This is a genomic window from Microbacterium resistens (assembly GCF_031456305.1).
GTDB lineage: Bacteria > Actinomycetota > Actinomycetes > Actinomycetales > Microbacteriaceae > Microbacterium > Microbacterium resistens_A.
This window is the reverse complement of record NZ_JAVDUM010000005.1, coordinates 1-56,426: the sequence shown is the minus strand read 5'-3', so window position 1 is coordinate 56,426 and position 56,426 is coordinate 1. Positions and strand designations below refer to the sequence as shown.

The window sequence follows — 56,426 nt, the reverse complement described above, 5'->3', positions numbered from 1 at the left end:
TCTCGGTCGAGACCGACGAGGAATGGCTCCAGCGGTTCGCGCCCCGCGGCGTCGCCGACGCGATGGAGGCGCCGGCGGCGGAGGGGTTGTCCGGGGAAGGGCTGTCTGGGGAAGGGCTGTCTGGGGAGCGTCTGTCTGGGGCGGCTCTGTCTGGGGCGGCTCCTTCGGGGGCGCGTCCGTCCGGAGTGGATCTGTCCGGGGAGGGCTTTTCCGGGGTGGCGGATGTCGCGAATGCCCTGTCCGTCCGTCCGAGTCGGGTGCGGCTGATCGGCCCGGCCGAGCCCGTCGCGGCGCTGCACCGCGCCTTCGCCGGTGCCGTGGGAGGGGATCCCGACCTCGCGGTCTACGCGGGGGCGGTGACCACCGCCGGCCGGATCGAGCTGCTGCCCTTCCTGCACGAGCAGTCCGTGACCATCACCGCGCACCGCTTCGGCAACCCCGACACAACCTTTTCCGGGGTTATATAGTCCGAGAGAGACCTCTCGGAGACGGGAGTGGTGATGGGATCTCAGGGCCAGTGCGACGTTTACACGACCCTCGCCGACATCTTCGATAGCAAGGCGGAGGCGCTGGAGCCGTTGGACCTCGATGTCGAATTCGCGCTCATAGTGAAGGCGCAGGCTGGCGACGAGCGTGCGACCCTGGCGCTCATGCGTCAATATGCGGTTGGCCTTCGGGGCCTGGCGAAGCGGGAGTACGCGCGCGCCGGGGAGCACGTCGATGCCGAGGAGACCCGCCAGAACGTCGCCTTGGCGTTCATGGAGGCCCTGGCCGCCTGCGACGGTACGGTGAGGCTGGCGGCGAAGCTCCAGGTGGCGGCATTCAAAGTGGCTGACGAGTTCCACCTCGTCGGTGTGCTCAGCATGTCATCGCGGGCGAGGTCGCGCTTCTTTCAGGTGCGTCGCGAGGTCGGTGTCGGTGCCGATGTTGAGGCCGTCGCCGTAGAGCTCGGGATGTCGAGGGAGACATACCGCGCGGTGGAGGCGGCGTTGAGTGCCGCGCCAGTGGATGACCACCGCAATGTCGCAGTCGACGGCGGGTTCGAGGCGGTGGACAAGGGGGCCATGTGCGCCCGGGCGTTCGCGGCGGTTGAGGAACTCACTGAGAGCATAATCCGGGATGCCTACGGTTTCACAGAGTATGAGCCGATTCCTGATGGCGAGATCGCGTACAGGCGGGGACTTTCGCGGTCCAAGGTCCAGCGTGTGCGAACTGGAGGACTGGAAAGGATGCGGCGGGTTCTGACGCTCCCCGCTGAGTCGCAGACTGCCGCCGTTTGCCTTGCCGCATGATGCTTCGTAGCGCGTTGCGCGCCAGTGAGACGCTGAGGGGTGGCGATTTGATGACTGCTGAAGTGGGAGTGTTCCGCGTTGGAGATGTGGTCAAGGGTCGGCCGGTGCCGATGGCGAAGTGGCACATCACGACCGGAGACCCGGAGGTGGCCGCGAAGGTGCATGAGCTTCTCGGCGGCGACGGGCCCCAGGAGTGGGCATCGAAGGGCGAGGACAACATCGAGGTCTTCACGGCCTCCTCCACCGTCGACATCATCATCGAGAAGGCCAAGGATCTCCGGCAGCGCATGGTGCTGTGGGGCCGCTCTGGGAAGCCGATCTACGTGAGCGACGGCGAGCACCTCCTCGACGACCAGGGCCACCCCACCGAAGAGCGCGACCCCGATGCCGATCTCTCCTTCGCTGAGCGTAAGGCCAAGAAGGACATCGGGGCCATCCCCGACATCGACCTCTTCTTCCGCCTCGCGGATGAGCCCGACCTCGGCGTCTTCAAGTTCAAGACCGGGTCATGGGGATTCGCTTCGGACCTGGCCTACAACGGGGTCGAGTCCGAGCTTGGCTCTGCGGAGGGACCCGTCAAGGCGACGCTCACTCTCTCGCCGGTCTCGTTCGTCGCAAAGAACGGGCCTCGCAAGGGGCAGACGGTGAGCTATACCAAGAGCGAGCTCGTCATCAAGGGCGCCGCGTGATGGATGTTGTGTGTGTGGGGGGGGGGGGGGCTCCGGGATGCTACTTCGATCCCGGAACCCCTCTGGCTAGCCGTCGCCTACATCGGCGTCCCGCACTCGGGGCAGACGCCGCCGAGTGGGCCGGTGTGCGTCTCATCGGCGGGGCAGAACGCAAAGGACTCAGGCCGGTAGTTCTCGTTGACCGGCACGGTCGAGCGGACAGGCACAAACTCGTGCATCGTGGTTCTCCAAACCAACGCCGCACGCCATAAAGGCGGCGTTGATCCGGGAGAAGCAGGTCGATGCTGTTGTGTCCCTTCATCGGCGTCAAGACTACTCGCAGTGGCTAACGCCGAGCGTGACGAGCTCGGCCGGAGCCGGTCGGCTGTGCAGAGGCTTCGTATCGGGGCGTTGGTGGAGATGCGGAAGGCGTTGGCAGCGTAGCACCGCACGATTGTGCCAGGAACGCCAAAAAGGCCCCGGCCTCCTCATCATGGGGGACCGGGGCCGGGAGGGTGCTACCTCCGTCGGAGCTTGTCGGCGACGACTTCGCCGACAAGGTTGGGATCGTTCGTGTGGATGTTGATCGGCGGACCGTCGTAGTCCCGGCCGTCCAGGGCGGCGAGTGCCTCGGCCTGGCGGTCGATCGAGCCGGAGAGGCCACCGTGGGGGACGGCCTTGGAGATATCCGCGCTGAGTGGGAGGCTCATGCCGCTTACGGCATCGGAGGCTGCGGTCGCGAGACCCAGCGCTGACTTGGCGACGTCGCCCTCCATGTCACCGAGGCCGAGTGCGAGGCCCTCACCGACGTTCTCGCCGAAGCCTCGGAAGAGGCGAGACGGGGAATGGATGCCAAGGAAGCCGAGGAAGCCGTCGACCGCACCCCCGATGATGCCGAGGAGCGCTTCACCGACAGCACCGGCCGCGTTCCAGAGCCCCTGCACGAGGCCACCGATGAGATCGATACCCGCGGACCAGAGCCAGCGTCCGGCGCCAGCGAGGAAGCCGCCGATGGTGCTGGGTAAGGAAGCGAACCAGGCGGCAACGTTCTCCCAGAAGGTGGCGATGCCGTTGAAGAGGCCGCTGACGAGGCGACTGCCGGATTCGATGAGCCACTCGCCGATGCCAGCGAGTGTCGACATGATGGCGGGCAGGAGGTCCGCGAACCAGTTGACAAGCACGTCGATGGCTGCACTGACGGCGGCGAGGATGCCGTCCCAGGCGCCTTTGAGGGTGTCGCCGATGATCTGCCAGAACGATCCCCAATCGCCGGAGAGAGCGGCAGAGAACGCGCGGATGATGCCGCCGATGAAGTCGACGGCGACCTTGATGATGTCGGTGATGAACCCGAATACGGTCTGAACGATCGGCATGAGCGACTGGATGACGGGGACGAGCGCGTCGAGAAGGGCACCGATCAGCGGGGCGATTGCGGCGACGAGCTGGCCGATGAGCGCGGCGGCTTCTCCGAGGGCGGGAGCAAGCTGGGTGAAGAGGTCCGCGATGATGGGGAGCGCGATGGCAAGCGCGCCCGAAAGGTGGGCCGTGAGGGCTTGGATCACGGGTGTGAGCGCTTGTGTGACGGTGGTGAGGTTCCCGGCGATCACGGTGGCGATCTGTGCGAGGAGAGCGCCGATCTGCGGGAGCATCGGGGCGAGCGCTTGGAAGGCGATGCCGATGGGTGAGAGGTTGGGCAAGAGCCCCGCAAAGGCACCGCCGAGTTGGCCGAGAGCGGGGCCGACGGTGGCGAATGTCTGAGTGAGGACCGGGCCGACCTCGTCGAGGAAGGGCTCGATGCCGTTTACGAGGTCGGCGAAGACGCCCATAAGGTCTGCGGCGGCGGGGAGGAAGGCGCCGCCGATCTTCGCCTTGAGGTTCTCGAATCCCGCTGATAGCTGTTGCTGCCGGGCAGCGAAGGTTTCAGCCTCGCGACCGGCTGCGCCGTGGGCGTCGGCGGTCTGCTCCATGATGAGCGCGAGTGTCGCGGCCTGTTGGGCCTCGTTGCTGAACGATCCGCCAACCTTCTCGAAGCCGAGGGACGCGGCCTTGGCGTCGATGGAGGCTTGCTTGAGTGAGACGCCGTAGCGCTCGATCGGATCGCGCTCGCCTTTGAGGGCTGAGGAGAGCGCCTCGACAGCGTCCTTGGTCGTTCCGCCGAACATTGCGGAGAGGTCGGCGCCGACGCCGATGAGGTCTCGTGTCTTTGGTGCGAGCTCGGCAAGTGCGGTGCCGCCGTTCTTGAGCTGCGAGCCGAGCACGGCCGCGAGCTCGCTGTATGCGGTCTTGGAAAGGCCAATGGATCCGGCGGCCTCGTCAGCGAAGCCCTTCACGGCCGACGCCTGATCCTTGAAGATCGCCTCAATTGCACCTGTTGACTGCTGGAGGTCACTTGCGGCTGAGACGGTTCCGGCGACGAACTGGCCGATTGCCATTGCACCTGTCGCGAGCATCGCGGGACCGACGAGGCCACGGAAGGCTCCGACGATCGAGGAGCCGGTCTTGGTGCCCGCATCGGAGCCTGCTGAGGGAAGTTGGGTGTTGAGCTCGCTGGTCAGGGCTCGGCCGAACCCTTGTGCGGACGGGAGGACGTTGAGGGTGGCGTAGCCGATGTTCTCGGCCATGGATCTGCGCCTTTCAGTAGGTACGACAAAGGCCCCGGTCCTCCTCACGCGGCGCGGATACGTGAAGAGGGCTCGGGGCCTTTGATGGAGTGAGTTGAGGCGTTAGCGGCGCCTGGCGGTGCGTCGGACGCGCTTGGAACCGCGTGACACGGGTGAGGATCTGGGGATCCGCGGGGCGAACATGAACGCGGCGGTGTCGAGGAGCGTGATCGTCGCCTCGGCGAGGTCGGCGGCGTCGGCGCGGGTCGTGACGCCGACCTCGCCGAGCTCGTCCGCGGTGAGCATGCGCTGGGCCCATGCGAGTGGGTCGTTTGCTGACTCCGCGAGCGCGATGTGCATTCGTGAGCTTGAGAGGCGGAGGATGCGCCCGCGGAACGGGACAGAGAAGGTGTCGCGATCGATCATGCGTCGGGATCCGTTCGGTGTGAGGTGGGCTTGAGATGGCGATCGAGCGCGAGGCCGAGGCTTGTAGCTATGGCATCGAGCTCGGTGGTTGCTGCCTCGAACCGGCGGAGGGCGTCGATCGTCGCGGCACGGAGGACGAGACGAGACCCGGAGGTCGCGGTCTCGCCAGTAGGGTCCTCGACCATAAGCGGCGTGGTGAGGCGGGCGCCGGGGGCGCGCTCCCACTGGGCCGCCCTAGCCACCTTGAGGACGTCGACGAGGCGGAGTACGGCGTCGGCGTGAGCGGTTGCCGCGTCGCGGAGGGCGTGGTCAGCGGCGAGCATGGCGGCCCTGCACTGATGCGGCGGAGTCAGTAGTCGCAGTCGCTCCGGTTTCGGCGTCGGTCACATTCACCGGCACCCCGCGGGCGTCTGACGGAAGGCCTCCGTAACGGATCACAGTGCCGGTCCCGCGTAGTGCTGGGTACCGACGTCGGGCTCGATGACGTAGCCGACTTCGCGGCCACGCTGGTCGTGGGCAACGTGGAGCGTGGTGGCGGGAATGGTGATGGACTGGCCAGGAGGCACCTCGACAGGCGTGGGGCGGCGGTACTTGTGATTGGGGATGAAGGTCATGCGGGTCCTGACTGTCGGGGGCGGCGGATAGCATCGCCCTGTGAATGGATGGGATTGGCCGGGCGTTGTTGCTCTGGCGGTATCGGTGCTCGCGCTGGGGATCAGTTGGATGGCGTATCGCCAGCGGGTCCGGTATCACGCCCAGCCGAAGCTCGTGCCGTCATGGGAGCGTGCCGAGTTGACCCACTATGAGGTCCCGATTCGACAACTTGCGCTGACCAACTACGGCGATGCAGTCGCGCGCGACGTCGTTTCCCTCGTGCCGTCGAGCGCCAGGGGACGTGATCCCTGGGAGAAGAAGGCCGAGATAGCGCCGGGCGAGACATGGTGGGTCATGGTGCCGCTCGTCGCCGGAGTCCAATGGGGTGAAGGCGGGATGGATCGTTTCTTCAACGTCACGTCGGGCGACGGAAAGCGGGTTCGCCCCGAGGTTGTCGTGGAATGGAGGCAAGCCCCATTTCGGGGGCCCAAGCGACGCGAGGTATTCCGCGGGCCCCGAGACTAGAGCCGCGCCGGAGGGCGTCCCGTCGGCTTAGGGGAGACTTTTCACGTCGACACGCCGCGTTAGATTCACTTATTGCGACCCGGAATCGGGGCCTACAAGCGCGTCGAAAGCCCGAGAATCTGCGGAAACGCAGGGATTCGCGGGTCGAAAACGGTAGAAGGAATTCGCTGAAAACGGAGACGTATGCGCATCGACCGCGAGAATCTATGCCGCCCCGGGCTTCCAGATGAGGGGGCCGAGTTGAAGCCGAGTCACGCTCGTCGGAGCGCCGGATGCGGTTCGGGTTCGCGGGCCTGGCGGGGGCGGCGTAGCTGTGCTGCGGCTGACCATGCTGACCATGCGTGCGGGGACTGGCCGGGATGACGTCGAAGAAGAGCAACTCCGCGAGGCATCGATAGGCTCGACACATGGCATCGCACCGTGATGACGAGCTCGAAAGGCCTGACGCCTTCTCGTTGAAGGACTGCCCGCACTGTGGAAGACATGCACATCAGGTTCTGACAACACCGCGCATCATCATTGAGGACTCGGACACTGAAGAGTCCGAGGTCTACTTGATTGACGATCAAGCCGGAGCGTTCGAGCCGAGCGGCGCGAAAGTCGTCCCTGCCGATTGGCGATACAACGCCGAAGTTCAAAAGATGTGGAAGCCCTACGTTCCGGGCGCTCGCTGGCAGGCTACTCTTTGTGCGGCCTGCAAAAGCCTGTCATTGTGGCGCGAAGGCGTGCTGATTTTCCCGGCAACGATTGCAGGAGGCCCATCTCCGCACCCTGACATGCCAGAGGCCACGGTTGCGCTCTATCGTGAGGCCGCTGCTGTCCTTGCAGGATCGAAGCGTGCCGCCGCGGCCTTGGCGAGGGCGGCAGTGGAGTCGCTCTTGCTTGAGACTGATACCTCCGGCCAGCACCGCGACCTCAATACCCGGGTAGGTGAGCTCCGGGGGACAATCAACGACGACCTGTGGAAGGTGCTCACGGCGCTGAGAGTGGTCGGCAATGATGCCCTACATGGCGGCGACGGCGAACTCATCGCTGTCTACCTTCAGGATAGCGAGGGCGAGCTCGCGGAGACGTTCCTGGGCGCAATTAATGCGCTTGTCGAGGAGCTCATCACTCGCCCCCGCCGAGCTAGCACGCTGTACGATATGCTTCCGGCTGCCAAACGGGAGGCTGCCGAGCGCGCGGCAACTCAGGCTGAGAGTCGGCGCACCTCGGCGGGCGAGGCATCCGCTTGAGCGGACTGCCCTCATTCGTCTAAGCGGTCGCGGCGCGAGCTTAGGTGAGTTTCTGGGCGGATAGATGGCCGGAAAGTACGTGCAGTGTTGCGCGTGGTTAGCAATGTCAGAGGGCGCGGCTGGTCGGTAGGCTTGATGTATGGTCGAGGTCGACGTTGTCGTGGATCAACGCGAGATGGCTGGGCTGCCGGGCGGCGTTCGCGCGTGCCGCCTGGTCGGGGAACGCAGTGAGCGGTTCCTTGTAGCTCTCAGCCGTGCGCTTGATGAGGAAGTCGATGGATGTTCGGTGGAGATCCGTTCAGAAGGCACATCTGATCGGGTGCTTATTCCTGTCGATCCTCAGAGCTCTGTGCAAGACGTTGAGGCATTCACAGACGGAAACCCGCTGTTGCTCTCGATGGTTGGTCGCGGCGGCCCGTCCCTTCCCACGCTGCTCGACTACGTCAACGTGGGGCTTACTGTTGCGGGTGTCGCGGATCTGTTGAGACGTGGGCATGGCGCGGTGGAAGCGGTGCTCTGGCGGCGTCAGCGTTCGGCGGCTAGGCGCTGGATCGTCGCGGGGACGGACTCAGCGCCCAGTATGGATCTTGTGCAGTGCGTGCGTGCAGAACCCTGGTGGAATCTTGACGAGCTAGCGCGGAATTTCGGGATTGATCGTGAGCAGGCCGCGACGCTTCTACGAAAGCTTGACTATGTACCGAGGACTCCAGAAGGCCAGTATTGGACCGAGCAAGCGCCGGAGTAGTTCAGGGCGAGGCCCGCCGCCTTGACTCGACACGCGCAAGGATACGGCGGAGAAGGCGGCGGGCTGGGCGTTCACGGAGCCGACGGGTGTCTAGAAACCGACGAGATTCCGGATGATGCCTGCGGCACAGGCGACTGTGGTCCATGGCAGGAAGGCCGCGAGAGCGGTCACGAGAAGTGTGCCGCTAAGGAAGCGCCCTACAGCTACCGCGTGATGCTCGCGGGGACCCGCGATGACGCGGCGGAGTTCACGGTCAAGACGGGCCGCGGACACTGGCGCGGCGCTCATCGTCGGAGCTTGGCGACGACAGCCGATGCGAGCTTGTGATCGTCAAAGGATGCCGCTACCTCACGGCGCCGGATCCGTTCGCGCATGATGGCGAGCGCTACGCTCGGGTTCATGCGCTGTGCGAGGCGGTCATACTCCGAGCGCTGGTCCTGGGGGACGGCGTCGCGGGGGTCGCCGACGACATAGCCTGGGTGAGCCTCGGTGATGATGTCAGCGATGGGGCGAGTCATCGGAGCGGCACCCGGTGAGCGGCCAGCGCATTACGGTAGAGGTTTGCCTTGAGAGCGACGGGGACTTCCGAGTTTTCCCGGATGGCCTGGCAAGCGCGGAGGGCACCGATCTTGTGTGTGCCTGGGGCAACCCATTCGTGTAGCGCCGTATTCACGATGCTCCAGGCATCAGCCTCTTCGTCATTGAGCCCGGCCTCTACATAGCCGTCGATGTTGAGGAGGTCATGCTGGATGCCAAGCCATCCGGTATCGGTGACGATGACGCGTCCGACGGCGAGGGCGAACTTGTCCCTTTCGATGAGGGCGTCCCTGAGCGCGTCGAGGTGCGACTTGGCCCGGCGCGATGCCTCCGCGTAGAGCGGTTCGACCTTTGCGACGAAGTCTCCCCCGTCCATCGCTCCGGGCTCATCATGGGTGCCGTAGAGGAACTCGAATCGGGCCTTTCGTGCGTGGGAGGCCGCATCCATGGCGGGTCGAACGGCCGCGCGGGCTGGGCGGGCAGCGTCGGAGGCCTTATTCCAGTCGTCGTTCTTGACGTCTGCGCGGGGGCCCTTCTCCGGGTCGCCCCTCTCGGAGATAGCGCGGAGCTTGTGCTCGAGAGTGGCGGCAGTGGACTGCACGTCACTGGCCGCCGCGTCGGCGGCCTTGACGGCGTCGTCGAGTTCGCGAGCGCCGGGGATGGCGTCAAGAATCCACTCGGCGATGGGTTCGTTGTAGTCGGAGTCGGTGGGGTGGACGGGGCGGAAGGCCATGGGTGTTCTCCTTGGGAGGGTGAGGGTGAGGTTGACGCGGCCGGGGCACCGCTCAGAGAGCCGTGAGCGCCGCTTGGACCGCGCCTTAACCATGCGCGGAGACGAGCTCGCGGAGGCGATGGGTCTGCCCCAGCGTCAGCGCTTGAGGAGCTCGGTTGCTCGCCGGGCGACGTCTTCAAGTGCGGCAACATCGCCGGAAGCGAGTGCGGCGTCGGCAGCGTCGGTGAGGCGGGCCCGTTGTGCGGCTAGCCGATATCGGAAGTTGCGGGCGCGGCAAGCGTCGGAGCAAAAACGCCCGGGCTTGGCGAGGGTGGCGGGACGGGCGCATTCCGCGCACTGGATCAGGAAGGCCATGTCGTCCTCTCATGTGTTATCGATGCCGGTTGGAACGGCAAGAGGGCAAGGAAAAGCCCCCGTGCCGGGCCGCTGTATGTATGAGCGCGCCCGGTCGCCGGGGGATATAGCCATTTCTTGGGGTCACTGGAAGATACCGCCTGGGTGCCCGCGTTTACACGGTGGGCGGGGTGACCTCCGGGACCGTCGCCAGGAACTGTCGGATCTCGGCGTCGCCGAACGGTGCGGGGCCAAGGGCGGCAGAGACTTCGGCGGCCCGGGCGCTGAGGGCGGACGCTGTCTCGCGAATGTCGAGGCCGGAGACCCGGGCACCATAGAAGCCGCCAGCGATCCAGATTCGGGAGAAGTGGTCCGTGGCCGGGAGCATGGGCTCGTCGTAGAGAACACTGATACGAGGCGTATCGGTCGCTCATGTCTCACAGGCGACAGCGGGCGATGCTCAGTCGTGGGCTCGACCTCCTCGACGAGCGTGTCAAGGAGGGCGAGGAGGGTCAGACGCGGCGACGGGGTCTCTGATTCGTGGTGGGGACGGGGAGAGAGTGTCGAAGTGACGGTTTACTTCGACATTTCTTATTCCCGCTTAAAGAGGTAGTCGTCTTAAGAGAGGAATAGAGAATGTCGGTTTGAACCGTCACTTCGACACTCAGGGCCCCCGGCCTCCCAGGCGTCCACTCCGGCGCGGTTAGTCGCGGTCGAAGTGCTCGATGCTGGGCACCCACTCGATGTGGATACGCCCGGTGTCGACCGTGCGCCCTCGGGTTCTCGCCCTGTCGATTGAGACGTGGTCAATCCACGCGGCGAGGAGGGAGCGTCGCGCTTCGAGGTCAGCGGAGGCCTCCCACGCCTCGCCGACAGTGCGCCCAGTTGGCCGGAGCTCGATCATGACTTCGCCAGGGAGTCCCTCCAAGCGCTCCTCCTGAGCTTGTAGCTCGTCGAGCGAGGATAGGACGCTGGTGCGGTCGGCGCCGCGGTCGGTAAGCCGCGCCGTCGTCTCCTTGATAAGCGCCCGCACCTCGGCGAGCCTGGCGGCGGTGTCGCTTGACGCGGACTCTATGCGTCTGACCTCAGGGGTGGCGTTTGCGTAGGAGAGGAACCTGTCAGTGACGAACCGCTCCAGGAGTTCGGCCTTGATCCGCGGATGCCCAAGGGGGCAGGTCTCACCGCGAGCCGAGGCGGAACAGCCGAAGTAGAGGCTGCCGCTCTCTCGCGGGTACATCCGGCCACGGCATCCAGCGCAATACACGAGGCCGCTGAGCAGGTGTGACGCGCGGCGCTTGCGCTGATGTCCTCGTCGGACATCTGTGAATCGTGCGGCGATGCGCTGATGAGTGGCGAGGTCGATGATCGGCTCGAAGGCGGTGGATATCACCTCGGGAACTCCCCGTCGTCGAACTGTGCGCTTGGTGCCGTCGGCGTCTACGACGACCTCGGGGGCGGTTCCCAGTCGCACAATGCGGCCGATGAGGTGCTGAGAGAGCCAGAGGTCTCGCACACGTGCTTGGTCCCATGTGCCGCGGGGGAGAATCTCGCCCGTTGCGGCGTCGACCGGCTCACCCTCTGAGTTGAGGACCGCGGTGACGACGGCCGGAGTGCGGGCCCCGTCGCGGCTGACTTTGACTTGGGCCGCGTCGCTATCGTCCGCGAGGCGAATGGCCGCGAGCCGGTACGGGCTTCGAGAGCGGGGGAACTTTCTCATGGTGAGGTCGGACGCGATCTTGACGAGGGACTCGTCGGCGATGATGCGGTCGGCGATTTCGCGGATGATCGCCGCCTCGTCGGGGTGCACAACGAGGGTACGGCCGCTCGGCCCGTCGGCGGCGCGGTAACCGTATGGGGGCACACCACCCCCAAACCGACCAGCGGAGGCGAGGCGCGCGCGTGACTTCTGAACACGAGAGCGGGTGCGGTCGCGTTCCTTCTTCGCGAGGTCAGCGGCGAAGGACAGACGCAAGTCAAAGTTCTCGTCGCTCCCGTCGTCGTCGATGCCTTCGCGTATGGCCACGAATCGGGCGGGCCTGCCATGCTCGCGGCGCTCGCGAAGAGTGCGGACTATTGGAGCGGTGTCCTCCAAACCCATTCGACTCCAGCGGTCGTAGGCGTAGACGGCAAGGACATCGGCGTCACCGTTGGCGAGCATGCTGAGCGCTCGGCGGGCGTTCTCGCGCTGGCGGCCTCCGCTGACACCTTCGTCTGCGAACGACTCGACGATGTCCCAGCCCTCGGCGAATGCGAGGGCGCTGAGGTCGTCGGCTTGCCCGGCCATCGACGTCGAGGAATCGCGGGCAACGGAGATGCGCGTGTAGAGGACGGCTTTAAGCGGCATGACGTGAGTGTACGGCAACTTAGGTGTGGTTTGCCGTGTTACGTTGTGTTCGGCAACCCCGACCCCTGGAGCACCGACGTGATCTGAGGGCCGCCCGTCGGTTCGGGGGCGTTCCTCCGCGAGACTGCACCTGCGTTCCGAGACTGCGCGAAAATCACGCTGTTTCGGAACGCAGTTGCAGTCTCGCGGGAACAGTCTGGGTGCCCCGTGACGTTTTTCTCGACTCGGGCGAAGGCGACGATGCTCTAGCTTTGACGGATGCGTGTGTCTCTGGCTGGGCTCCTGATCGCGCTCGCCGTACTGATGACGGGGTGCTCTACGACACCCTTCGGGCAGGATCCCGCCGCCCGTATCGCGGGCACCGTCGCCGCGCTCAAGGATGCTGTGGGCGATTCCGTCGATGATGGGACGGCTCAGCTCCTCGACGAGAACGGAGTCTTCGAGCAGCTTGCGCTCGACCTGGTGTCACTGTGCGACGGAGAAGAGGCCGCAGGGATGGGGTTGATCTTCTTCGCGAACTACGGGATGGATGATGCCATCCTTGCGGGATGGGAAGCCGCCTGCCCGGGAAAGGACTTCCCCGGGTGAACGGCTCAGCACCGACTCCGTGCGAAACCCGTCAAGGAGACGGCGACGGGGCTCCGCTATCTGCGGCACATGATGTAAAGAATTCTTGACACTGCGATGGGCGGCGGCGTAGCCTCTGTGTAAAGAATTTTTTACATCGGAGGCTCGCATGGTCTATCACGAACGCACCGCCTGGGCGGGACTCCTCTCCTCGGTGCTCGCCGTCGGAGCGTACGTCGTGCTGCTGTTCGCAGCGGCGGGAGGCGGTCCGCTCACGGAGGTCGACTGGCTGCCGCTCATGCTCTGGACGATCGGCGGGGGGATCGTCCTCAGCATCGTCATCGCGATCGTCTGGGGCGCCGTCGTCGGCGTGCGCGATCGCGATGCGGCCACCGCATCCGACATCCGCGACCGGGACATCAGTCGCATGGGGGCGCGCGTCGAGCACGCGTTCCTCGTGATCGCGGGGCTTGTCGTGATCCTTCTCTGCGCGGTGCGCGCCGACCTCTTCTGGATCGCGAACACGATGTTCGCCGGCTTCGCGGTCTCCGCCTTCATCGGCGGCATCGCCCGGGTGATCGCCTACCGGCGGGGGCTCGTCTGATGGTCAAGCCGACGCTCGTGACCAACACGATCCGCGCGCACCGGGACGGGGCGGGCCTCACGCAGGCCGAGCTCGCGAAGCGGATCGGCGTCACGCGGCAGACGCTCAACGCGATCGAGCAGGGCAAGTACTCGCCCACGCTCGAGCTCGCCTTCCAGACCGCGCGGGTGTTCGGGGTCCCCCTCGACGATCTCTTCCAGTACCCCGACGACGCAGAGAGCAGGGGATGACATGGGCACCGACGAGAACTCGACCACCGACGGGAACGGGGACATCGGGGTGCCGGCGGAGGGCGCGTCGATGTCGGCCTGGGTGCGGCGAGAGTATGGACCTGCCGCCGGCACGCGACGGGAGCGGATCCCGGTGCCGAGCCCTGGCCGGGGCGAGGTGCTGCTGCGTCTGAGGTTCACGGCGCTGAACGCCGGGGACGTGCGGATCATGCTCGGCGATCCCCTGCTCGTGCGGCCGGTCTTCGGGATCTTCCGGCCGCGGAACCCCGTGCGGGGCATGGATGTTGCGGGGGAGGTCGTCGCGCTCGGGGAGGGCGTGGCGGAGGGGGCTCGGGTGCGGATCGGGGACGAGGTCGTGGCCGAGCTGCCGGGCGGCGGCGGCCTCGCGCCCTACGCGACCGTGGCCGCCGATCGGGTGACATTGCGGCCCGCCGGCCTCGCTCCGGAGATCGCCGCCTGCCTGCCGATCGCGGCGGGCACGGCGTGGCAGGCGTGGGCGCTGGCCGGGCTCGGAGGCGGGGCTGGAGCGGAAGGTGGGGCCGGGGGCGTGACGGGGGTTGGGTCTGCCGACGGGGAGGGGAGCGGGGTTGGGGCTGGAGCTGGAGCTGGGACTGGGGGCGGGGTTTCTGACGGGGGCGAGGGTGTGCCTGCAAGCGGGACGGGAGTGGGGTCTGGATCTGGGGTCGCCGGCGGGGTTGGAGCCGGGCCTGTTGGCGGGGCGAGGGTTGGATCCGGGGCGCGGTCGTCCGCTCGGTCGGGGAGTGATTCCGGCTCGGCGGCGTCCGGTCAAGAGAGGGCGCCTCGCGTCCTCGTGCTCGGGGCGTCGGGCGGGGTCGGCGTCTTCGCCGTGCAGCTCGCGGCGCTTCGGGGAGCGGAGGTGTGGGCGACCTGCGGAGAGCGCAATCGCGCCCTCGTCGAGCGGATCGGCGCGGTGCGCACCGTCGATCATCGGGTGACCCCGCTGTCGGAGCTTCCCGAGGCGTGGTTCGATGCTGTGGTCGACGTCGCCGGGGGCGTCCCGGTGCGGAGCCTGCAGCGGCTCGCGCGGGACGGCGGAACGGTAGTGCTGGTGACGGGCGACGGTGGTCCGGTCCTCGGCCCGATACCCCGGATGATCCGGGCCGCGGCCCTCTCGATCGGCTCGCGCCGCAAGGTCCGTCCGCTGGCGGCGGCGGTGCGCCCGCCGATCGTCGAGGAGCTGGTCGCGCTGGCGGATGCCGGACGGATCGATCCGGTCATCGAGCGCGTCTGGGACTTCGCCGATGCCCCCGAGGCGCTGGCGCATCTGGAAGAGGGGCATGCCGTGGGAAAGACGGTGGTCCGCATCGGCGGGTGAGGCCTCGGCCGGCAGCTCGGGGAGGTTCGGGGTGTTCGGGGTGTTCGGGCCGTATGGGGGTGCGGGCTGCTCGGGACGCGGGATCTTGTGCTGTCTGGGGGAGTTCGGCTGCTCGGGAACCGTTCCGTCGGCCCGATCAAACAATGTCGGCCTCCTCGCTGCAATCGGTCCGACATTTTTCGATCGGCCCGACGCAGCTCCCTGAGTTATGCCCCGCCGTGGCAGAACTTGCTGGTTGGACCGGTGCGACCGCATTTTCTACCCCGCCGTGGCAGAAGTTGCGGGTTGGGGACACCTCCAACCCGCAACAAGTGCCACGGCGGGGTAGAAAATGCGGGTTGGTCCTGCGCCCCCAGCCCCAAGCCCGGCCCTCAAGAGCCCCTAACCCAAAGAACCCCCCAACCCCAACCCCAAGAACCCCCAACCCCAGGTCCCAGCCCAACCTCAAGACCCCCAAACCCCGGCGGAACGCCCGGGGAACGTCGGATCTGGCGGCATTCAGCATCCTGGTGCGAGAATGGACGCTGGCGTGCCCGTGTCGCATCTTCCTCGTACTCCCCGATGAGCTTCCTCGCCGAGTGCCGGGTCGAAGGACCGCCGGGCCCCTGGACAGCGTCCGCCGCATCCCTTTCAGAGGAGCACTCATGTCGACGCCCGAGACTGCGACCGCTGGGGCAACCCAGACCGTGCCCGCCGCCCAGACCGCACCCGCGACCCGCACCCAGCACCACCGCCGGTACCTCATGTGCCGCCCGGAGCACTTCACGGTCAGCTACACGATCAACCCCTGGATGGAGCCGGCGAAGCCCACCGACACCGCCAAGGCCGTCGCGCAGTGGCAGAAGCTGCACGACCTGTACCTGGAGCTGGGCCACGAGGTCGAGCTCATCGACCCCCTCGCCGGATATCCCGACATGGTCTACACGGCCAACGGCGGCTTCGTGATCGGCGGACGCGCCTATGTGCCGAAGTTCCGCTTCGAGGAGCGCGCCGGCGAGGCGCCCGCGTTCTCGGACTGGTTCCGCGCGAACGGATTCGACACCGTCGAGCCCGAAGAGGTCAACGAGGGCGAGGGCGACTTCCTGCTCGTCGGCGACGTGATCCTCGCCGGGACCGGATTCCGCTCCACCGGCGACAGCCACCGCGAGGTGGGCGAGGTCTTCGGCCGCGAGGTCGTCTCCCTCAACCTCATCGACCCCCGCTTCTACCACCTGGACACCGCGCTCACGGTGCTGGACCCGGTGCAGGGCGTGGAGAACGGCGGGCCGGAGCGCGCCAACGTCGCCTACCTCCCGCACGCCTTCGACGACGCCAGCCGCGCGATCCTGGAGGAGCGCTTCCCCGACGCCATCCTCGTGGCTGATGAGGACGGCGCCGTGTTCGGGCTCAACTCGGCCAGCGACGGGCGCAACGTGATCATCTCGCCGCGCGCGACCGGCTTCGAGAAGCAGCTGCGCGAGCGCGGTTACAACCCGGTCATGGTCGACCTCTCCGAGCTCCTCCTCGGCGGCGGCGGCATCAAGTGCTGCACGCTGGAACTGCGCAGCGCATGATGACCCTCTCGCACGTGTCCGCGGCCGACGCGGAGGTGAGTGCCGAGCCGCACGTGGCGGAGAACTACCGCCCGCTGCCGGTGACGATCGCCCGCGGCGAGGGGGCGTGGGTGACGGACGTCGAGGGCAAGCGCTACCTCGACCTGCTCGCCGCTTACTCCGCGGTGAACTTCGGCCACCGTCATCCCGCCCTGATCGCGGCGGTGCAGGAGCAGCTGGAACGCGTGACGCTCATCAGCCGCGCCTTCCGCAGCGATCGGCTGGAGCCGTTCGCCGCGGCGCTCGCGAAGCTGTGCGGCAAGGAGCTCGTGCTGCCGATGAACACCGGCGCCGAGGCGGTCGAGACCGGCATCAAGGTCGCGCGCGCCTGGGGGTACCGCGTCAAGGGGATTCCCGTGGGCGCGGCGCGGATCGTCGTGGCCGCAGGCAACTTCCACGGCCGCACGACGACGATCGTCGGGTTCAGCGACGACCCGGTGGCCCGCGACGGCTTCGGACCGTTCACCCCCGGATTCGATGTCGTCCCGTACGGGGACGCCGAGGCGATCGCCGCCGCGATCACCGACGAGACCGCTGCCGTGCTCGTCGAGCCGATCCAGGGCGAGGGCGGGGTCATCATCCCGCCCGAGGGATACCTGCGCCGCATCCGCGAGGTGTGCACCGAGCGGAACGTCCTCTTCATCGCCGACGAGATCCAGTCGGGTCTCGGCCGGGTGGGCGAGACGTTCGCGTGCGACCGTGAGGGCGTCGTCCCGGATCTGTACCTGCTGGGTAAGGCGCTCGGCGGCGGGATCCTCGCGGTCTCGGCCGTGGTCGGGGATCGCGACGTCCTCGGGGTGATCCGTCCGGGCGAGCACGGATCCACCTTCGGCGGCAACCCGCTGGCCGCGGCCGTGGGGCTGCGCGTGGTGGAGATGCTGGAGACCGGCGAGTTCCAGGAGCGGTCCAGAGCGCTCGGCGAGCACCTGCGAGCCGGTCTCGAAGAGCTCATCGGGCACGGGGTGACCGGGATCCGCGTGGCCGGCCTCTGGGCGGGCGTCGACATCGACCCGGCGCACGGCACCGGGCGCGACATCGCGGAGCGGCTCATGGAGCGCGGCGTGCTCGTGAAGGACACGCACGGCCAGACCATCCGCATCGCTCCGCCGATCGTGATCCGCCCGACCGAGATCGACTGGGCGCTGGAGCAGCTGCGCGTCGTCCTCGCCGGCTGACGGCGGCGCCCCGGCCTGTCGCCCGGGCCTGTCGCCCGGGCCGGACAGTTGGCGGGAGTTTCCCCGGTTGGCGGATGGTTCGGGCCTTTTGGTCCCGCCATTCGGGGGATGTCCGGCCATTTGGGGCGCCGCGATCCGGGAACGTGGCGTGTGCCGAGGTCGGTCTGGGCCGTTCCGGCTGGGTTGCGCGGGACGGTTGGCGGGAGTTTCCCCGGGTGGCGGATGGTTCGGGCCTTTTGGTCCCGCCATCCGGGGGATGTCCGGCCATCCGGGGGTCGGGGCGTGCGCTGGCGATAGTCCGGGTTGGACGGTTGGCGGGAGATTCCCCGGATGGCGGACGGATATGAGCCCCTGATCCCGTCATCCGAGGGTTCTCCGGTCATCTGGGGCCGCCGCCATCCGGGAACGCGGCGTGTGCCGAGGTCGGTCCGGGCCGTTCCGGCTGGGTTGCGCGGGACGGTTGGCGGGAGTTCCCCCGGATGGCGGATGGATATGAGCCCGTGATCCCGCCATGCGGGGGAACTCCCGCCAGCCGGGCCGGTCGCGCCGACTGATCAGTCCAGCCAACCGACCAGTCCACCCAACCGACCAACTGGGCCAGTCCACTCAACCGACCATCCCCGCCAACCGGCCAGCCCGGCCAGTCCCGCCGACCGGCCATCCGGGCCCAACAGGCCAGTCCCGCCAGCAGGCAGGGCACAGCTCAGGCCGACGGGGCGGCGCGCTGCGCCTCCCACTCGTCGATGAGCTGGGGCATCCGTGCCGCCATGAACCGGAAGAACGCCGCCATCTCGTCGGCACGGTCGCGGGCGGCGTGGTCGTCGGCGTGCGCGAGGCCGATCGCCTCGATGTGCGCGGCGAGACGCTCGTAGATGGGGCCGTTGTTCGTCATCAAGCCGTACCAGGTGTCGGCGACGATGACGTAGCGGTCCCGCCGCTCCTCAGGGCGGGACATCCGCCGCACCACCTGGATCGTCTGCAGGTATCGCACGGCACCCGACACGGCGGCGGCGCTCACGCCCAGCCGCTCGGCCAGGTCCGCGGCCGTGTATCCCTCGGCGGGGGCCGCGATCAGGGCCATCATCACCCGACCGGGCATTCGCGGGAAGCCGACGCCGGCGATCATCGCGGCGGCCTCCTCGGCCGCGTCGATCCCGAGGTGCGCGTCTTCGGCGGGCCCGGTCCCGGGGCGCGCATCCTCGACCGGCTCGACGGATCTGTTCACGGCCTTCCTCTTCCCCTGCGGTCGTGCGGTCATGATCCCTCCATCCTGCCGTGGTCGTCACCCGGCGGGATGCAGTTCCCTCCGACGCATGAGCGCGAGCGCACCGGCGGTGCCGACGGCCCCGACCACGAGCAGCCACCACATGCCCTTGAGGTCGATCCCGCCGTCGGCGACCGTCGGCGTCTGCGCGAAGGGCGAGACGTTCGTCAGCCACTCCGGGAGGTCGAACAGCGGGCCGAACAGCCCGAGCAGGAGCGCGAGGAGCACGAGGGTCCAGCCGAGCGGGATCGTCCACCGCGGGACGAGGACGAAGGCGAGCGCCGCGAGCGCGAGGAAGACGCAGGCGGCGACCCCCTGGCCGATGTCGGCGATGAGGGCGTCCTGCGCGAGCGACCACGCGTCGCCGCCGCGTCCGGCCACGCCGATCACCGATCCGAGGATCGCGCTCGCGACGACGAGGACGACTCCCGCGAACGCCACGAGCAGGTAGCCGCCGAGCCAGCGCACGCGGCCCACCGGTGTGCTCAGCAGCGGCTCGGCGAGATCGTGCGCCTCCTCCTGGCGGGCGCGGCTCACGGTCTGCACCGCCGCGCAGGCGGCGAGAACGCCCACGATCACGGAGAAGACCACCACGAGCCCCTGCTCCAGGTCGCCGTTGCGCGAGAGCGCCTCGAAGATCTTCTGCACCGAGGGGATCCTGGTCCCGATCGAGTCCACGACCGAGGCGAGACTCGTCGCGAGGAGACCGGTGAGGAGACCGCCCACTGCCCAGCCGACGATCGCGCCGCCGGTGAGGCGCCGGACCAGCCCGATCGGGGAGCGGAGCCCCGCTCCCGCATGCGTGCTCCCTGCCCGCTCCGGCACGAGTCCCGCGCCCAGGTCGCGGGTGGTCTGCAGCATCGCCGCCACGAGGATCAGCACGACCCCCGCCCCGAGGCACAGCAGCACGGGGCGCAGGTCGTCGTCGGCGAAGGGGCGGCTGTTCTCGGCCCATCCGAACGGGGAGAGCCAGGCGAGCCAGCCGCTCTCCATGCGGGTCAGGTCGGCGCTGGGCGTGCCCAGGGCGTTCCCGAGACCGGCGACGACGAAGGAGGCGACGAGGATCCACACGGTCAGCGAGTTCGCACCCCGTGAGGTGCGCATGAGCTGTCCGGCGGCGAGCCCTGTGCCGAGGAAGCAGATCCCGACCGCGGCGGTGGCGCCGCCGGCGACGAGCGATCCGCCGATCGGGAAGCCCGATCCGGCGAAGGCGGCCGTGAGCAGCGCCCCGAGGACGACGTTCACGAGCACCCCGTGGAGGATCGTCGCCCCGAGCGGGACGAGCCGTCCGGCTGGGGTGGCCGAGAGCAGCTCGGCACGGCCCTGCTCCTCGTCGCCGCGGGTGTGGCGGACGGCGAGGAAGGCGCTCATGAACGCGGCCATCATCGCCAGGAAGGGCAGGATGAGGAACAGCGTGAACGCCGCCGCGCCGGCGCCCGATGGCAGTCCGCGGAAGAGGAGGATGACCGGATTCGCCATCACGGTCGCCAGGAGCGCCGTGCGATCGGCTTCCGTGCCGTAGGACGACACGACCCCGCCGACGGACGCCGCGCCGAGGGCGACGGTGCCGAGGATCCAGAGCAGCAGCTGGGTGCGATCGCGGCGGATCCGCTGCCGCAGCAGGATGAACATCAGCGTCCCGCCTTCGCCCGGCCGCGCCGACCCGCCCTGGTCCCGGGGCCCGCTGGGGGTGTGCCGGTCGGGGGCGTGCTCGACGGTGTGCTCGACGGGGCGGTCGGGCCGGCGGTCCCTGCGCCCTCGAAAGCGGCGAGGTCGTCGCCGTAGTGCCGCAGGAACAGCTCCTCCAGCGAGGGCGGCTCGATCCGGAGCCCCGCCACATGCCGTTCGGCGAGGGCGGGGAGCACGGCGGAGACCCGGTCGCTGTCGATCGTGAAGCGGGCCCTGCCCTCCTCGATCCGTCCCTCGTGCGCGTCGGGGATGCCGTCGAGCGCTGCGGCGTCGGTCGCGGCGAACGACACCTCCGTCCGGGTGAGGTGGCGGAGCTCGGCGAGGGTGCCGGTCTCGACGATCCGCCCCTCGCGGATGATCGAGACGCGGTCGCAGAGCTGTTCGACCTCGGACATGATGTGGCTCGAGAGCAGGACCGTGGCACCCGTGGCCTTCACCCGCGCGACCTCGCGGCGGAACATCACCTCCATGAGGGGGTCGAGGCCGCTGGTCGGCTCGTCGAGGACGTAGAGGTCGGCGGGCACGGCGAAGGCGGCGATCAGTGCGACCTTCTGGCGATTGCCCTTGGAGTAGGCGCGCCCCTTCTTCCGGGGGTCGAACTGGAACGCCTCCTCCAGCCGGGCGCGCTCGTCGCGGTAGCGGTCGTGCCGGGTGCCGGCGCCGCGGAGACGTGCGAGGAGGTCGATCGACTCGCCGCCGGACAGGTTCGGCCAGATGCTCACGTCCCCCGGCACGGACGCGAGCCGGCGATGGATGCGCACCGCCGTTGTCCAGGGATCCTCCCCGAACACCTCCGCCTCGCCCCCGGTCCTGCGTGCCAGGCCGAGCAGGATCCGGATGGTCGTGGACTTGCCCGCGCCGTTCGGACCCAGGAAGCCGTGCACCTGGCCTTCGTCGACGCGGAGGTCGAGACCGTCGAGGGCGTGCACGCGCCCGTAGCGCTTCGTCAGGCCGCTGGTGCGGATGATCGCGTTCATGGCGGCGAGCCTACGCTTATTTCACGAATTCGTGAAGAGAGTGAATGAGATGATCGGGACGGATGGCTGGAGCTTTCCCGGATGGCGGGCGGATCGCGGCGGAATCGTCCGCCATCCGGGGGAACTCCCGCCATCTGTCCCTGCGCCAGGCGTACCTGCAGATCCGGCGGGGGGCGGGGGAAGCGGGGAACGCGGGGCCGTCAGAGGCGGTTCATGGCGGTCACCGTCACGACGGCCTCGCCCGCCTCGTCGGAGGCGTCGAGGTCGATCGTCGCGGAGATGCCCCAGTCGTGGTCGCCCGCCGGGTCGTCGAGGATCTGCCGCGCCGTCCAGGTCCGAGCGGGAGCGTCCTCGCCGCTCCCGGCTCCCTGTCCGGCCTCCTGACCGGTGCCCGTCTCGTCGATGAGCAGCAGGTCCGGTCCGCGCGCGGCCTGTCCGGTCAGGATCTCGTCGTGCTCCGCGTAGTAAGCGTCCAGGGCGGCGTTCCAGCCGTCCGCGCCCAGGCCCGGATCGAGCGTCGCGAGCGCGTCCACGTCCTCCCGGGCGGCGAGCTGCACGCGCCGGAAGAGCTCGTTGCGCACGAGGACGCGGAAGGCCCGCGCATTGGTCGTGAGCCGCCGGGGCGCCGGGGGCACCACCGGCTCGTCGCCGTGCGCGACCGGGTGGCCGGCGATGAGCTCCTCCCACTCGTCCAGCAGGGAGGAGTCCACCTGCCGCACGAGCTCGCCGAGCCACTCGATGAGGTCCCGCAGCTCGTCGGTCTTGAGATGCTCCGGGATGGTCTGCGAGGCGGCGCGGTACGCATCGGAGAGGTAGCGCAGCACCACCCCCTCGGAGCGGGCGACCTTGTACTGCGCCACGTACTCGCCGAAAGACATCGCCCGCTCGTACATGTCCCGCACGACCGACTTCGGATGCAGCTCGAAGTCCCTGATCCACGGCTGGGCGGCGCTGAAGGTCTCGAACGCGGCGCCCAGGAGCTCCTCGAGCGGCTTCGGATAGGTGATGTCCTCGAGCGCCGCCATTCGCTCGTCGTACTCCATGCCCTCGGCCTTCATCGCCGCCACGGCCTCGCCCCGTGCGGCGAACTCCTGTTGGCTCAGCACCGCGCGGGGGTCGTCGAGGGTCGCCTCCACGATCGAGACGGCGTCCAGCGCGAACGTCGGCGACTCCGGATCGAGCAGCTCGAAGGCGGCGAGGGCGAAGGGCGACAGCGGCTGGTTCAGCGCGAAGTTCGGCTGGAGGTCGACGGTGAGACGGATCCGTCCGTCCGCGGTCTGCTCGACGACGCCGGACTCGCGGAGCGTCCGATACACGCCGAGGGCGCGCAGGGCGAGGATCCGCTGCTGCGCGCGGGTCTCGTGGTTGTCGTAGACGAGGGAGCGCATGATCGCGAACGCGTCGCCGCCGCGGCCGATCACGTTCAGCATCATCGCGCTCGTGATCTGCATGTGCGAGGTCAGCGTCTCCGGCTCGGCGTCGATAAGCCGGCGGAACGACGGCTCGCCCCAGGACACGAACCCGTCCGGTGCCTTCTTCCGGACGACCTTGCGCCTCTTCTTCGGATCGTCACCGGCCTTCCGGAGGGCGGCGGCGTTCTCGGTCTCGTGCTCCGGCGCCTGGGCGACGACCGTGCCCGCGGTGTCGAACCCTGCGCGGCCGGCGCGGCCGGCGATCTGATGGAACTCGCGGGCGTTGAGCTGCCGCATCCGGGTCCCGTCGAACTTGGTCAGCGCGGTGAGCAGCACCGTGCGGATCGGGACGTTGATGCCGACGCCGAGCGTGTCCGTGCCGCAGATGACGCGGAGGAGCCCCCGTTGCGCGAGCTGCTCGACCAGCCGGCGGTACTTCGGCAGCATCCCGGCGTGGTGCACGCCGATGCCGAGGCGGAGGAGGCGCGAGAGCGTGCGGCCGAACGAGGTGGTGAAGCGGAAGCCGCCGATGAGCGCGGCGATCTCGTCCCGCTGCTCGCGGGTCGCCACCTTGGCGCTCGCGAGGGCCTGGGCGCGCTCCATCGCCGCGGCCTGCGCGAAGTGGACGATGTAGACCGGGGCGCGGTCGGTGCTCAGCAGCTCGTCGATCGTCTCGTGGATGGGCGTGGTCTCGTAGAAGAAGTGCAGGGGGACAGGGCGCTCGACGCCCGTCACCACGGAGGTCTCGCGACTCGTTCGCCGGGAGAGGTCGGCGGCGAGGTCGGTCACGTCGCCGAGGGTCGCCGACATCAGGATGAACTGCGCCTGGGGGAGGGTGAGCAGCGGCACCTGCCACGCCCAACCGCGATCGGGGTCGCCGTAGAAGTGGAACTCGTCCATCACGACCTGGCCGACGTCGGCCTCCGCCCCCTCACGCAGTGCCAGGTTCGCCAGGATCTCGGCCGTGCAGCACACGATCGGGGCGTCCGCGTTCACCGCCGAGTCCCCGGTGACCATGCCGACGCGCTCGGCGCCGAACACGTCGACGAGCGCGAAGAACTTCTCGCTCACCAGTGCCTTGATCGGAGCCGTGTAGTAGGTCCGGCGGCCGTCGGCGAGGGCGGCGAAGTGCGCGGCGACCGCGACGAGCGACTTCCCGGTCCCCGTGGGGGTGGACAGGATCAGGTTCTGGCCGGAGACGATCTCGATGACCGCCTCATCCTGGGCGGGGTAGAGGGAGATCCCGGTGCTCTCGGCCCACTCCACGAAGGCCGCATAGACGGCGTCGGGATCGGGGGCCGATCCGTCGCCGGAGGACAGGGCGGACGGATCGAGGCGCACAGACATGGTCCCTCGATCATCCCCCATCCGTCGGGGCGCGGCTCACCCCTCCGGCTCACCCCTCCCTGCGGCGGACGATCTCGGCGATCCAGAGCGGGGCGAAGGGGGAGGTGCAGTTGGGCGGCGTGGGGTAGTCGGCGAGGACCTGCAGGCGCTCGCCGATGGCCACCGCGCGGGCGCGATGCTCAGGATGGTGGATCCCGATCTGCGCGAGGGTCTCGTTCATGGCCCACTGCAGCCGGCTCGGCGCGTCCTTCAGCTCGCGCTCGACGATGTCGAGCAGGCCGTCAAGGTCGAGGCCCTCGGGGCTCTTGATCACCCGATCCGTCGTGAGCGACCAGGCCGCCGCCCGTGCGTCCGGATCCGCGTCGTCGAACCAGCGCAGACGCATCTCCTCCGCCCTCGGCGACTTCTTCGCGACGTAGTTCACGAACCAGTCGTGCGCCTTGGCGCTGTCGGTGGCCCGGACCATGTCGTCCAGCTCGTCCGCGGTGAAGGCCCTGGGCTTGCAGATCAGGAGCCCGAGGAGCTGCCCCGCCACGTCGCCGGAGGACCAGAGCTCCCTCGCGAGGTCCTGATCGGAGCCGATCCGCTTCGCCAGCGCCCGCATCTTCGTCAGGTTCACGCCGTGCGCGTCGCCGTGCCGCTCGTTCACCAGGCGCGCCTTCAGGTCCTCCAGCGCGGCGAGGTCGGCGAGCGCCGTGTCGAGGGTCGTTCCGGTCATGGGCGCCTCCGCTCCTTCCGTCTTCCGTGTCCCTGTCGTCCAGGTCCAGGTGCTCTTGCTCCCGGCCGTTCGTTCTTCAGTCTAAAGAGGGGGTCGGACAGGCCGGCCGCGCCGAGCAGGAACGGCCTCCATGTCCCGATTCTGGGGCCGCATGTCCCGATTCTGGTTCCCGATTCGCCGTTCGCCGACAGTTTTCGGGACACGGAAGCGGGGTGCGGAGGGGCGGTCAGGGGCCGGTCGAGGGTCCGAGGAGGGTGACGCCCTGCGCCGCGAGCTCCCGGGCGGTCGGATCGTCGGCGCCGACGTCGGTGACGACCGCGGCGACCGCGTCGAGGGGCAGCACCTCGTAGCGGGAGGCGGTGCCGAGCTTCTCCTCGCTGGCGAGCACATAGGTCTCGGCGGCGCGGGCGGCGAGCGCGCGCTTCATGGCCGCCTCATCGGCGTCCCCCGTAGTCAGCCCCGCGGTCGGGTGCACGCCGGTGACGCCGAGGAGGAACAGGTCGGCGCTGATCCTGCTCGCCGCCTCGACGGCGGCCGCCCCGCTCGCGACGGCCGAGTGCTTGAAGAGGCGTCCGCCGATCAGGAAGACCTCGGCGGAGTGGTCGAGCAGGGAGGTCGCGATGGTCGGGCTGTGGGTGATGATCGTGCAGGCGAGGGTCTTCGGCAGAGCGTCGACCACCGCCAGGGTGGTGGTGCCGCCGTCGAGGATGACCGTGGCTCCCGGCCGGATCAGCCCTGCGGCGAGGGCGGCGACGCGCCGTTTGCTGTCGGGGGCGACGGCGGTGCGGGCCGCGTAGTCGGCCGTGGCGGGGGATGCGGGGAGGGCGCCGCCGTACACGCGGACGGCGAGGCCCGCGTCGTCGAGCTCCCGCAGGTCGCGGCGGATGCTGTCCTCGGAGAGGCCGAGCTCCCGGGCGATGTCCTTCGCGACGATGCGCCCGTCGCGGCGGAGCCGTTCCAGGAGCAGTTCCTTGCGTGATGCCGCGAGCATTCCGACTCCTTCACGTTCTTTCACGATTCTGCGGTATTGTTCCGATATGAGCAAGCCTATGTTGATTCTGATCGCCGGCCCCTACGCCTCCGGGACGGGCGGGGACCCCGCTCTCATGGCCCGGAACCTGAAGCGTCTCGAAGAGGCCGCGTGGCCGATCTTCCGTGCCGGACACATCCCGATGATCGGGGAGTGGGTGGCGCTGCCCGTCCTGGAGAGCGCCGGCGCCGGCCCGTCGGACCCCCTGGCGGCCGAGGTCATGTACCCGACCGCCGAGCGGCTGCTCCAGCACTGCGACGCCGTGCTGCGCCTCCCCGGCGAGTCCCGCGGCGCCGATCAGGACGTCGCGATCGCGACCGCCCGCGGGATCCCGGTGTACCGCGCCCTGAGCGAGGTCCCCGGGTCCGACGTGCCGGTGGGCTGACCGCCCCGCCCCGACCTCGCCCCGTCCCCGTCCGGGCCCGTCCGGCCCCGTCCCGCCCGCCTGTCCCGGACGGGTTCCGTGTCCCGATTCTGGCGCGCCGTGTCCCGATTCTGGGGGTTCGTGTCCCGATTCCGGTTCCCGATTCGCTGTTCGAGGACAGTTTTCGGGACACGGCAACGGGGCATCGGGAGGGCCGGGGTCAGTCCTCGTCGAGGAGCTCGCCGCGGATCCGTCGGAGGTCCTCCATCAGCGATCCGATGAGGATCCAGTGGCTGGAGGAGGGCGGCGTCACCACCAACGGCGCGGTGAGCGCCGGGATCGCCGAGGTCAGCGTCTCCGGCTCCACCGCGACCTCGGCCACCTGCACGGCGAGACGGACGTCGTGACCGGCGCGGCGCAGCTGCTCGGCGATCGCCCGGGCCGTCGGCTCCTCCGGAAGGGTGTCGTCGTAGTGGTCGAGGTAGGCCCTGGTCATCCCGATCACCTGGGTCACGATGGGGGAGAGGCGGTCCAGGAGCTCGCGCGTCGCGTGCAGGTCGTCGCGGTGGCGGGACCGCCGCGGGTTCAGCGACAGGGACTCCTCGCCGGCGGCGACCGATGCCTCCGCGGCGTCCTTCATCGGCCGCAGCAGCCGCGCCTCCAGCATGAGCTCCTGCAGGCGGGCGGGCGACTGCGTGTCCGGGAGGGCAGCGGCGAGCCGGTCGAGGCTGGCCGCGACCTCGCCGCCGAGCAGGGTGAGATCGCGGCGGGCCGGGGCGACCAGCACCGGAGGCACGATGAGCGCGTTGACGACGATGCCGATCGCGGCGCCGATCAGGGTCTCGACGATCCGATCGATCGCATAGGCGGGGCTGGATGAGCCGAGGGCCAGCACGAGCATCGCCGAGATCGCGACCTGGTTGCCGGTGCCGGGCGTGGCCTTGAAAACCCACGCGGCGAGCATCGCGACCATGATCGCGAGGAGCACGATCCAGCTCTGGGTGCCGAGGACGAGGCTCAGCAGGACAGCGATGACCACCCCTGCGATCACGCCGATGCTGCGCTCGACCGCCTTCGCGAGCGACTGGTTCACACTGGGCTGGACGACCAGCAGCGCGGCGATCGCCGCGAAGACCGGCAGCTGGCCTGGCACGAGGAGTCCGGCCACGAGCCAGGCCGCGATCGTGGCCGCCGCCGACTTGGCGACCTGCAGCAGCGGGGCGCGCTTGGCGGCGCGGATGGTGGCGGACATGCCCATGCCCCTCACGGTAGTCCCGGGTGGCTGAGGGCCGGCCTCGGCGCGGCGTCGGGGGCGGATCGGGGTGCGCGGGGCGCCTTGTGAACCGGGCCGGGTGCGTGATCTGAGGCAGGGCATGGCGCGAAATAGGGCATCCGTCCGATGCCGCGAGGGGGCCTTAGCGCGGAGTGTGGAAGACACAGAGAACCGAGGAGATCCCGATGTTCACGCACCCCCACCTCACCTACCGTGTGTCCCAGCTCGAGCTGGAGCAGGCCGCCGTCCGCGCCGAGCGCGCCCGCGTGCTGGCCGAGAACGCCGACCAGATCCGTCCGCGCGAGGGCGTCCTCCACCGGCTGCGTCGCTCCTTCGCCCGACCGGCTGGGCCTGCACGCCCGACGCCCCCAGCCGCGCTCCCGTCCCCGATCCCGGCTCCGATCCCGGCTCCGATCCCGTCCGTGACCGCCCCTCGGGTGCGGATTCCCGAGCCCGCGGCGGGCGTCTCGTCCGCCGCGCCCGAGACTGCGGCGACCTCCTGCGCCGCAGCGCCGCGCATCGCCTCAGGGCGGTCCGCGGGATCCCGCCCCGCCCCCGCGTCCTCCGCCCGGACGGCCGCTTCCCGTCCGGCGTGACGTCGGGGGCGGGCGCGGCGGGACATCCGCTCGTCGGGCCGGATGTCGGTGGCCGGTGGGACGATGAAGGCATGTCCTTCTCCGCGCCGGTCGCCGCGATGGTCGGCCGCGATGCCGAGCTCGCGCTCCTCCGCGAGGCGTTGCGCCGTGCTGCCGGGGGCGAGGCCTCGTCGGTCCTGGTCGCCGGAGAGGCCGGGATCGGCAAGTCGCGGCTGGTCGGAGAGTTCCGTGCGGCCGCGGGCGGCGAGGCGACGGTCCTCGTCGGCTGGTGCCTCGACTACGGGTCGACGCCCGCGCCCTACGGCCCGCTGCCCGCCCTCCTCCGCGGCGTCCTCGCCGAGCTGGGGGAGCGCGCGGACGAGGCGGCGGGTCCGGGCCGCGATGCGCTTCGGGTGCTGCTCCCCGAGCTGTCCGCCGCGCCGTTCGACCGCTCGGCGGTGGGGCCCGAGCTGCTGCGGGAGGCGATCGCGAACGTCATGGAGGCGGCGGCGGATCGCGGTCCGCTCGTGCTCGTGATCGAGGACCTGCACTGGGCGGACGAGGCGACGCTGTCGATACTGGCGTTCCTGCTGCGCGTCCTCGCCGGTCGCCCCGTGCTCTTCGTGCTCACCTGCCGCATCGACGAGGTGCGTCGGGGCGGGGCGGTCAGCCGCTTCCTCGCCGAGGCCGAGCGTGCGCGGCTCGTCGACCGCATCCCGCTGCATCGCCTTGACGACAGCGCTGTGCGCGCCATGGTCGAGCACCTTAGCGGCCCGATCGATGCGGCGTCCCTCGCGCGGATGCAGGAGCGTGCCGAGGGGGTGCCCTTCTTCGTCGAGGAGCTCGCGTGCAACGCGCAGGGGCCGCTGCCCGAGACGCTGCGCGACGTGCTCCTGGCGCGGTTCGACCTGTTGAGCGACGACGCCAAGCGCGTGGTGCGGGCGGTCTCCGGGGCGGAGGGCGGTGTGTCGCACGAGCTCCTCCTCGCTCTGGTGCCGCTCTCCGACGAGAAGCTCGACGAGGCCATCCGCGAGGCGACGATGGCGGCGATCCTCATCGTCAGGGAGGGCGAGACCTACGGCTTCCGGCACGCGCTGCTGCGCGAGGCCGTGCACGACGACCTTCTGCCCGGCGAGCGGGCACGGCTGCACCGTGCCTACGCGGAGGCGCTGGAGGAGGCGGGCGCACGCACGCCGGGAGCCTGCATCCAGCCGACCCTGGCGTTCCACTGGCATCAGGCGCACGATCCGCGGCGGGCGCTCGTCGCGGCGGTCGGCGCCATGATGCAGTCCAAGGCGAGCTATGCGTTCTCCACGGCCGCCCGATTCGGCGAGCTGGCGCTGGAGCTGTGGGAGCAGGTCCCCGACGCCGCCGACGTGGCCGGCATCGAACGGATGACGCTGCTCGCGCGGCTCGGGTCGATCCTGCGCAACGCGGGGGACGGGGAGAGGGCGCTCGCCGTTGTCGATCAGGCGCTCGCCGAGACCGATCCCGCCGCCGCCGATGCCGGCGCATACGTGCGTCTGCTGCGCGACAAGGCCCTGTATCTGCAGCACCTGGGACGACCGGGGTCGGTGGAACTCCTGACCGGAGCGCTGGCGATCATGGACGCGCGGCTGGAAGACGATCGGCTGCGCGCGACCCTGCTCAACTATCTCGCCAGCCGTCACATGATCGCCGGGCGCCTCGACGAGGGGATCGCGGTCGCCACCGAGGCCTATGAGCGTGCGACGTCCGCCGGAGCCGAACGGGAGATGTCGGTCGCCCGCAACATCCGCGGGTCATGCCGTGCGCATCTCGGCGATCTCGTCGGCGGGCTGGAGGACTACGGCGTCGCGCGGGAGTATGCCAGGGACGACGCGTCGATGCTCCGCTACCGGGTGAACTTCTCCGACCTCCTGATCATGCTCGGCCGCTATCGGGAGGCCGTCGGGATCGCCGAGGAGGGGCTCGCGCACGCGAAGCACCTCGGCGTGCAGCGGACCAGCGGCGCGATCATGACGCAGAACATGGTCGAGCCGCTCCTCGAACGGGGCGAGATCGGGCGGGCCGAGGAGCTCCTGGCCACGGATCTGAACACGCGCACGCTCCGCGTGTTCCGGCTCTACACGACGATGTCGCGGGTGCAGGCGCTCGCATGGCGCGGTCGCCTCGACGAGGCCGCCGCCGTCCTCCGGGAGTGGCTGCCGTCGATGGAGCAGACGGCCGTCGTCGAGCGGCAGGTCTGGTACTTCACGCTCAAGATGGAATCGGCGGTCGCCGTCGGCCGCGGCGACTGGAACGGGGCGTTCGCCGTTCTGCGGCGGATGCTCGCCGACCCTGGCCCGGCTCTCGGGTATCGGCGTCGCCTGCTGCTTGACGGCGGCTGGATCGTCGCGTCGCTGCGGGCCCTGGGCGATGGGCAGGCGGACGAGGCGGCGGAGCTCGTGCGTCGGGGATGGGCCGAGCTGCCGGAGTCGTTGCAGGGGCCGTCCTGGTCCGCTCTGCTGTCGAGCCTCCTCGCGCCCACCGAGGCATCGCTGCGGCAGGCGGTCGTGATGGCGGACGGCGACGACGTTCCCGCGGTCTTCCGCGTCGTCGTCCGGCAGGAACTCGCGAGGATCCTGGTCGCCTCCGGCGACCGCGGTGAGGCGTCGGAGCTGCTGACGGAGGCGGGCCGGATCGCGGATGAGCTGGGCAACGACCGGCTTCGCCAGGACGTCGGGGCCTTCGTCGCGGCCTCGGGTCTCGGTGACCATGGGGCACCCGTCCTTCCCCGAGCCGATGGCGGGCCGGAGCTCACCGCGCGGGAACAGCAGGTCCTCGCCCTCGTCGCGGAGGGGCTCAGCAACCGTCAGATCGGGGAGCGGCTGTTCATCAGCGCGAAGACGGCGAGCGTCCACGTCTCGGCGATCCTGCGCAAGCTCGGTGTCACGACGCGGACCGAGGCCGCCGTCGCGATCTCGCGTCGGAGCCCCGCGCCCGATGAGGCCTTCGCGGCCCCGCTCCGCTCCTGACCCACCGGGCTTCCCGGGGTTTTCCAGGGCATGTCCCGAAATCGGTTGGAAATCGGGCCCTGGGGCACCGAAGGTGGGACATGTCCGCCGGAATTCGGGACGCGGGGGCGGAGAAGTGGGACGCGGGCCCGAAAAGTGGGACGCGGGCTGACCCGTGTTGCGGCTCCTGTCCGGGATTCCGTGCCGCGCCCGGCTGGGGCGGCATGTCCCGAAATCGGTTGGAGATCGGGCCCTGTGGGACCGAAAGTGGGACATGTCCGCCGGAATTCGGGACACGGGCGCCGAGAAGTGGGACACGGGGCACGAAAAGTGGGACGCGGGCTGACCTGTGTTGCGGCTCCTGTCCGGGATCTCCTGCGTCGCCCGGCTGGGGCGGCATGTCCCGAAATCGGTTGGAGATCGGGCCCTGAGGGACCGAAAGTGGGACATGTCCGCCGGAATTCGGGACACGGGCGCCGAGAAGTGGGACACGGGGCACGAGGCGGGAGGCGGGGCGGGATGGGTTCGCGGACGAGGCGGAGTGGTCGACGGCGCGGGTCAGGCCTCGGCGCGGCCGTGGCGCCAGTAGCCCATGAAGGCGATCGAGCGGCGGTCGATGCCGAGGTCGCGGACGAGGTGGCGGCGCAGGGCCGTGATCGTCCCGGCCTCGCCGGCCAGCCAGGCGTACTCGCCGCCGACCGCGCTCTCGGGAACCTCCCACAGCACCTCGTCCTCATCCGGCTCGGCGAAGTCCTCGACGACCGCGGTCGAGGTCGCCGCGCCCACGGAACCCGCGCCCACGGAACCCGCCCCCACAGACCCCGCGCCCATAGAACCCGAACCCGCAGACCGTCCCGCGGCACGGCGCGCTGCGCGCTCCTGCCCCCAGGCGTGGACGGCGGCGCTGAGGCGCACGCCGTGGGCGGCGCTTCCGCGGGCGAGCCAGGTCACGGTCACGCCGTCGGGAGAGGTGAGCGGAAGGGCGTCGGCCTCGGTCGGGACCTCCGCGAGCACCACGCCCCTCGCATCGGCGGGCAGCGACTCCACGATCGCGCAGATCGCGGGGACCGCCGTCTCGTCGCCGGCGATGAGCAGGGTGTCCGCGTGCCCCGGATGCCACTCGATGCCGCCGTCATGACCGTCCACCCGGGAGTCCGGGCCGACGATCGCGAGCGGGTCGCCGACCTTCGCCGCGCTCGCCCAGGCGGAGGCCGGGCCCTCGGTGCCGTGCAGCACGAAGTCGATGTCGATCTCCCGCTCGGCGGGTCGGACGGCGCGGATCGTGTAGGTGCGGATCGCGTTGCGGAGGGCATCGGGGAGCTCCCGCCACCGGCGGTACCAGTCGGTCATGGACTGCGTCTCATCGAACTGCCCCACGTCGGTGAACGAGCCGTCCGCGAAGGGGATCATCACCTTGATCCTCTGGTCGAGCCCGTCGGTGCCGAACCATCGCAGGTCCTCGCCGCTGAGCGTGATCCGCGTGAAGCTCGGGGTCAGCGGCGTGAGTCGGGAGACGGTCGTGCGGTACGTGCGGTAGGGGTGGCTCACCCCTCCACTATAGGTTAGGCTTCCCTAACGTGACTCCCGTCGAGCTTCCCGAGACCCTTGCGCCCGGTGAACTGCGTGCCGACGGTCTGGCGCTGAGATACGGGCGCACGCCGGTCGTGCACGATGTCTCGGTGCGCCTCCGCCCCGGGGCCGTCACCGCCCTCATCGGCCCGAACGGCAGCGGCAAGTCCACGGCGCTGCGGGCCATCGCGCGCCTGCATCGCGTGCACGCGGGATCCGTCCGGATCGGCGGCGCGGCCGAGACCGTGCGCGACGTCTCCGCGCTGTCCGCGCGCGAGTTCGCCCGCGCGGTCGCGATGCTCTCCCAGTCCAGGCCCCACCCCTCCGGCGTCGAGGTACGAGACGTCGTCGCCCACGGGCGGCACCCGCACCGCGGCCGGTTCTCCGGGCTCACGGAGGCGGATCGGGACGCAATAGCGCAGGCGCTCGCCCTCACGGGGCTCGCGGAGATGGCGCACCGTGCCGTCGACGAGCTCTCCGGCGGGGAGCTCCAGCGCGTGTGGCTGGCCACCGCGCTCGCACAGGACACCGGGATCCTGCTCCTGGACGAGCCCACCAACCACCTCGATCTGCGCTACCAGATCGAGACGCTCGACCTCGTGCGCGATCTCGCCGACCGGGGCACCGCCCTCGGCGTCGTGCTCCACGACCTCGATCACGCCGCGGCCGTCGCCGACCACGTCGTGCTCCTGCATCGCGGCCGTGTGCACGCGGCCGGCGACCCCGCCGATGTGCTCACGGCGGAGAACCTCTCCCTGGTCTACGGGCTGCGGATCGACACCGTCGTCGACGCCGAGACGGGCAGGGTCCGGGTGGTCCCGAAGGGACGCCACCACGACCGCCCGCGCCCCCGCCCGTCCCGCGACCCCCACCGCAGCCTCCGCTCCGACCCGATCGCGAGCACCACCGAGATGGAGACCCCATGAAGAAGCCCCTCGCAGCCCTCGCCGCCCTCGGCGCCCTGACCTTCGCCCTCACGGCGTGCGGGACGACGCAGCCGTCCGCGTCGAGCACGTCGGCTGCCCCGGCCGCGGCGACCGGCAAGGGCTGCGCCGAGGACGCGTCCGCGACGTCGTCCGGCCCCGTGACGCTCACCGACGCCTTCGGGAAGACGGTGAAGCTCGACAAGCCCGCCGAGCGCGTCGCCGTGCTGGAGTGGCAGCAGATCGAGGACGTGCTCTCGCTGTGCGTGACGCCGGTGGCCGTCGCCGACGCCGATGGCTACCGCACGTGGGACACCGCGGAGGAGCTGCCGAAGGACGTCACCTCGGTCGGCACCCGCCAGGAGCCCAATCTCGACGCCCTGTTCGGGACGAAGCCCGACCTCGTGATCATCGAGGCCAACACCCCCGATGACGCGATCATCGGCCAGCTGGAGAAGTACGGCGTGCCGGTGCTCGCCACGAGCGGCGCGAACGCGAGCGACCCGATCGGGCACATGGTCGAGACGTTCGAGCTCATCGGACAGGCGACGGGCCGGGAGGAGCGCGCGAAGACGGTCGTCGGCGAGTTCGAGAAGCACCTGGCCGACGCGCAGAAGACCGTCGCCGCTGCGAAGCCCGCCTCGACCGACTTCGTCTACTTCGACGGCTGGGTGGACGGCGGCAACGTCTCCCTCCGTCCCTTCGGGCAGGGCTCGCTCGTCGGTGAGATCGGCGAGAAGCTGGGCCTCACCAACGCCTGGAAGGGCGAGGTCGACCCGGCCTACGGCCTCGGCAACACCGACATCGAGGGCATGACCACCATCGGCGACGCGAACCTGTACTACACCGGCACCGCGGACCCCGCGTCGGAGAGCTTCGTCGATGCGGCGAAGAAGAACCCGGCATGGGCATCGATCCCGGCGGTGAAGGACGGCAGGGTGACCGCCTTCCCCGCGGGGATCTGGACCTTCGGCGGCCCGCGCTCGGCCGAGCAGATCATCGACGGCTTCGTCGGCGTGCTGGCCAAGTGACCGACGCGCGTCCCTCCGCCCCCGCCGTCGCGCCCCGCGATGGCGACGCCTCCTCGCGTACGAGCGGCGTCGTGGCGGAGGACGCGCGCACAGGCGCCATGAACGCGGCGGATAGCGGGGGTGAAGCGGACGGCGTGGGCGGTGCGGACAGCGAGGATCGCGCGGACAGCGGAACCAGTGGGACCGGCGGGTCGACGGGACGGGCGCTCGCGGTCCTCCTGGGCCTCGCCGTGGTCCTCGTCGTGGTGGCGGCCTGGCATCTGACGCAGGGGACGAGCGGCGCGGTGTTCGCGGATCCGGACGTGCTCCTCGGGTCCCGCCTCCCGCGCCTCGCCGCGGGCGTCGCCGTGGGCGTCGCGCTCGGGGCTGCGGGGGTGCTCATGCAGTCGCTGTCCCGCAACGCGCTCGCCTCGCCCGACACGCTGGGGGTCATGGGCGGTGCCTACCTCGCGGTCACGGCCGTCGCGGCCTTCGGCATCGCGGTGCCCGCCTGGGCCTCGGGCGGGGTGGCGTTCGCGGGAGGGCTGGCCGCGGCGATCCTCGTGCTGGGGATCGCCGGAGGCGCGGGATCGGGCACGACCAGGCTGGTCCTGGCCGGCTCCGCGCTGGCCCTGGCGTTCCAGGCGGGCACCTCGACCCTCCTGATCCTCTTCTCGGAGCAGACGAAGGGCCTGCTCGCCTGGGGCAGCGGCAGCCTCTCGCAGCTGGGCCTCGACGCCTTCCTCCAGGCGGCGCCCGTGGTCGTCGCGGCGCTGGTGCTCACGCTCGTCCTCTCCCGGCGGCTCGACGTGCTCGCGCTCGGCGACGACACGGCGTCCTCGCTCGGCGTGCCCATCCGATCCACCCGCATCGGGGGGATCCTGCTCGCGGTGGTCCTCACCGCGACGGCGGTGACGCTCGCCGGGCCCCTCGGGTTCGTCGGGCTCTGCGCTCCGGTGCTCGCCCGGCTCCTCTCCCGGATCGTCCCGGCGCTCGCCCGGCACGTGCTGCTCATCCCCGCGGCCGGGCTCATCGGCGCGATCGTCGTGATCCTCGCCGATGCCATGCTGCGGCTGATCATCGGCGCGGAGGGCGCGATCGCGGTGCCGACAGGGGTGGCGACCACGGTGCTCGGCGCGATCGTGCTCATCGTGATGGCGCGCCGGCTCCGGGATGCCGGCCCCACTCGCCGCCCGCCGTCGGTGCGGTTCGGCATCCGACGCCCGTGGGTCTTCCGGGTCGCGCTCGCCGCGGGGGTCGCCGCCGTGATCGGCGTGGTGATCGCAGGTCTCCTGCTGGGCAGCACGCCGCTGCTCACCGGCGATGTGCTGCTGTGGATGCAGGGCCAGGCGCCGCCGCAGATCGCCTTCGCCCTCGACGAGAGGGCGCCGCGCGTGGCCGCGGCCGTCACCGCCGGGGCGGCGCTCGCGCTCGCGGGCACGCTCACGCAGGCTGTGAGCCGCAATCCGCTCGCCGACCCGAGCCTGCTCGGCATCACCGGAGGAGCGGGGCTCGGCGCGGTGCTGGTGGTGACGAGCGCCGCGGCCTCCACCTTCGGGATGCTCGTCTCCGCGGTCCTGGGTGCGCTGCTGGCCTTCGTCCTCGTGTACGGGCTGGCCTGGCGGGGAGGGATCAGCGCCGACCGGTTCATCCTGATCGGCATCGGTGTCTCCTACGGCACCGTCGCGCTCACCACCTTCGTGCTGCTGCGGAGCAACCCGTGGGACACGCCCCGGATCTACACCTGGCTCTCCGGCACGACGTACGGGCGGGTGTGGGATCAGGTGATCCCGCTCGCCGTCGTGATCGCGATCGCCCTGCCGCTGATCCTCGCGCAGCGTCGCGACCTGGACGTGATCGCCATGGACGAGGACACCCCGCGCCTGCTGGGGGTCGGGCTGGAGCGGTCGCGCCTGACGCTGCTCCTCATCGCGGCGGTGCTTGCGGCCCTGAGCGTGGTGGCCGTCGGCGTGATCGGCTTCGTCGGCCTGGTGGCCCCGCACGCCGCGCGCGCCCTCGTGGGCGCCAGGCACGCCAGGGTGGTCCCGGTCGCGATGCTGCTGGGTGCCGTGCTCGTCGGGATCGCGGATGCCGTCGGCCGCACGGTGCTCGCCCCCGCCCAGCTGCCGGCCGGGCTCGTGGTCGCGCTCCTCGGTGCCCCGTACTTCGTCTGGCTCCTCTGGCGCTCCCGCGACGCCTGACCCCGCGCGGCGCCGGAGGGCCGGCAGATCCGCTGCCTCGCGCCGGACGGATGCTCGCGCTGCTGTTTCCTGTCTGCGCTGCGCCGATCTGTGTAGCGCGGGCAGGGAATAGCAGCGCGGCGGGGAGAAACTGCAGCGCGCGGGAGGAAAGAGCAGCGTGAGCAGGGGATTGCAGCGCAGTGAGAAGAACGGCAGCGCGAGATCGCCGCAACGCACATCACCTCGGAACCGCCAACCCGCCGAGTCGCCCGTTGCGAGCGGCCGCGCGGCAGCGCAAGCCGCAAGCCGCAAGCCGCAAGCCGCCGCCCGTCAGGCCGGGGTGAGGACCAGGCGGTAGCCCATGCCCTGCTCGGTGAGCAGGTGCACCGGGGATCCGGGCACGGGTTCGAGCTTCTTGCGGAGCTGCGACAGGTACAGGCGGAGGTAGCCGGTGTCGGCGACCTGCTCGGACCCCCAGATGTCCCGCAGCAGCTCCTGCCGCGTGACGAGGGACCCGGGGTGACGGGCCAGGTGCTCCAGGATCCGCCACTCGGTCGGCGTGAGGTGCACCCTCGTCCCGGCGCGGGTCACGGCCTTCGCGGCGAGGTCGACCTCGACGTCGCCGAACGTCACGACGGCCTCCGTCGGCGCGGCCGAGCGCCGACGCGACAGCGCCCGCAGACGCGCGAGCAGCTCGTCGACCTGGAACGGCTTGGTCACGTAGTCGTCGGCGCCGGCGTCCAGCGCCTCGACCTTGTCGGCGGAGCCGGTGCGGCCCGAGACGACGAGGATCGGCATGTCGCTCCAGCCCCGGATCGCCTGGATCACGGCGATCCCGTCGAGCCGTGGCATCCCGAGGTCCAGGAGCACGATGTCCGGGCGCATCTGGGCGGCGGCGGTGATCGCGGCCGCGCCGTCGGGGGCCGCGACCACGTCGTAGCCGTGCGCGGCGAGGGTGATCCGCAGGGCGCGGACCAGCTGCGGATCGTCGTCCGCGATGAGCAGCTTCATCCGATGGCCTCCGTACCCGGATCGATGGCGTTCCCCCGTGCACGGGCCCCGAGGGCCGATCCCCCGAGGGCTGTCCCGCCGGGGGCCGGCTCCCCTGGCAGTCCTTCCGCGAGGGGGAGGGAGACGACCATGGTGAGGCCGCCGCCGGGGGTGTCCTCCGCGGTCAGGGTACCGCCCATGCCCTCGGCGAACCCGCGGGAGAGGGCGAGGCCGAGGCCGAGGCCGGTGGTGTTGTCGGTGTCCCCGTGCCGCTGGAACGGCAGGAACGCGCTCTCCCTGCGCCCCTCGGGGATGCCCTCGCCGCGGTCGATCACGCGGATCTCCGACATCCCGCCGAGGCGGCTGGTCGAGACGATCACGCGCTCTCCCTCGGGGGAGTGCCGTGTGGCGTTGGTGAGCAGGTTGACGAGGACGCGCTGCAGCAGCACCGGATCGGCGCGCAGCGGCGGAAGGTCCTGATCCAGGGCGAGCTCGACGTCGGAGGGCCCGAGGTGGAGCTCGTCGAGGGCGGAGACGACGCTGCTCCCGGCGTCCACCCGATCCAGCGACACCGCGAGGACCCCGGCCTCGACGCGGCTGACGTCCAGCAGGTCGGTCACGAGGCGGGAGAGGGTCGCGAGGCTCTCGTCAGCGGTCGCCAGCAGCTCGGCGCGATCGTCGGCGGACAGGCCGTGGGCGCTGCGGAGGCCGCCCACCGCGGCGACCGCGGCGGCGAGCGGGCGGCGAAGGTCATGGCTGAGCGCGGACAGGAGGGCGCTGCGCACCTGGTCGGTCTCGACCAGCACGGCGGCCTCGCGGGCGGTCTCGCGCAGATCGGAGTGCTCGATCGCCGCCGCGAGCTGCGCGAGGATCGCGTCCAGCAGGCGCCGACCGGAGGCGTCGAGCTCGGCGCCGTGCAGCTCGAGGAACGCACGGGGGCTGCCGTCGCCGCTGCGGCCCACCGGCATCGTGATCGACCGGCCGTCGGCCAGCGGCTCGCCGTCGCGCGCCAGCACCTCGCCGTCGGGGGTGAGGAGGCGGACGCCGCTCAGTCCGAACGCCTCGCGGGTGCGGCTGACGAGTGCCGTGGGGGCGCTGTCGCCACGGAGCACGTTGCCCGCGACGGCCGCGAGCAGCTCCGACTCGGCGGCGGCCCGACGGGCGCGACGCGCGCGTCGCGCCGCCTGATCCACGACGATGCTCACGAGCACCGCGATCACGACGTAGAGCACGAGGGCCAGGCCGTGGAACGGGTCGGCGACGGTCACCGTGAACAGCGGCTGCACGAAGAGGAAGTCGAGCGTGAACCCGGAGAGCACCGCGGCGAAGAGCGCGGGCTTCAGGCCGCCGACGATCGCGACGACCACGACGAGGAGCTGATAGGCCAGCACGTCCGAGGTGATCGACTCGGGGGAGCTCGTCATGTACAGCAGCCAGGACAGCAGCGGCCCGCCGATGAGCGCGATGGCCAGCCCCAGCACCTGCCGCCGCCAGCCGAGCGCCCCGCCGGTCATCCGGGGGAGCCTCCCGCCCCGTCCTCCGGCGGCGGCGTGCGAGACGATGTGGACGTCGATGTCCCCCGAGACGCGGATGACCTCCGCGCCGATGCCGGGGCCGGTGAGGGCGGCTGCGATCCGTCCGCGCCTGCTGACCCCGATCACGAGCTGCGTCGCATCGACGGACCGGGCGAACTCCACGAGCGTCTCCGGCACGTCGTCGCCGACGAGCTGATGGTACGAGCCGCCCAGCGACTCCACGAGCCGGTGCTGGGTGCTCAGCGCCCCCGGCGTCTCGTCGCGCATGCCGTCCTGCGTGGACACATGGACGGCCATGAGCTCGCCGCCCGCCGACCGCGCGGCGATCCGTGCCCCGCGGCGCAGCAGCGTCTCGCCCTCGGGTCCGCCGGTGAGGGCGACGACGACGCGCTCCCTGGTCTGCCACGCCCCCTCGATCCCGTGCTGGATGCGGTAGGAGCGCAGCGCGCTGTCGACCTCGTCCGCCAGCCACAGCAGCGCGAGCTCGCGGAGGGCGGTGAGGTTGCCGAGGCGGAAGTAGTTCGAGAGGGCGGCGTCCACGCGCTCGGCCGGGTACACGAACCCGGCCGAGAGCCGGTCGCGCAACGACTGCGGTGCGAGGTCGACCACCTCGATGTCGTCCGCGTCGCGGATCACCTCGTCCGGCACGGTCTCCTGCTGGACGATCCCGGTGATCTTCTCGACCACGGCGTTCAGCGACTCGATGTGCTGCACGTTCACGGTGGTGACGACGTCGATCCCGGCGTTCAGCAGATCCTGCACGTCCTGCCACCGCTTGGCGTGACGGGAGCCGGGGGCGTTCGTGTGGGCGAGCTCGTCGACCAGCGCGAGCTCGGGCGAGCGGGCGAGCACCGCGTCGAGGTCGAGCTCGGCGAGCTCCACGTCGCGGTGGCGGACGATGCGCCGCGGCACCTGCTCGAGCCCCTCGGACTGGGCGAGGGTCGCGGCCCTGCCGTGGGTCTCGACGATCGCGATCACCACGTCGCGGCCCTGATCGCGCAGGCGGCGTCCCTCGGCGAGCATCTCGTAGGTCTTGCCCACCCCCGGTGCGGCGCCGAGCAGCACGCGCAGCCGACCCTTGGGCCGGCCGGCGGGCTCTCCGGCATCCGTCATCGACTCTCCTTCTCGAGCGCATCGAGCGCGAGGTTGAGCTGCATCGTGTTCACACGCGGCGCACCGAGGAAGCCCAGATCCCGCGATTGAATCCTAGACTCCACGAGCGCGCGGACCTCCGCCTCCCCGAGTCCTCGCGCCTCCGCGACGCGCGGCACCTGCAGCAGCGCGTAGGCCGGACTGATGTCGGGGTCCAGTCCGGAACCGGAGGCGGTGACCGCGTCGGCGGGGACGTCCGACACCGGCACCTGCTCCCGCTCGGCGACGGCCGCGCGGCGCTCCTCGATCGCGGCGACGAGGTCGGGGTTCTCCGGCCCCAGGTTGCTGCCGCCGGAGGACGCCGCGTCGTAGCCCTCGCCGGCCGCGGAGGGACGGGACTGGAAGTACTGAGGCAGGGCCTTCCCGTCCGCATCGGTGAACGACTGCCCGATCAGCGCGCTGCCGGTGGGCGTCCCACCTCCCGTCCAGCCGCCGGTGGGGGAGCCGGCGGCGTCCACCTGGGACCCGTTGGACTGCCAGGGGAGGATGAGCTGTCCGATCCCGGTGAACGCCAGCGTGTACCCGACGCCGAGGAGGAGCGTGAGGACCAGCATCGCGCGGACGGCGACGCCTGCTGTGCGGACGGAGGTGCGGAGCGAGGACATGGGATGCCTTTCGTGTGCGGTGGTCGTCGGGTGCCGGGGTCAGAACCCGGGGATGAGGCTGACGACCAGGTCGATGAGCTTGATCCCCAGGAAGGGCGCGACGACGCCGCCGATGCCGTAGATCAGGAGGTTCCGCTGCAGGATCGCCGAGGCGCTGGCCGGGCGGTACTTCACGCCGCGCAGGGCGAGCGGGATGAGGAAGACGATCACGATCGCGTTGAAGATGATCGCGCTCGTGACGGCGGAGGCCGGCGAGTGCAGCTGCATGATGTTCAGCGCGGCGAGACCGGGGAAGGCGCCCATGAACATCGCGGGGATGATCGCGAAGTACTTCGCGATGTCGTTCGCCAGCGAGAAGGTCGTGAGGGCTCCGCGGGTGATGAGCAGCTGCTTGCCGATCCGCACGATGTCGATGAGCTTGGTCGGGTCCGAGTCGAGGTCCACCATGTTCCCGGCCTCCTTGGCGGCCGAGGTCCCGGTGTTCATCGCGACGCCGACGTCGGCCTGGGCGAGCGCCGGGGCGTCGTTCGTGCCGTCGCCGGTCATCGCGACGAGGCGTCCGCCCTCCTGCTCGCGGCGGATGAGGGCGAGCTTGTCCTCCGGCGTCGCCTCGGCGAGGTAGTCGTCCACCCCTGCCTCCGCGGCGATCGCCTTGGCCGTGAGCGGGTTGTCGCCGGTGATCATGACCGTCCGGATGCCCATGCTGCGCAGCTCGTCGAAGCGCTCGCGGAGGCCGTCCTTGACGACGTCCTTGAGGTGCACGACGCCGAGGATCCGTGCGTCCGCGTGGCCGTCGCCGGCGGGGCCCGCGACGGCCACCATCAGCGGCGTGCCGCCGTCGGCCGCGATCCCGTCCGCATATCGCCCCGCCTCGTCGGCCGCGGCGCCGACGTCGGCGCCCTCGGCCGCGAGCCAGGCACGGACGGCGGATCCGGCGCCCTTGCGGATGCGGGTGCCGTCGGCGAGGTCCACGCCGCTCATGCGGGTCTGGGCCGTGAACGGCACGGGCTCCGCGCCCTCCGGTGAGGTGACGACGATCCCGCGGCCGGCGGCGAGGTCGACGATCGACGCGCCCTCCGGAGTGGGGTCGGCGAGGGAGGAGAGGGCGGCGGCGCGCAGCAGCTCGTCCCCGTCGACGCCGGTCACGGGGCGGACGTCGCTCGCGCGGCGGTTGCCGTAGGTGATCGTCCCGGTCTTGTCCAGGAGCAGCGTGGTCACGTCTCCTGCGGCCTCGACGGCGCGTCCGGACATCGCCAGCACGTTGCGCTGCACCAGGCGGTCCATGCCGGCGATGCCGATGGCCGAGAGGAGCGCGCCGATGGTCGTCGGGATCAGGCACACCAGGAGCGCGATGAGCACCGGGATGCTCACCGGCGACGCGGAGTAGGACGCGATCGGGTTCAGCGCCAGCACGACCACGAGGAAGATGATCGACAGGCTCGCGAGCAGGATGTTCAGCGCGATCTCGTTCGGCGTGCGCTGGCGGTCGGCGCCCTCGACGAGCGCGATCATGCGATCGACGAACGTCTCGCCGGGCTTGGAGGTGATGCGGACGACGATCCGGTCCGAGAGCACCCGGGTGCCGCCGGTGACGGCGCTGCGGTCGCCGCCGGACTCCCGGACGACGGGAGCGCTCTCGCCGGTGATCGCGGACTCGTCCACGGTCGCGATCCCGGCGATGATGTCGCCGTCGCCGGGGATCGGCTCACCGGCCACGACCACGACGACGTCGCCGAGGCGGAGGTCGGCCGAGGAGACGTCCTCGGTGGCGGCCTTCGCGGCGATCGCGTCCCCGGCGGGGTCGTAGCCGACCACGCGCCGTGCGGAGGTGGTCGTGCGGGTCCGCCTGAGGGTTGCCGCCTGCGCCTTGCCCCGCCCCTCGGCGACGGACTCGGCGAGGTTCGCGAAGAGCACCGTGAGCCAGAGCCAGACCGCGATCGACCAGGTGAAGCCACCGGGGACGGCGGTGCCGCCGGACTCCCCGGCGCCGCCGAGGAAGGGCTCGGCGATCGCGAGCACGGTGGTGAGCGCGGCCCCCGCCCAGACCAGCAGGATCACGGGGTTGCGCAGGAGCGTGGCGGGGTTGAGGCGGCGCAGCGCCCCGGGGAGGGCCTGGACGAGCTGCCTCGGCCCGAAGGCGCGCTGCGGGCGGGCGGGGGCGTCCTCCGCCGCGGCCGCGGCGGGCCGGGTGATGTCGGTGTCGGTGAGGGTCATGTCAGACGAGTCCTTCTGCGAGGGGCCCGAGCGTGAGCACGGGGAAGTAGGTGAGCGCGGTGACGATGACCGTCACGGCGGCGAGGAGGCCGACGAACTGCGGACGGTGCGTGGGCAGCGTTCCTGCGGTCTCGGGGACGCGCTGCTGGGCGGCGAAGGAGCCGGCCAGGGCGAGCACGAGCACGATCGGCAGGAAGCGTCCGAGGAGCATCGCGACGCCGAGGGCCGTGTTCAGCCACGGGGTGTTCGCGGTGAGGCCGGCGAAGGCGGATCCGTTGTTGTTCGACGCGGACGTGAAGGCGTAGAGCACCTCGCTGAGGCCGTGCGGCCCCGGGTTGAGGATGCTCGTGCCGACGATCTCGTCGCGGATCCCGGGGATCGCGAAGCTCAGGGCGGTCCCGCTGAGCACGAGCACGGGGGTGACCAGGATGTAGAGGCTCGCGAGCTTGATCTCCCGCGGGCCGATGCGCTTGCCGAGGTACTCCGGCGTGCGTCCGACGAGCAGGCCGCCGACGAACACCGCGAGCACGGCCAGCACGAGCATGCCGTACAGGCCCGATCCGACACCGCCAGGGGCGACCTCGCCGAGCATCATGTTCAGCATCGGCATCATCCCGCCGAGCGCCGTGTAGGAGTCGTGCATCGAGTTCACGGCACCCGTGGAGGTGAGCGTGGAGGCGCTGCCGAAGAGCGTGGACCCGAGGATCCCGAAGCGCTGCTCCTTGCCCTCCATCGCCGCTCCCGCAAGCTCCGGGGCGGTGCCGTGTCCGGCGAGCTCGAGCGCGGAGAGCGTGAAGGTCGAGACGAGGAAGAGCGTCGCCATGACGGCGGCGATCGCGTAGCCCTGGCGGTTGTCGCCGATCATCCGGCCGAACGCGCGGGGGAGCGAGAACGGGATGGCGAGGATCAGCAGGATCTGGATCATGTTGGTCCAGGGCGTCGGGTTCTCGAACGGGTGCGCGGAGTTGGCGTTGTAGAAGCCGCCGCCGTTGGTGCCCAGCAGCTTGATCGCCTCCTGGGAGGCGACGGGCCCGCCGGGGATGGACTGCGCGGCCCCGGTGAGGGTGTGGACCTCGGTGAAGCCGGAGAGGTTCTGCGCGACGCCGCCCGCGAGGAGCGCGAGGGCACCGATCACGGCGATCGGCAGCAGCAGGCGCACGAGTCCGCGGATCAGGTCGACCCAGAAGTTGCCGATCGTGGCGCTTCCGCGGCGTGCGAGCCCGCGGACGAGGGCGATGGCGACCGCCATGCCGACCGCGGCCGAGACGAAGTTCTGCACGGTGAGGCCGGCGAGCTGCACCAGGTGCCCCATCGTCTGCTCCGGCGAGTACGACTGCCAGTTCGTGTTGGCCACGAACGAGGCCGCGGTGTTGAACGCCAGGCCCTCGGGCACGGGCGGCAGGCCGAGCGAGAGCGGGAGGACCGACTGGAAGCGCTGGAGCAGGTAGAGCAGCACGAGGCCGACGACCGAGAACGCGAGCACGCCCCTGGCGTAGGAGCGCCAGGTCTGCTCGGAGGACGCGTCGACGCCGATGAGCCGGTAGATGCCCCGCTCGATGCGGAGATCGCGTGCGCCGGTGTAGACGCGGGCGATCGCGTCGCCGAGGGGGCGGTAGAGCAGCACGAGGGCCGCGATGAGCGTCGCCGCCTGCAGGACGCCGAACCAGATCGTGGCCGCGTCCATCAGAACTTCTCCGGGGCGACGAGGGCGATCACGAGGTAGCCGATGGCGGCGATCGCGAGGGCGGCGGCGATGAGTTCGAAGACGATCACAGCCGCTCCACCCCCTTCGCGATCAGCGCGACGAGGGAGAACAGCGCGAGCGTCAGCGCCAGGTAGATGAGATCGAGCACGAGAACTGATCGAACTCCGTCCGAGGGCCCCGGAACGGGATCCTCACGAAATCCCTACGCCCCCGACGCCGACCCATGCGGAGTCCTCGCGTTTCCCCTGCGCCCGCCATGCGCGCGCTGTGTGCCGTGCCTACGCGCCTATGACGCGCGAAACGGCAACTGCGTCCCGAGACTGCGATATTCTCGCGCAGTCTCGGGACGCAGTTGCGGTCTCGCGGTCGGTCGATCGGGCTCGCTACTCCTCGTGCTCGGGCGGGCCGGCGGGGCGCTGTGCGCGACGTCCGCGCGGGCTGGCGGGGCTGTACGCCGAGACGGGGCGTCCGCCGCGCTGCTGGCCGGGGAGGGGCCGGGAGCGGCGTCCGTAGATGAGCTCGGAGGAGTCGAGCAGCCACGGCACGAGCGTGATCGAGACGCCGTGCACGAGCATCAGCTGGTTGGCCAGGCGCCGGGCTCGGCGGTTGTGGAGGAGGGACTCCCACCAGTGCCCCACGATGTACTGCGGCAGGTAGACGGTCATCACGCTCGGGCCGTGCTTCTCGCGGTACTGGCGGATGAAGTGCTCGACCGGTTGCACGTAGGTGCGGTACGGGGAGTCCACGATCACGAGCGGAATGGGGATGTTGTGCTGGGCCCACTCCTGCTGCAGATGGACGCCGTCCTCGGGCGTGAGGGCGACGTGCAGGGCCACCGTCTTCTGATGCTTGGCGGCGATCGCGTAGTCGATCGCCTTGATGACCGGCTTCTGCAGGCGGCTGACGAGGATGATGGCGACGTCGCCCTCGGATCCGAAGTGGGTCGTGTCGTCGACCGTGATCTCGTGCTCCACGTCCCGGTAGTACCGCTTGACGCCCATCATGAGGATCGCGAGCACCGGGATCGCGAAGAACACCATCCACGCGCCGTGCGTGAACTTGGTGATGGTCACGATCAGCAGCACGAGCACGGTGAGGGCGGCGCCGATGGAGTTGATGACCAGGCCCGTGTAGGCGGACCTCCGCACCGAGGAGACCTGGTCCGGATCTTCCTCCCCGATCCCGCGCAGGACCCGGCGCCAATGCCGCACCATGCCGATCTGCCCGAGCGAGAACGACACGAACACGCCGATGATGTAGAGCTGGATCAGCGTCGTGAGCTTCGCCTGGAACACCACCAGGACGAGGGCGGCGGCGATGCCGAGCACGATCATGCCGTTGGAGAAGACGAGGCGGTCGCCGCGGGTGTTCAGGGCCTTGGGCGCGTAGCCGTCGCGGGCGAGCACCGCCCCCAGCAGCGGGAAGCCGTTGAACGCGGTGTTGGCCGCGAGCAGCAGCACGCACGCGGTGGCGGCCTGGATGATGAAGAACGGGATGCTGCCGCCGCCGAACGTGGCGGCGGCCACCTGCGCCATGAGGCTCGGCTGCGGGTTGGAGCAGTCGAAGCCGACGAGGTCGCACGGGTCCTCCGCGTAGTGCACGCCGGCGATGAGGGCGAGGGCGGTGAGGCCCGCGAAGAGGAGGGCGGCGATCGATCCCATCATCGCCAGCGTCGTCTGGGCGTTGCGGATCTTGGGCATCCGGAAGGCCGGGACGCCGTTGGAGACGGCCTCGACCCCGGTGAGCGCGGAGCAGCCGCTGGAGAACGCGCGCAGCACCAGCAGGATCACGGCGGCCTGGCCGAGGCTCTCGGCCTGCACGGTGTAGTCGGCGCTCGAGGCGACCGGCGCGTCGCCGAAGACGGTGCGCAGGAGCCCGGTGACCACCATGACCACGACGGATCCGATGAACAGGTAGGTCGGGATCGCGAAGACGGTCGACGCCTCGCGCACCCCGCGGAGGTTCACGACCACGATGAGGACGACGAAGCCGACCGCGAGCTCCACGCGCCATGGGTCAAGCTCCGGGACGGCGGAGATGATGTTGTCTACGCCCGAGGCGATCGAGACCGCGACGGTGAGCACGTAGTCGACGAGGAGCGCCGCGGCGACGATCACGCCGGGGACCTCGCCGAGGTTCTTCGACGCGACCTCGTAGTCGCCACCGCCCGAGGGGTAGGCCTTGATGAGCTGGCGGTAGCTGAGGACCACCACCACGAGCAGGACCACGACGGCGCCCGCCACCAGCGGCGTGAACGACAGGAACGCCATCCCGCCCACGAGCAGGATCATCAGGAGCTCCTGCGGCGCGTAGGCGACGGAGCTCAGCGCGTCCGAGGCGAAGATCGGAAGCGCCATCCTCTTGGGGAGCAGTTGGTCGTCCACCTGCTCCGAGGTGAGCGGGTCTCCGAGAAGGATGCGTTTGGCGAGCTGCGGAGCGTCCGCGGACTCACGACCGTCGTTTGCCACGATCCGCGAGACTACGCCTGCTCGGACCCAGTGCGCAATGCGGAACCGTCCCGGTTTCGTCACGGGCATGTCCGCTGAGGACGAACACACAGGCGATTCGAATCACGGATGCGTAACGTCGGCATCATGAGCACCGTGCCCGTCGATGACGAGACGCTGAACCAGACCCTCAGTGAGGCTCGTGAGCTCCGTGACGAGTTCCAGCGTTTCCTGCACGAGTACGAGTTCGGGATGCGCGAGGTCGAGACGAAGATCTCGATCCTCCGCGACGAGTTCACGCATCACCACGCGTACAACCCGATCGAGCACGTGAAGAGCCGTGTGAAGTCGCCGGACAGCATCGTCGAGAAGGTCGCGCGCCGGGGGATCGAGCCCGACTTCGCCTCGATCCGGGAGCACATCACCGACATCGCGGGCGTCCGCGTGACGTGCAGCTTCGTCGCGGACGTCTACCGTCTGTTCGACCTCCTCACGGCGCAGGACGACGTGACCGTGCGGATCGTCAAGGACTACATCACCACGCCCAAGCCGAACGGCTACCGGAGTCTGCACGCGATCCTCGAGGTGCCCGTGTTCCTGTCCACCGGGACGATCATGGTGCCTGTCGAGGTGCAGTTCCGGACGATCGCGATGGACTTCTGGGCCAGCCTCGAGCACAAGATCCACTACAAGTTCCAGGGCCAGGTGCCCGCGCATCTCGTGGACAGCCTCACGGGCGCGGCCGATGCCGCGAGCGAGCTCGACGCCCGCATGGAGCAGCTGCACCGCGAGGCGCACGGCATGACCCTCGGCGCCCTCCCTCCGGCTCCGCCCAGGGTCATCCAGGTCTGACGGTTCCTGGGCGCTGGTGCTGGAAGTGCCCCGGAGTTGTCGCCCGTGCCGGTGCCTGTGCGGAGGTGCCCCGCCGGAAGTGCCCCGCCGTGGCAGTTTCTGCGGGTTGGATTGCCCGCCGTGGCAGTTCTTGCGGGTTGAGAGGCGTCCGAACCAGCAAGAACTGCCACGCCGGGGCATGAACTCACGCCACGCCCGGGCATGAACTGACGCCCGGGACAGGTGACGCGCGCGCCTCAGGCCAGGAACTCGCGGGCGGCGGTGACCAGGGCGGTGACGCCGACCTCGATCGTGGGGTGCATCTCCACCGCGAAGAAGGGCGAGTGGTTGGTGGCGATCTCGCTCTCCAGCGTGCCGTTCGCGACCGCCGCGGCGAACCGCGCGGGGTCGATGCCGCCCCAGAACCAGTAGACCAGCGGCACTCCGGCGTCGCGGGCGAACCAGGAGACGTCCTCGCTGCCGGTGAAGAGGCCGGGATCGATGACCTGCTCCTCGCCGAACGCCCGACGGAACGCCGCGGTCGCGCGCGCCGTGGCATCGGCGTCGTTGATGGTCGCGGGCAGCGTGTGCAGGGTCCGGATCGTGGGCTCCTCCGGCGCGCCGGACGCCAGCGCCTCCGCACGGACGACCCGCTCCACCGCGGCGAGCACCTTCTCGCGCAGCGCCTCGTCGGGATACCGCAGGCTCAGGTCGAGCGTCGCCTCGGCCGGGATGATGTTGTTCTTGGTGCCGGCGTGGATCGCGCCGACCGTCACGACCGCGAGGTCGTGCGGGTCGATCTCACGGGAGACGACGGTCTGCAGCCGCATCACGGTCGCCGCGGCCATCACGATCGGGTCGACCGTGGAGTGCGGGCGGGAGCCGTGGCCGCCGCGGCCGTGCATCACGACGGACAGGCCGTCCGAGGCCGACATCTGGGGCCCCGGCCGCACGCCGATCACCCCGGCCGGGAGCGGGGTGACATGCTGTCCGAGCACGACGTCAGGGCGCGGGAACCGGTCGAGCAGGCCGTCGTCGAGCATGGCGCGGGCGCCGCCGCCGACCTCCTCGGCGGGCTGGATGAGCACGACCAGCGTGCCGGACCACTCGGACGCCGCCGCGACCAGCCGCTCCACGGCGCCGATCATCGCCGTCACGTGCATGTCGTGGCCGCAGGCGTGCATCACCCCGACGGTCTTGCCGTCCGGGTCGACGCCCGTGGCCGTGCTCGCATACGGCAGGCCCGTCTGCTCGGTGACGGGCAGGCCGTCCATGTCCGCGCGCAGCCAGACCACGGGGCCGTCCCCGTTCGCGAGGACGCCGACGACGCCGGTCCGGCCGACCTCCTCGGTCACCGTGAGCCCGAGGTCGCGAAGATGTCCCGCGGCGACCGCGGCCGTGCGCGTCTCCTGGAAGGACAGCTCGGGGTTCTGATGCAGGTCGATGAACAGCGCGTCGAGGTCGATGGTCATGGGGCGAGCCTATTCCGGTCCGCGATGCCCGGTGTCGCCCGGTTCTGCTTGGATGGGCTGGTGCGGATGACGGATGAGTCGCGGACGGCGGGGTTCGGGGCGCTGATATGGCTCGCGGTGGCGACCTTCTCGATGGGCATCGACGGGTACGTGCTCGCGGGTCTCCTCCCGCAGATCGCCGACGACCTCGACGTGGATCCGGCCGCCGCCGGACAGCTCATGGCGGTGTTCGCGCTCACGAGCGCCGTGGCGGGCCCCGTCCTCGGGGCGCTGACGGGGCGCTGGGAGCGCAAGGGGACGATCGTCGGCGCGCTCGCCGTGTTCGTCGTCGGCAACGTGGTCGTGGCCGTCGCGCCCACCTATGCATGGGCGATGACGGGGCGGATCGTCTCCGCGCTCGGGGCGGCGCTCCTCAACGCCGTGGTCAGCGCGTACGTGATCGCCAAGACGCCGGAGGAACGGCGGGGCCGTGCGCTCTCCCTCGTCCTCGGCGGATGGCTGGCGGCGACCGCGCTGGGCGTGCCGATCGGGCTCGTGATCGGACAGGAGGACTGGCGGATCCCGCTGATCCTGGTGGCGGTCGTGGGAGCCGCGGCCCTTGTCGGCATCGTGCTCAAGGTGCCGCGGCTGCACCTCCCGCCCCTCTCGCTGCGACGGACACTGCAGCCGCTCACGCAGGGGCGGATCCTCGTGGCCCTCCTCGTGCCGGCGGGGATCATGACCGCCAGCTACCTCTGCTTCACCTATGCGACCCTCATCCTCGGGCCGCGGGTGGGCACCGGTCTGGCGATGGTGGTCGTGATGTTCGGCTACGGGGTGCTGAGCCTCCTCGGCAACATCGTCTCGGGGCGGCTCACCGATCGGTTCCGGCCGACGCGCGTGCTCACCGGGATCATCGGCGCGCTCGTGGTGGTGGCGCTCCTGGGCACCGCGGGGCTCGCGCTCCCGGGAGCTGCCGGTGCGGTCGCCGCGGTCCTCTGGTTCCTCGCATCCGCGGTGGGGAACGGCGGGTCCGGCGTCCCGTTGCAGGCCCGCCTCGGCGGCATGGCCCCGGACTCGGTCGCCCTGGTCGTGGCGCTCAACGGCAGCGCGATGTCGCTCGGATCGGCGATCGGCGCGGCGCTGGGAGGCGTGGCCGTCGCCGGCGGCATCCCGGCCGATGCGCTGCTGCCCCTCTCGGCCGCGATCCTCCTGGTCACCTTCGTCCCGCACGCGATCGTGGCCCGCCGCGAGGGTCGCGTCCTGGTGACCGCGGCCTGACCGTCGCCCCGGGAGGGCGCCCTCCCCCTTCCGGGGCCTGCACGGTCCGGCAGCGAATGTACGAGCCGTTGCCGTTGCCGTTGTAGTGGTTTGGGCGGTTGGTGCCACGCCGTGGCCCAGTCGATCTGGGCGGTTAGTGCCACGCCGTGACAGGGGGGCGGGGACACTTGCACGATCCGTGAACGGACGCACGCGAGAATCAGGGTTTCCGTCGTGCATCCGTGATTCGGTCGTGCAGGTGTGCGGCCGCCGAGTCACGCCGGGTCACCCCGGGCCCCAGGCATCCCACGTCCCCCGGGTCACCCCCGATCGGGGGAGCCGGTCGATCCGCGGACGACGAGCTCGAACGGCAGAGCCGTCGGCGCGGGCCTCGCGTCCGGGTCGGAGAGCATCCGGAGCAGCTCCGCGGCGGCGCGACGGCCCTGGTCGAGCGGGAACTGGTCGACCGTGGTGAGCCGGAGGACGGCGCCGAGATCGTGGCCGTCCACCCCGATCATCGAGAGGTCCTCCGGCACGCGGAGACCGAGGTCGCGGGCGGCGAGGATCGCCCCCACGGCCATCTCGTCGGAGGCCGCGAAGATCGCGGTCGGTCGGGGGCCGGTGCGATCGAGCAGGCGCATCGCGGCGCGATAGCCGCCCTCGACGGTGAAGTCCGCCGGCTCTACGAGGTCCGGCCGTGCCGCGATCCCGGCATCCGCCAGCGCGCCCTCGAAGCCGAGCCTGCGCTGGGTCGGCACCCGGAACTCGCGATCGAACTCCGGGCGGGCCCCGATGTGGGCGACGTCGCGATGCCCGAGGTCGAGCAGATGCCGGACGGCGAGACGGGCGACGGCGGAGTCGTCCACGGTGAGGGTGGTGAGACGGGGGTTCGGGCCGCCGATCGCGATCACGGGGATCCCGAGGTCGAGGAGGCGGTCGGCCTCCAGGTCGCCGAGGCGGATCGCCACCGCGATCACGGCGTCGACGCGCCGCCGTCGCACGAACGTCGAGAAGACGTCGCGGCGCACGTCCTCGTCCGCGGTGATGTTGTAGAGGGTCACGTCGTAGCCCTCGCGCATCAGGGCGTCAGAGATGCCGGAGAGCACCGTGCTGAAGAACCAGCGGTCCAGGTGCGGGACGATCACCCCGACATTGCGGGTGCGCCCGGAGGCGAGCGCCGATGCCTGGGAGGACACGACGTAGCCCAGGGCGTCCGCCGCCTCCCGCACCTTCGCGCGGGAGGCGGCGGAGACCTGTCCGCGCCCGCTCAGGGCACGGGACACGGTCGCCGTCGAGACGCCGGCCCGGCGGGCGACCTCGTCGATGCTCACCATGTCGGCACCCGGAGCGGAGCGGAGGCGCGCTCAGACGCGCGTGAACCAGGCGGCGGTGTTCGGCGGGAGCACCGAGCCGGGGAACTCCTCGCTCTGGACGACGAACCGGACGTCGGCGCCGAGGTCCAGCGGCGCGTCCCCCAGGTTGGCGGCCACGTGCAGGTCTCCGCGGCGGAACGCGACGGCGTCCTCGCCGAGGTCCTCCCAGACGAGCGAACCCGACCCGAGCCCGCGACCGCGACGCTCGGCGAGGAGGGTGCGGTACAGCTCGAGGGTGGATCCCTCGGTCCCCGCCTCGACGCCGCGGGCGTAGTCGGCCCACTCGGCGGGCTGGGGCAGCCAGGAGGCGCCCGTGTCGTTGAAGCCGTAGGCGGGGGCATCGGCGGTCCAGGGGAGCGGCACGCGGCAGCCGTCGCGCCCGTAGCGCTTGCCCTCGGTGCGGAACCAGGTCGGGTCCTGTCGGAACGCGTCCGGGATCTCCATCGCCTCGGGGAGGCCCAGCTCCTCGCCCTGGTACAGGTAGGCGGATCCGGGCAGCGCCAGCATGACGGTGGTCGCCGCGCGGCCGCGGGCGAGGCCGACCATGGGGTCGGGCTTGCCGGGCGTGTTCGGGCCGATGCCCTCGCCCTGCGGGTTCTCGGCGGTGAGTGCGAGGCGGGTCGCGTGGCGCACGACATCGTGGTTGGAGAGCACCCAGGTGCTGGGCGCCCCCACGGCTCCGAACCGGTCGAGCGACTCGCGGATGACGTCCCGCAGCGCCTTCGCGTCCCACGGGGTCATCAGGTACGGGAAGTTGAACGTCTGGTGCATCTCGTCGGGGCGGACCCACAGCGCCGTCTTCTCCAGGGTCGGCAGCCACGCCTCGCCGCAGAGGGCGCGGTCGCCGTCGTACTCGGCGAGCACCTTGTGCCAGTCGCGGTAGATGTCGTGGACGCCGTCCTGCCCCCAGTAGGGCACCTCGTCCTGGTCGCCGCCCATGGAGTCGGCGCCGTCGCCCGGGGAGTAGTCCGGGAGGCCGGCGGCCTTGATCATGCCGTGCGCCACGTCGACCCGGAAGCCGTCGACGCCGCGGTCGAGCCAGAACCGCAGAGTGGAGCGGAACTCCTCGCGGACCTCCTCGTTGGTCCAGTCGAAGTCGGGCTGCGAGGCGTCGAAGATGTGCAGGTACCACTGGCCGGGTGTGCCGTCGGCCTCGGTGATCCGCTCCCACATCCCGCCGCCGAAGACCGACTCCCAGTTGTTCGGGGGCAGCTCGCCGTGCTCGCCCTTGCCGTCGCGGAAGATGTAGCGCGCGCGCTCGGGGCTCCCGGGCGCCGCCTTCAGGGCGGCCTGGAACCAGACGTGCTGGTCGGAGGAGTGGTTGGGCACCAGGTCGACGATCACGCGGATGCTCCGGGCGTGGGCCTGGGCGAGCATCTCGTCGAAGTCGGCGAGGGTGCCGAAGAGGGGGTCGACGTCGCGGTAGTCGGCGACGTCGTACCCGGCGTCCTTCTGCGGGCTCGTCATGAACGGGCTCAGCCAGATCGCGTCGATCCCGAGCTGCTTCAGTGAGTCCAGGCGGGACGTGATGCCGGGGAGGTCGCCGATGCCGTCGCCCGAGGCGTCGGCGAAGGAGCGGGGGTAGATCTGGTAGATGACGGCGGACCGCCACCATTCGGAACCGGGTGCGGACTTCTGCTCGAGCTCAGGCATGCGCCCCACGCTACTGCAAGCGCTTGCAGTATGGCGAGTAGGGCCGGGGCCGGGGCCGGGCCGGGGTCGGGGTCGGCCGATGTTCGGCGCCCGTCCTCGTGCAACCGTTTCTGCCCCGCCGTGGCAGTTCTGGTGGGTTGCCAGGCGTGTCAACCCGCAACAACTGCCACGGCGGGGCAGAAACGTACGTCCATGCGGGCAGAAACGTGCGCGGCGCCAGGGCAGGGAGCCCGGTTCAGCGTGCGGGCAGGACGACGTTCCGCGGGGCCTCGCCGCGCAGCAGCCGATCGATCTGCGCGCGCACCAGCCGCGCGATCCTCGGGTTCATCGCCGTGGACGCCCCGCCGACATGCGGGCTGATCAGCAGATTCGGCGCGGACCACAGCGGGTGCCCGGCAGGCAGGGGCTCCTCCTCCAGCACGTCGAGGGCTGCGCGCAGGCGCCCGGACTCGAGCTCGGCGCGCAGCGCATCGGTATCGACGATCGATCCCCGTCCGACGTTCACCAGGAGCGCGCCGTCCGCCATCCGGGACAGGAGGTCCGCGTCCAGGAAATGCCGGGTCTCCTCACCCCCGGGAAGGCTCAGCACCACGATCTCGGCGTCGGGGAGGAGCCGCGGCAGCTCGTCCAGCCCGTGCACGGCGACCTCGCCGATGCCGTCGACGGAGACCGGACGCGCCGTCCGCGCGACGGCGCTCAGCGCGACCTCGAACGGGGCCAGACGTCGGGCGATGGCCGTGCCAACGCCGCCGAAACCGATCAGGAGCACACGGCGGTCGGCGAGGCTGTCCGCGAAGACCGGATCCCACTCGCCCCTGTCCTGCGCGCGGACGAAACGGGGGAGCTGACGCTGTGCGGCGAGCATGAGCGCGACGGCGAGCTCAGCGGTCGATGCCTCGTGCACGCTCGCGGCATTGGCGAACGGCATCCCGGCGGGCAGCGCGTCGGCGACGCCGTCATAGCCGATCGACTGGCTCTGCACGAGCCCGACGTCCAGTCCCTCGAGCGCCGCGAGGGACTCCGTGGTCCCCATGTACGGCGGGACGACCAGATCCAGGCGATCGGCCGGGGGCGGGGTCCGCAGGTCCCAGACATGCAGCTCGACCCCCTCCGGAAGGGCGCCGAGGCCGGCGGCGAGACGGTCGGACGGAACGGTGACGACGAGGCTCACCCTTCGACCCTAGCCGCACTGATCCCGCACTGATCCTGCGTGATCCTGAACGGATGATCCCCGACTCGTGACCGGGAGGACAGCCGGCACACCCCCACGGGCTCCCCGGCAGGACTACGCTTCAGGCACCGCCACGCGACGGCGCGTGCCCGGACCGAGGAGGACCGATGGTTCCTGAGATCAACTACTGGGCTGTTCTGCTGGCGACGGCGTCGAGCATGGTCGTCGGCTCGATCTGGTACGCCCGCGGTGTCTTCGGCACCCGTTGGGCGCGGCTGGCGAAGGTCGATCTGGACAACCCGAACGGCAGTCCCGTCGTCGCGATCCTCGTCACGGTCGTCGTGAGCTTCCTGACCGCCTGGGTGCTGGCCGGCGCCTCGGCGATCGCGTTCCACTTCTACGGCGGCGCGTTCTTCGCGTCGGCCCTGGTCACGGGCGTCACCCTCTGGGCCGGTTTCACGGCGGCGCGCTTCATCACGCACGACGCCTTCGAGGGGCGGCCGACCTCGCTCACCGTGATGAACATCGCCCACGAGCTGGTCACGGTCGTCATCATGGCCCTGATCATCGGCGTCTGGCCCCCGGTGCTGGCCTGATCCGGTGCTGGTCTGGCCCCCGGTGCTGGTCTGGCTCCGGTGCTGGTCTGGCTCCCGGTGCTGGTCTGGCCCCGGTGGTTCCGGTCCGGGGCGGATCCAGGTTTGGCTTCAGGTCCAGCTTCGGGCTCGGTTCCGTGGTCGGGGGCGCAGAGGACCAAATTCGGGACGCGGGCGTTCACGTTTGTCGGATGGATTGAACCTGGTCGGCCCGGATTGCTGATTTGGGCCGACGGGAGTGCGATCGGCCGACGGAGTGCAGGTGTCCTGGCCAGGACGGGTAGATGCCGGGACCTGGTTGGTTCAGGCCCGGGAGTTGGAGGGGACCAGATTCGGGACATGGGTGTTCACGTTTGTCGGATGGATTGAATCTGGTCGGCCTGGATTGCTGACTCGGGCCGACGGTGGTGAATTCGTCCGACAGAAGTGCGGGTGTCCCGGGCCAGGGCGAGTGTCCCGGACTAGCAGGGGTGTCTGGGGTCGGGTGAGTGTCCCAGGTTATGACGGACGGGTCTGCTGAACGAACTGGTGACAGTTTCGGTTAGGCCGCGAGGGCCAGGTTGTTGGTCATGATGGTCTCGAATTCGATCGGGGTCAAACGTCC

Annotated in this window: 49 protein-coding genes (1 of these 49 running past the window's edge); 21 read left to right on the top strand and 28 right to left on the bottom strand. The window is 70.4% G+C overall.

Annotated elements, in window-relative coordinates; genetic code table 11:
* The 3 genes in view from J2Y69_RS06960 to J2Y69_RS06950 are tightly spaced (at most 30 nt apart) and all read left to right on the top strand, a layout consistent with a single transcriptional unit that may run on beyond the window.
* A protein-coding gene (locus J2Y69_RS06960) for a proline dehydrogenase family protein (protein ID WP_310018941.1) crosses the window boundary here: on the top strand, nt 1–467 show its 3' portion. Its footprint begins 3,412 nt before the window's first position; 467 of the gene's 3,879 nt are visible here — the last part of the coding sequence; its start codon lies off the left edge, out of view; the stop codon is at nt 465–467.
* A gap of 30 nt (nt 468–497) precedes the next feature.
* The gene (locus tag J2Y69_RS06955; RefSeq protein ID WP_310018940.1) at nt 498–1,292 is read left to right on the top strand and encodes an RNA polymerase sigma factor; all 795 of its coding nucleotides are present in this window, start codon (nt 498–500) and stop codon (nt 1,290–1,292) included.
* A complete protein-coding gene (locus J2Y69_RS06950; protein WP_310018939.1) occupies nt 1,289–1,981 on the top strand; it encodes a recombination directionality factor in 693 nt (230 codons plus the stop codon). The genes J2Y69_RS06955 and J2Y69_RS06950 overlap by 4 nt, the downstream gene beginning before the upstream one ends.
* A gap of 497 nt (nt 1,982–2,478) precedes the next feature.
* Here J2Y69_RS06950 and J2Y69_RS06945 read toward each other — a convergent pair whose 3' ends face one another.
* The 4 genes from J2Y69_RS06945 to J2Y69_RS06930 all read right to left on the bottom strand — a co-directional run bounded on the left by J2Y69_RS06945 (nt 2,479) and on the right by J2Y69_RS06930 (nt 5,600).
* Nucleotides 2,479–4,581, bottom strand: coding sequence for a phage tail protein (locus J2Y69_RS06945; protein ID WP_310018937.1), 2,103 nt, complete (start codon nt 4,579–4,581; stop codon nt 2,479–2,481).
* Nucleotides 4,582–4,683: 102 nt separating this feature from the next.
* Nucleotides 4,684–4,866, bottom strand: a complete 183-nt coding sequence (locus tag J2Y69_RS06940) for a hypothetical protein (RefSeq protein WP_310018935.1) — start codon at nt 4,864–4,866, stop codon at nt 4,684–4,686.
* A gap of 116 nt (nt 4,867–4,982) precedes the next feature.
* A complete protein-coding gene (locus tag J2Y69_RS06935; RefSeq protein ID WP_310018933.1) occupies nt 4,983–5,309 on the bottom strand; it encodes a DUF7169 domain-containing protein in 327 nt (108 codons plus the stop codon).
* 111 nt (nt 5,310–5,420) lie between these two features.
* The gene (locus J2Y69_RS06930) at nt 5,421–5,600 is read right to left on the bottom strand and encodes a hypothetical protein (protein ID WP_310018931.1); all 180 of its coding nucleotides are present in this window, start codon (nt 5,598–5,600) and stop codon (nt 5,421–5,423) included.
* A 40-nt stretch (nt 5,601–5,640) separates the two neighbouring features.
* Between J2Y69_RS06930 and J2Y69_RS06925 the strand changes: the two genes are divergently transcribed.
* From J2Y69_RS06925 to J2Y69_RS06915, 3 genes are all read left to right on the top strand, one after another.
* Nucleotides 5,641–6,105, top strand: coding sequence for a hypothetical protein (locus tag J2Y69_RS06925; protein WP_310018929.1), 465 nt, complete (start codon nt 5,641–5,643; stop codon nt 6,103–6,105).
* Between the two features lie 407 nt (nt 6,106–6,512).
* The gene (locus J2Y69_RS06920; RefSeq protein ID WP_310018927.1) at nt 6,513–7,340 is read left to right on the top strand and encodes a DUF4145 domain-containing protein; all 828 of its coding nucleotides are present in this window, start codon (nt 6,513–6,515) and stop codon (nt 7,338–7,340) included.
* A gap of 139 nt (nt 7,341–7,479) precedes the next feature.
* Nucleotides 7,480–8,085, top strand: a complete 606-nt coding sequence (locus J2Y69_RS06915) for a hypothetical protein (RefSeq protein WP_310018925.1) — start codon at nt 7,480–7,482, stop codon at nt 8,083–8,085.
* 284 nt (nt 8,086–8,369) lie between these two features.
* Here the strand turns inward: J2Y69_RS06915 and J2Y69_RS06910 are convergent, their stop codons facing one another.
* From J2Y69_RS06910 to J2Y69_RS06890, 5 genes are all read right to left on the bottom strand, one after another.
* Complete coding sequence (locus J2Y69_RS06910) at nt 8,370–8,603, bottom strand: hypothetical protein (RefSeq protein ID WP_310018924.1); 234 nt, start codon at nt 8,601–8,603, stop codon at nt 8,370–8,372.
* A complete protein-coding gene (locus J2Y69_RS06905; protein WP_310018922.1) occupies nt 8,600–9,355 on the bottom strand; it encodes a hypothetical protein in 756 nt (251 codons plus the stop codon). The genes J2Y69_RS06910 and J2Y69_RS06905 overlap by 4 nt, the downstream gene beginning before the upstream one ends.
* A gap of 135 nt (nt 9,356–9,490) precedes the next feature.
* Complete coding sequence (locus J2Y69_RS06900) at nt 9,491–9,709, bottom strand: hypothetical protein (protein WP_310018920.1); 219 nt, start codon at nt 9,707–9,709, stop codon at nt 9,491–9,493.
* 154 nt (nt 9,710–9,863) lie between these two features.
* The gene (locus J2Y69_RS06895) at nt 9,864–10,076 is read right to left on the bottom strand and encodes a hypothetical protein (RefSeq protein ID WP_310018918.1); all 213 of its coding nucleotides are present in this window, start codon (nt 10,074–10,076) and stop codon (nt 9,864–9,866) included.
* A gap of 315 nt (nt 10,077–10,391) precedes the next feature.
* The gene (locus J2Y69_RS06890) at nt 10,392–12,032 is read right to left on the bottom strand and encodes a recombinase family protein (RefSeq protein WP_310018916.1); all 1,641 of its coding nucleotides are present in this window, start codon (nt 12,030–12,032) and stop codon (nt 10,392–10,394) included.
* Between the two features lie 258 nt (nt 12,033–12,290).
* On the opposite strand from J2Y69_RS06890, the gene J2Y69_RS06885 reads away from it, so the two are divergent.
* The 6 genes from J2Y69_RS06885 to rocD all read left to right on the top strand — a co-directional run bounded on the left by J2Y69_RS06885 (nt 12,291) and on the right by rocD (nt 17,536).
* Complete coding sequence (locus tag J2Y69_RS06885; protein WP_310018914.1) at nt 12,291–12,620, top strand: hypothetical protein; 330 nt, start codon at nt 12,291–12,293, stop codon at nt 12,618–12,620.
* 148 nt (nt 12,621–12,768) lie between these two features.
* Nucleotides 12,769–13,203: a hypothetical protein gene (locus J2Y69_RS06880; protein ID WP_310018912.1), complete on the top strand. Its 435-nt coding sequence runs from the start codon at nt 12,769–12,771 to the stop codon at nt 13,201–13,203.
* Entirely contained in the window at nt 13,203–13,433 is a 231-nt protein-coding gene (locus J2Y69_RS06875; protein WP_310018909.1) for a helix-turn-helix transcriptional regulator, read from the top strand. The genes J2Y69_RS06880 and J2Y69_RS06875 overlap by 1 nt, the downstream gene beginning before the upstream one ends.
* A gap of 1 nt (nt 13,434) precedes the next feature.
* Nucleotides 13,435–14,769, top strand: a complete 1,335-nt coding sequence (locus J2Y69_RS06870) for an NAD(P)-dependent alcohol dehydrogenase (RefSeq protein WP_310018907.1) — start codon at nt 13,435–13,437, stop codon at nt 14,767–14,769.
* 644 nt (nt 14,770–15,413) lie between these two features.
* Nucleotides 15,414–16,322 (top strand): dimethylargininase, encoded by a 909-nt coding sequence (ddaH, locus tag J2Y69_RS06865; protein ID WP_396653054.1) that lies wholly within the window; start codon nt 15,414–15,416, stop codon nt 16,320–16,322.
* Nucleotides 16,319–17,536 carry an ornithine--oxo-acid transaminase gene (gene rocD / locus J2Y69_RS06860; protein ID WP_396653053.1) on the top strand — a complete coding sequence of 406 codons (1,218 nt, stop codon included), beginning with the start codon at nt 16,319–16,321 and terminating at the stop codon, nt 17,534–17,536. Before ddaH ends, rocD begins: the two co-directional genes overlap by 4 nt.
* 703 nt (nt 17,537–18,239) lie before the next feature.
* Here rocD and J2Y69_RS06855 read toward each other — a convergent pair.
* The 6 genes from J2Y69_RS06855 to J2Y69_RS06830 form a co-directional block, all read right to left on the bottom strand.
* Nucleotides 18,240–18,794, bottom strand: a complete 555-nt coding sequence (locus J2Y69_RS06855) for a GbsR/MarR family transcriptional regulator (protein ID WP_310018905.1) — start codon at nt 18,792–18,794, stop codon at nt 18,240–18,242.
* Between the two features lie 24 nt (nt 18,795–18,818).
* Complete coding sequence (locus tag J2Y69_RS06850; RefSeq protein ID WP_310018902.1) at nt 18,819–20,432, bottom strand: ABC transporter permease; 1,614 nt, start codon at nt 20,430–20,432, stop codon at nt 18,819–18,821.
* Entirely contained in the window at nt 20,432–21,466 is a 1,035-nt protein-coding gene (locus J2Y69_RS06845; RefSeq protein ID WP_310018901.1) for an ABC transporter ATP-binding protein, read from the bottom strand. The genes J2Y69_RS06850 and J2Y69_RS06845 overlap by 1 nt, the downstream gene beginning before the upstream one ends.
* A 200-nt stretch (nt 21,467–21,666) precedes the next feature.
* Complete coding sequence (locus tag J2Y69_RS06840) at nt 21,667–24,225, bottom strand: DEAD/DEAH box helicase (protein ID WP_310018899.1); 2,559 nt, start codon at nt 24,223–24,225, stop codon at nt 21,667–21,669.
* Nucleotides 24,226–24,274: 49 nt separating this feature from the next.
* The gene (locus J2Y69_RS06835; RefSeq protein ID WP_310018897.1) at nt 24,275–24,943 is read right to left on the bottom strand and encodes a DNA alkylation repair protein; all 669 of its coding nucleotides are present in this window, start codon (nt 24,941–24,943) and stop codon (nt 24,275–24,277) included.
* Nucleotides 24,944–25,169: 226 nt separating this feature from the next.
* Complete coding sequence (locus J2Y69_RS06830) at nt 25,170–25,934, bottom strand: DeoR/GlpR family DNA-binding transcription regulator (RefSeq protein WP_310018895.1); 765 nt, start codon at nt 25,932–25,934, stop codon at nt 25,170–25,172.
* Nucleotides 25,935–25,980: 46 nt separating this feature from the next.
* Between J2Y69_RS06830 and J2Y69_RS06825 the strand changes: the two genes are divergently transcribed.
* The gene (locus J2Y69_RS06825; protein WP_310018893.1) at nt 25,981–26,358 is read left to right on the top strand and encodes a DUF4406 domain-containing protein; all 378 of its coding nucleotides are present in this window, start codon (nt 25,981–25,983) and stop codon (nt 26,356–26,358) included.
* A 199-nt stretch (nt 26,359–26,557) separates the two neighbouring features.
* Here the strand turns inward: J2Y69_RS06825 and J2Y69_RS06820 are convergent, their stop codons facing one another.
* Complete coding sequence (locus J2Y69_RS06820; protein WP_310018891.1) at nt 26,558–27,595, bottom strand: FUSC family protein; 1,038 nt, start codon at nt 27,593–27,595, stop codon at nt 26,558–26,560.
* 200 nt (nt 27,596–27,795) lie between these two features.
* Here J2Y69_RS06820 and J2Y69_RS06815 point away from each other — a divergent pair, with 200 nt between their 5' ends.
* Complete coding sequence (locus tag J2Y69_RS06815; RefSeq protein WP_310018889.1) at nt 27,796–28,206, top strand: hypothetical protein; 411 nt, start codon at nt 27,796–27,798, stop codon at nt 28,204–28,206.
* A gap of 71 nt (nt 28,207–28,277) precedes the next feature.
* Nucleotides 28,278–31,181: an ATP-binding protein gene (locus J2Y69_RS06810; protein ID WP_310018887.1), complete on the top strand. Its 2,904-nt coding sequence runs from the start codon at nt 28,278–28,280 to the stop codon at nt 31,179–31,181.
* Between the two features lie 537 nt (nt 31,182–31,718).
* On the opposite strand, the gene J2Y69_RS06805 is transcribed toward J2Y69_RS06810, so the two are convergent.
* Nucleotides 31,719–32,708, bottom strand: a complete 990-nt coding sequence (locus J2Y69_RS06805) for a siderophore-interacting protein (protein ID WP_310018885.1) — start codon at nt 32,706–32,708, stop codon at nt 31,719–31,721.
* Nucleotides 32,709–32,737: 29 nt separating this feature from the next.
* On the opposite strand from J2Y69_RS06805, the gene J2Y69_RS06800 reads away from it, so the two are divergent.
* The 3 genes from J2Y69_RS06800 to J2Y69_RS06790 all read left to right on the top strand — a co-directional run bounded on the left by J2Y69_RS06800 (nt 32,738) and on the right by J2Y69_RS06790 (nt 36,863).
* Entirely contained in the window at nt 32,738–33,655 is a 918-nt protein-coding gene (locus J2Y69_RS06800) for an ABC transporter ATP-binding protein (protein WP_310018883.1), read from the top strand.
* The gene (locus J2Y69_RS06795; RefSeq protein ID WP_310018881.1) at nt 33,652–34,683 is read left to right on the top strand and encodes an iron-siderophore ABC transporter substrate-binding protein; all 1,032 of its coding nucleotides are present in this window, start codon (nt 33,652–33,654) and stop codon (nt 34,681–34,683) included. The genes J2Y69_RS06800 and J2Y69_RS06795 overlap by 4 nt, the downstream gene beginning before the upstream one ends.
* 98 nt (nt 34,684–34,781) lie before the next feature.
* Nucleotides 34,782–36,863: an iron ABC transporter permease gene (locus J2Y69_RS06790; protein WP_396653056.1), complete on the top strand. Its 2,082-nt coding sequence runs from the start codon at nt 34,782–34,784 to the stop codon at nt 36,861–36,863.
* A gap of 309 nt (nt 36,864–37,172) precedes the next feature.
* On the opposite strand, the gene J2Y69_RS06785 is transcribed toward J2Y69_RS06790, so the two are convergent.
* The 7 genes from J2Y69_RS06785 to J2Y69_RS06755 form a co-directional block, all read right to left on the bottom strand.
* Nucleotides 37,173–37,853: a response regulator transcription factor gene (locus J2Y69_RS06785; protein ID WP_310018878.1), complete on the bottom strand. Its 681-nt coding sequence runs from the start codon at nt 37,851–37,853 to the stop codon at nt 37,173–37,175.
* Nucleotides 37,850–40,480, bottom strand: a complete 2,631-nt coding sequence (locus J2Y69_RS06780; protein WP_310018876.1) for an ATP-binding protein — start codon at nt 40,478–40,480, stop codon at nt 37,850–37,852. The genes J2Y69_RS06785 and J2Y69_RS06780 overlap by 4 nt, the downstream gene beginning before the upstream one ends.
* The gene (kdpC, locus tag J2Y69_RS06775) at nt 40,477–41,124 is read right to left on the bottom strand and encodes a potassium-transporting ATPase subunit KdpC (protein ID WP_310018874.1); all 648 of its coding nucleotides are present in this window, start codon (nt 41,122–41,124) and stop codon (nt 40,477–40,479) included. The genes J2Y69_RS06780 and kdpC overlap by 4 nt, the downstream gene beginning before the upstream one ends.
* Before the next feature lie 39 nt (nt 41,125–41,163).
* Complete coding sequence (gene kdpB, locus J2Y69_RS06770) at nt 41,164–43,338, bottom strand: potassium-transporting ATPase subunit KdpB (protein WP_310018873.1); 2,175 nt, start codon at nt 43,336–43,338, stop codon at nt 41,164–41,166.
* 1 nt (nt 43,339) lies between these two features.
* Nucleotides 43,340–45,022, bottom strand: coding sequence for a potassium-transporting ATPase subunit KdpA (gene kdpA, locus J2Y69_RS06765; protein ID WP_310018871.1), 1,683 nt, complete (start codon nt 45,020–45,022; stop codon nt 43,340–43,342).
* The gene (locus tag J2Y69_RS06760; RefSeq protein ID WP_310018869.1) at nt 45,022–45,111 is read right to left on the bottom strand and encodes a potassium-transporting ATPase subunit F; all 90 of its coding nucleotides are present in this window, start codon (nt 45,109–45,111) and stop codon (nt 45,022–45,024) included. Before J2Y69_RS06760 ends, kdpA begins: the two co-directional genes overlap by 1 nt.
* Nucleotides 45,112–45,426: 315 nt before the next feature.
* Entirely contained in the window at nt 45,427–47,400 is a 1,974-nt protein-coding gene (locus J2Y69_RS06755; protein WP_310019322.1) for an APC family permease, read from the bottom strand.
* A 237-nt stretch (nt 47,401–47,637) separates the two neighbouring features.
* On the opposite strand from J2Y69_RS06755, the gene J2Y69_RS06750 reads away from it, so the two are divergent.
* Nucleotides 47,638–48,342 carry a GTP pyrophosphokinase gene (locus J2Y69_RS06750; RefSeq protein ID WP_310018867.1) on the top strand — a complete coding sequence of 235 codons (705 nt, stop codon included), beginning with the start codon at nt 47,638–47,640 and terminating at the stop codon, nt 48,340–48,342.
* Nucleotides 48,343–48,578: 236 nt separating this feature from the next.
* Here J2Y69_RS06750 and J2Y69_RS06745 read toward each other — a convergent pair whose 3' ends face one another.
* Complete coding sequence (locus tag J2Y69_RS06745) at nt 48,579–49,793, bottom strand: amidohydrolase (protein ID WP_310018865.1); 1,215 nt, start codon at nt 49,791–49,793, stop codon at nt 48,579–48,581.
* Nucleotides 49,794–49,859: 66 nt separating this feature from the next.
* On the opposite strand from J2Y69_RS06745, the gene J2Y69_RS06740 reads away from it, so the two are divergent.
* Complete coding sequence (locus J2Y69_RS06740) at nt 49,860–51,053, top strand: MFS transporter (RefSeq protein ID WP_310018863.1); 1,194 nt, start codon at nt 49,860–49,862, stop codon at nt 51,051–51,053.
* 299 nt (nt 51,054–51,352) lie between these two features.
* Here J2Y69_RS06740 and J2Y69_RS06735 read toward each other — a convergent pair whose 3' ends face one another.
* The 3 genes from J2Y69_RS06735 to J2Y69_RS06725 all read right to left on the bottom strand — a co-directional run bounded on the left by J2Y69_RS06735 (nt 51,353) and on the right by J2Y69_RS06725 (nt 55,229).
* Nucleotides 51,353–52,366, bottom strand: a complete 1,014-nt coding sequence (locus J2Y69_RS06735; RefSeq protein ID WP_310018861.1) for a LacI family DNA-binding transcriptional regulator — start codon at nt 52,364–52,366, stop codon at nt 51,353–51,355.
* Between the two features lie 30 nt (nt 52,367–52,396).
* Nucleotides 52,397–54,058 carry a glycoside hydrolase family 13 protein gene (locus J2Y69_RS06730; protein ID WP_310018859.1) on the bottom strand — a complete coding sequence of 554 codons (1,662 nt, stop codon included), beginning with the start codon at nt 54,056–54,058 and terminating at the stop codon, nt 52,397–52,399.
* A 235-nt stretch (nt 54,059–54,293) separates the two neighbouring features.
* Nucleotides 54,294–55,229, bottom strand: coding sequence for a 2-hydroxyacid dehydrogenase (locus J2Y69_RS06725; RefSeq protein ID WP_310018856.1), 936 nt, complete (start codon nt 55,227–55,229; stop codon nt 54,294–54,296).
* 167 nt (nt 55,230–55,396) lie between these two features.
* Here J2Y69_RS06725 and J2Y69_RS06720 point away from each other — a divergent pair, with 167 nt between their 5' ends.
* Nucleotides 55,397–55,825 carry a DUF1761 domain-containing protein gene (locus J2Y69_RS06720; protein WP_310018854.1) on the top strand — a complete coding sequence of 143 codons (429 nt, stop codon included), beginning with the start codon at nt 55,397–55,399 and terminating at the stop codon, nt 55,823–55,825.
* Nucleotides 55,826–56,426 lie beyond the last annotated feature (601 nt).

Bases quoted from the DNA above. Each gene is read 5' to 3' on its own strand.
- J2Y69_RS06950 (WP_310018939.1), top strand. From the start codon at position 1,289: ATGATGCTTCGTAGCGCGTTGCGCGCCAGTGAGACGCTGAGGGGTGGC.
- kdpC (WP_310018874.1), bottom strand. From the start codon at position 41,124: ATGTCCTCGCTCCGCACCTCCGTCCGCACAGCAGGCGTCGCCGTCCGC.
- J2Y69_RS06875 (WP_310018909.1), top strand. From the start codon at position 13,203: ATGGTCAAGCCGACGCTCGTGACCAACACGATCCGCGCGCACCGGGAC.
- J2Y69_RS06790 (WP_396653056.1), top strand. From the start codon at position 34,782: ATGAACGCGGCGGATAGCGGGGGTGAAGCGGACGGCGTGGGCGGTGCG.
- J2Y69_RS06815 (WP_310018889.1), top strand. From the start codon at position 27,796: ATGTTCACGCACCCCCACCTCACCTACCGTGTGTCCCAGCTCGAGCTG.
- J2Y69_RS06755 (WP_310019322.1), bottom strand. From the start codon at position 47,400: ATGGCGCTTCCGATCTTCGCCTCGGACGCGCTGAGCTCCGTCGCCTAC.
- J2Y69_RS06915 (WP_310018925.1), top strand. From the start codon at position 7,480: ATGGTCGAGGTCGACGTTGTCGTGGATCAACGCGAGATGGCTGGGCTG.
- J2Y69_RS06910 (WP_310018924.1), bottom strand. From the start codon at position 8,603: ATGACTCGCCCCATCGCTGACATCATCACCGAGGCTCACCCAGGCTAT.
- J2Y69_RS06855 (WP_310018905.1), bottom strand. From the start codon at position 18,794: ATGACCGCACGACCGCAGGGGAAGAGGAAGGCCGTGAACAGATCCGTC.
- rocD (WP_396653053.1), top strand. From the start codon at position 16,319: ATGATGACCCTCTCGCACGTGTCCGCGGCCGACGCGGAGGTGAGTGCC.
- J2Y69_RS06730 (WP_310018859.1), bottom strand. From the start codon at position 54,058: ATGCCTGAGCTCGAGCAGAAGTCCGCACCCGGTTCCGAATGGTGGCGG.
- J2Y69_RS06740 (WP_310018863.1), top strand. From the start codon at position 49,860: ATGACGGATGAGTCGCGGACGGCGGGGTTCGGGGCGCTGATATGGCTC.
- J2Y69_RS06785 (WP_310018878.1), bottom strand. From the start codon at position 37,853: ATGAAGCTGCTCATCGCGGACGACGATCCGCAGCTGGTCCGCGCCCTG.
- kdpB (WP_310018873.1), bottom strand. From the start codon at position 43,338: ATGACCCTCACCGACACCGACATCACCCGGCCCGCCGCGGCCGCGGCG.
- J2Y69_RS06845 (WP_310018901.1), bottom strand. From the start codon at position 21,466: ATGAACGCGATCATCCGCACCAGCGGCCTGACGAAGCGCTACGGGCGC.
- J2Y69_RS06825 (WP_310018893.1), top strand. From the start codon at position 25,981: ATGAGCAAGCCTATGTTGATTCTGATCGCCGGCCCCTACGCCTCCGGG.
- J2Y69_RS06930 (WP_310018931.1), bottom strand. From the start codon at position 5,600: ATGACCTTCATCCCCAATCACAAGTACCGCCGCCCCACGCCTGTCGAG.
- J2Y69_RS06840 (WP_310018899.1), bottom strand. From the start codon at position 24,225: ATGTCTGTGCGCCTCGATCCGTCCGCCCTGTCCTCCGGCGACGGATCG.
- J2Y69_RS06895 (WP_310018918.1), bottom strand. From the start codon at position 10,076: ATGCTCCCGGCCACGGACCACTTCTCCCGAATCTGGATCGCTGGCGGC.
- J2Y69_RS06735 (WP_310018861.1), bottom strand. From the start codon at position 52,366: ATGGTGAGCATCGACGAGGTCGCCCGCCGGGCCGGCGTCTCGACGGCG.
- J2Y69_RS06795 (WP_310018881.1), top strand. From the start codon at position 33,652: ATGAAGAAGCCCCTCGCAGCCCTCGCCGCCCTCGGCGCCCTGACCTTC.
- J2Y69_RS06835 (WP_310018897.1), bottom strand. From the start codon at position 24,943: ATGACCGGAACGACCCTCGACACGGCGCTCGCCGACCTCGCCGCGCTG.
- J2Y69_RS06830 (WP_310018895.1), bottom strand. From the start codon at position 25,934: ATGCTCGCGGCATCACGCAAGGAACTGCTCCTGGAACGGCTCCGCCGC.
- ddaH (WP_396653054.1), top strand. From the start codon at position 15,414: ATGTCGACGCCCGAGACTGCGACCGCTGGGGCAACCCAGACCGTGCCC.
- J2Y69_RS06880 (WP_310018912.1), top strand. From the start codon at position 12,769: ATGGTCTATCACGAACGCACCGCCTGGGCGGGACTCCTCTCCTCGGTG.
- J2Y69_RS06810 (WP_310018887.1), top strand. From the start codon at position 28,278: ATGTCCTTCTCCGCGCCGGTCGCCGCGATGGTCGGCCGCGATGCCGAG.
- J2Y69_RS06780 (WP_310018876.1), bottom strand. From the start codon at position 40,480: ATGACGGATGCCGGAGAGCCCGCCGGCCGGCCCAAGGGTCGGCTGCGC.
- kdpA (WP_310018871.1), bottom strand. From the start codon at position 45,022: ATGGACGCGGCCACGATCTGGTTCGGCGTCCTGCAGGCGGCGACGCTC.
- J2Y69_RS06720 (WP_310018854.1), top strand. From the start codon at position 55,397: ATGGTTCCTGAGATCAACTACTGGGCTGTTCTGCTGGCGACGGCGTCG.
- J2Y69_RS06920 (WP_310018927.1), top strand. From the start codon at position 6,513: ATGGCATCGCACCGTGATGACGAGCTCGAAAGGCCTGACGCCTTCTCG.
- J2Y69_RS06820 (WP_310018891.1), bottom strand. From the start codon at position 27,595: ATGGGCATGTCCGCCACCATCCGCGCCGCCAAGCGCGCCCCGCTGCTG.
- J2Y69_RS06945 (WP_310018937.1), bottom strand. From the start codon at position 4,581: ATGGCCGAGAACATCGGCTACGCCACCCTCAACGTCCTCCCGTCCGCA.
- J2Y69_RS06940 (WP_310018935.1), bottom strand. From the start codon at position 4,866: ATGCTCACCGCGGACGAGCTCGGCGAGGTCGGCGTCACGACCCGCGCC.
- J2Y69_RS06885 (WP_310018914.1), top strand. From the start codon at position 12,291: ATGCGTGTGTCTCTGGCTGGGCTCCTGATCGCGCTCGCCGTACTGATG.
- J2Y69_RS06905 (WP_310018922.1), bottom strand. From the start codon at position 9,355: ATGGCCTTCCGCCCCGTCCACCCCACCGACTCCGACTACAACGAACCC.
- J2Y69_RS06745 (WP_310018865.1), bottom strand. From the start codon at position 49,793: ATGACCATCGACCTCGACGCGCTGTTCATCGACCTGCATCAGAACCCC.
- J2Y69_RS06870 (WP_310018907.1), top strand. From the start codon at position 13,435: ATGGGCACCGACGAGAACTCGACCACCGACGGGAACGGGGACATCGGG.
- J2Y69_RS06750 (WP_310018867.1), top strand. From the start codon at position 47,638: ATGAGCACCGTGCCCGTCGATGACGAGACGCTGAACCAGACCCTCAGT.
- J2Y69_RS06890 (WP_310018916.1), bottom strand. From the start codon at position 12,032: ATGCCGCTTAAAGCCGTCCTCTACACGCGCATCTCCGTTGCCCGCGAT.
- J2Y69_RS06935 (WP_310018933.1), bottom strand. From the start codon at position 5,309: ATGCTCGCCGCTGACCACGCCCTCCGCGACGCGGCAACCGCTCACGCC.
- J2Y69_RS06900 (WP_310018920.1), bottom strand. From the start codon at position 9,709: ATGGCCTTCCTGATCCAGTGCGCGGAATGCGCCCGTCCCGCCACCCTC.
- J2Y69_RS06850 (WP_310018902.1), bottom strand. From the start codon at position 20,432: ATGTTCATCCTGCTGCGGCAGCGGATCCGCCGCGATCGCACCCAGCTG.